The organism is Blastococcus saxobsidens DD2, from assembly GCF_000284015.1.
GTDB lineage: Bacteria > Actinomycetota > Actinomycetes > Mycobacteriales > Geodermatophilaceae > Blastococcus > Blastococcus saxobsidens_A.
The window spans coordinates 1,826,825-1,883,559 of record NC_016943.1 but is presented as its reverse complement, the minus strand read 5'-3'; the positions used below and the strand labels follow the sequence as shown (position 1 = coordinate 1,883,559).

General features: G+C 70.5%; 57 protein-coding genes, 1 tRNA gene and 1 riboswitch (1 of these 59 cut by a window edge). Of the genes, 25 read left to right on the top strand and 33 right to left on the bottom strand.

Translation table 11 applies throughout. The features are described from left to right. A protein-coding gene (locus BLASA_RS08840) for an acyl-CoA carboxylase subunit beta (protein WP_014375767.1) crosses the window boundary here: on the top strand, nt 1-135 show its end. 1,278 nt of this gene lie to the left of the window's left edge; the window shows 135 of its 1,413 coding nt (coding positions 1,279-1,413); the start codon falls outside the window, past its left edge; its stop codon occupies nt 133-135. A 171-nt stretch (nt 136-306) separates the two neighbouring features. Here BLASA_RS08840 and BLASA_RS08835 read toward each other — a convergent pair whose 3' ends face one another. Continuing rightward, complete coding sequence (locus BLASA_RS08835) at nt 307-807, bottom strand: DUF3145 domain-containing protein (protein ID WP_014375766.1); 501 nt, start codon at nt 805-807, stop codon at nt 307-309. Between the two features lie 538 nt (nt 808-1,345). Here BLASA_RS08835 and BLASA_RS08830 point away from each other — a divergent pair. Beyond that, a complete protein-coding gene (locus BLASA_RS08830) occupies nt 1,346-2,239 on the top strand; it encodes a maleylpyruvate isomerase N-terminal domain-containing protein (RefSeq protein ID WP_014375764.1) in 894 nt (297 codons plus the stop codon). Here BLASA_RS08830 and BLASA_RS23405 read toward each other — a convergent pair. Together BLASA_RS23405 and BLASA_RS08820 are read right to left on the bottom strand one after the other, a co-directional pair. Then, on the bottom strand, nt 2,236-2,628 hold the full coding sequence (locus BLASA_RS23405; protein ID WP_014375763.1) for a hypothetical protein: 393 nt from the start codon (nt 2,626-2,628) through the stop codon (nt 2,236-2,238). The genes BLASA_RS08830 and BLASA_RS23405 overlap by 4 nt on opposite strands. Nucleotides 2,629-2,668: 40 nt before the next feature. Next, a complete protein-coding gene (locus tag BLASA_RS08820) occupies nt 2,669-3,883 on the bottom strand; it encodes a M23 family metallopeptidase (protein WP_231839589.1) in 1,215 nt (404 codons plus the stop codon). A gap of 43 nt (nt 3,884-3,926) precedes the next feature. Next, nucleotides 3,927-4,083: riboswitch (cyclic di-AMP (ydaO/yuaA leader) on the bottom strand. Nucleotides 4,084-4,242: 159 nt separating this feature from the next. Between BLASA_RS08820 and BLASA_RS08815 the strand changes: the two genes are divergently transcribed. From BLASA_RS08815 to BLASA_RS08770, 10 genes are all read left to right on the top strand, one after another. Further along, nucleotides 4,243-4,319: transfer RNA gene (locus BLASA_RS08815), tRNA-Ile, on the top strand. 99 nt (nt 4,320-4,418) lie between these two features. Further along, nucleotides 4,419-5,315 (top strand): tyrosine-type recombinase/integrase, encoded by an 897-nt coding sequence (locus BLASA_RS08810; protein WP_197536279.1) that lies wholly within the window; start codon nt 4,419-4,421, stop codon nt 5,313-5,315. A 383-nt stretch (nt 5,316-5,698) separates the two neighbouring features. Further along, on the top strand, nt 5,699-5,953 hold the full coding sequence (locus BLASA_RS08805) for a hypothetical protein (RefSeq protein ID WP_014375759.1): 255 nt from the start codon (nt 5,699-5,701) through the stop codon (nt 5,951-5,953). A 1,024-nt stretch (nt 5,954-6,977) separates the two neighbouring features. Beyond that, the gene (locus BLASA_RS08800) at nt 6,978-7,328 is read left to right on the top strand and encodes a hypothetical protein (RefSeq protein ID WP_041775686.1); all 351 of its coding nucleotides are present in this window, start codon (nt 6,978-6,980) and stop codon (nt 7,326-7,328) included. Beyond that, a complete protein-coding gene (locus tag BLASA_RS08795) occupies nt 7,325-7,777 on the top strand; it encodes a hypothetical protein (RefSeq protein ID WP_014375757.1) in 453 nt (150 codons plus the stop codon). Before BLASA_RS08800 ends, BLASA_RS08795 begins: the two co-directional genes overlap by 4 nt. Beyond that, entirely contained in the window at nt 7,774-8,838 is a 1,065-nt protein-coding gene (locus BLASA_RS08790; RefSeq protein ID WP_041776302.1) for a helix-turn-helix domain containing protein, read from the top strand. The genes BLASA_RS08795 and BLASA_RS08790 overlap by 4 nt, the downstream gene beginning before the upstream one ends. Nucleotides 8,839-9,448: 610 nt before the next feature. Beyond that, nucleotides 9,449-9,883 (top strand): response regulator, encoded by a 435-nt coding sequence (locus BLASA_RS08785; RefSeq protein ID WP_014375755.1) that lies wholly within the window; start codon nt 9,449-9,451, stop codon nt 9,881-9,883. A 453-nt stretch (nt 9,884-10,336) separates the two neighbouring features. Then, on the top strand, nt 10,337-10,789 hold the full coding sequence (locus tag BLASA_RS08780; RefSeq protein ID WP_166486522.1) for a hypothetical protein: 453 nt from the start codon (nt 10,337-10,339) through the stop codon (nt 10,787-10,789). 68 nt (nt 10,790-10,857) lie between these two features. Next, nucleotides 10,858-12,153 carry an alpha/beta fold hydrolase gene (locus tag BLASA_RS23400; protein WP_166486521.1) on the top strand — a complete coding sequence of 432 codons (1,296 nt, stop codon included), beginning with the start codon at nt 10,858-10,860 and terminating at the stop codon, nt 12,151-12,153. A 364-nt stretch (nt 12,154-12,517) separates the two neighbouring features. Continuing rightward, nucleotides 12,518-12,721 carry a zf-HC2 domain-containing protein gene (locus BLASA_RS08770; protein ID WP_014375751.1) on the top strand — a complete coding sequence of 68 codons (204 nt, stop codon included), beginning with the start codon at nt 12,518-12,520 and terminating at the stop codon, nt 12,719-12,721. Between the two features lie 371 nt (nt 12,722-13,092). Here the strand turns inward: BLASA_RS08770 and BLASA_RS08765 are convergent, their stop codons facing one another. From BLASA_RS08765 to BLASA_RS08725, 9 genes are all read right to left on the bottom strand, one after another. Beyond that, on the bottom strand, nt 13,093-14,553 hold the full coding sequence (locus BLASA_RS08765) for an NADH-quinone oxidoreductase subunit N (RefSeq protein WP_041776299.1): 1,461 nt from the start codon (nt 14,551-14,553) through the stop codon (nt 13,093-13,095). A gap of 5 nt (nt 14,554-14,558) precedes the next feature. Further along, nucleotides 14,559-16,157: a complex I subunit 4 family protein gene (locus BLASA_RS08760; protein ID WP_014375748.1), complete on the bottom strand. Its 1,599-nt coding sequence runs from the start codon at nt 16,155-16,157 to the stop codon at nt 14,559-14,561. A gap of 2 nt (nt 16,158-16,159) precedes the next feature. Further along, complete coding sequence (locus BLASA_RS08755) at nt 16,160-18,097, bottom strand: proton-conducting transporter membrane subunit (RefSeq protein ID WP_014375747.1); 1,938 nt, start codon at nt 18,095-18,097, stop codon at nt 16,160-16,162. Then, nucleotides 18,094-18,411 (bottom strand): NADH-quinone oxidoreductase subunit NuoK, encoded by a 318-nt coding sequence (locus BLASA_RS08750; RefSeq protein WP_014375746.1) that lies wholly within the window; start codon nt 18,409-18,411, stop codon nt 18,094-18,096. The genes BLASA_RS08755 and BLASA_RS08750 overlap by 4 nt, the downstream gene beginning before the upstream one ends. Continuing rightward, complete coding sequence (locus BLASA_RS08745; RefSeq protein ID WP_014375745.1) at nt 18,408-18,989, bottom strand: NADH-quinone oxidoreductase subunit J; 582 nt, start codon at nt 18,987-18,989, stop codon at nt 18,408-18,410. The genes BLASA_RS08750 and BLASA_RS08745 overlap by 4 nt, the downstream gene beginning before the upstream one ends. Nucleotides 18,990-19,002: 13 nt before the next feature. Further along, entirely contained in the window at nt 19,003-19,941 is a 939-nt protein-coding gene (locus BLASA_RS08740; protein ID WP_014375744.1) for an NADH-quinone oxidoreductase subunit H, read from the bottom strand. Next, nucleotides 19,934-21,082: a hypothetical protein gene (locus BLASA_RS08735; RefSeq protein WP_014375743.1), complete on the bottom strand. Its 1,149-nt coding sequence runs from the start codon at nt 21,080-21,082 to the stop codon at nt 19,934-19,936. The genes BLASA_RS08740 and BLASA_RS08735 overlap by 8 nt, the downstream gene beginning before the upstream one ends. Continuing rightward, the gene (locus BLASA_RS08730; RefSeq protein ID WP_014375742.1) at nt 21,073-21,414 is read right to left on the bottom strand and encodes an NADH-quinone oxidoreductase subunit A; all 342 of its coding nucleotides are present in this window, start codon (nt 21,412-21,414) and stop codon (nt 21,073-21,075) included. The genes BLASA_RS08735 and BLASA_RS08730 overlap by 10 nt, the downstream gene beginning before the upstream one ends. Before the next feature lie 178 nt (nt 21,415-21,592). Further along, complete coding sequence (locus tag BLASA_RS08725) at nt 21,593-21,970, bottom strand: ArsR/SmtB family transcription factor (protein WP_014375741.1); 378 nt, start codon at nt 21,968-21,970, stop codon at nt 21,593-21,595. Between the two features lie 117 nt (nt 21,971-22,087). On the opposite strand from BLASA_RS08725, the gene BLASA_RS08720 reads away from it, so the two are divergent. Further along, the gene (locus BLASA_RS08720; RefSeq protein ID WP_014375740.1) at nt 22,088-22,495 is read left to right on the top strand and encodes a four-helix bundle copper-binding protein; all 408 of its coding nucleotides are present in this window, start codon (nt 22,088-22,090) and stop codon (nt 22,493-22,495) included. 226 nt (nt 22,496-22,721) lie between these two features. On the opposite strand, the gene BLASA_RS26250 is transcribed toward BLASA_RS08720, so the two are convergent. Beyond that, nucleotides 22,722-23,336, bottom strand: a complete 615-nt coding sequence (locus BLASA_RS26250; protein WP_014375739.1) for a DUF305 domain-containing protein — start codon at nt 23,334-23,336, stop codon at nt 22,722-22,724. Between the two features lie 29 nt (nt 23,337-23,365). Here BLASA_RS26250 and BLASA_RS08710 point away from each other — a divergent pair, with 29 nt between their 5' ends. Then, a complete protein-coding gene (locus BLASA_RS08710; RefSeq protein WP_231839588.1) occupies nt 23,366-24,124 on the top strand; it encodes a DUF305 domain-containing protein in 759 nt (252 codons plus the stop codon). Nucleotides 24,125-24,681: 557 nt separating this feature from the next. Here the strand turns inward: BLASA_RS08710 and BLASA_RS08705 are convergent. Continuing rightward, nucleotides 24,682-25,287, bottom strand: a complete 606-nt coding sequence (locus BLASA_RS08705; protein WP_014375736.1) for a cadmium resistance transporter — start codon at nt 25,285-25,287, stop codon at nt 24,682-24,684. Nucleotides 25,288-25,705: 418 nt separating this feature from the next. Here BLASA_RS08705 and BLASA_RS08700 point away from each other — a divergent pair, with 418 nt between their 5' ends. The 8 genes from BLASA_RS08700 (at nt 25,706) to BLASA_RS08665 (ending at nt 33,270) form a co-directional block, all read left to right on the top strand. After that, nucleotides 25,706-26,350: a class I SAM-dependent methyltransferase gene (locus tag BLASA_RS08700; RefSeq protein ID WP_014375735.1), complete on the top strand. Its 645-nt coding sequence runs from the start codon at nt 25,706-25,708 to the stop codon at nt 26,348-26,350. 287 nt (nt 26,351-26,637) lie between these two features. Further along, the gene (locus tag BLASA_RS23395; protein ID WP_014375734.1) at nt 26,638-26,997 is read left to right on the top strand and encodes a hypothetical protein; all 360 of its coding nucleotides are present in this window, start codon (nt 26,638-26,640) and stop codon (nt 26,995-26,997) included. Nucleotides 26,998-27,192: 195 nt separating this feature from the next. Then, nucleotides 27,193-27,582 carry an ArsR/SmtB family transcription factor gene (locus BLASA_RS08690; protein ID WP_041776295.1) on the top strand — a complete coding sequence of 130 codons (390 nt, stop codon included), beginning with the start codon at nt 27,193-27,195 and terminating at the stop codon, nt 27,580-27,582. Nucleotides 27,583-27,899: 317 nt separating this feature from the next. Further along, nucleotides 27,900-28,682, top strand: coding sequence for an alpha/beta fold hydrolase (locus BLASA_RS08685; RefSeq protein ID WP_014375732.1), 783 nt, complete (start codon nt 27,900-27,902; stop codon nt 28,680-28,682). 123 nt (nt 28,683-28,805) lie between these two features. After that, entirely contained in the window at nt 28,806-30,158 is a 1,353-nt protein-coding gene (locus BLASA_RS08680) for a hypothetical protein (protein ID WP_014375731.1), read from the top strand. Nucleotides 30,159-30,253: 95 nt separating this feature from the next. Then, on the top strand, nt 30,254-31,102 hold the full coding sequence (gene nadE, locus BLASA_RS08675) for an ammonia-dependent NAD(+) synthetase (RefSeq protein ID WP_014375730.1): 849 nt from the start codon (nt 30,254-30,256) through the stop codon (nt 31,100-31,102). Nucleotides 31,103-31,425: 323 nt separating this feature from the next. Beyond that, the gene (locus tag BLASA_RS08670; protein WP_014375728.1) at nt 31,426-31,782 is read left to right on the top strand and encodes a hypothetical protein; all 357 of its coding nucleotides are present in this window, start codon (nt 31,426-31,428) and stop codon (nt 31,780-31,782) included. Nucleotides 31,783-32,277: 495 nt separating this feature from the next. Beyond that, nucleotides 32,278-33,270 carry a sodium:calcium antiporter gene (locus BLASA_RS08665; protein WP_014375727.1) on the top strand — a complete coding sequence of 331 codons (993 nt, stop codon included), beginning with the start codon at nt 32,278-32,280 and terminating at the stop codon, nt 33,268-33,270. Between the two features lie 130 nt (nt 33,271-33,400). Here BLASA_RS08665 and BLASA_RS08660 read toward each other — a convergent pair whose 3' ends face one another. From BLASA_RS08660 to BLASA_RS08615, 11 genes are all read right to left on the bottom strand, one after another. Next, a complete protein-coding gene (locus tag BLASA_RS08660) occupies nt 33,401-33,904 on the bottom strand; it encodes a signal peptidase II (RefSeq protein ID WP_014375726.1) in 504 nt (167 codons plus the stop codon). A gap of 86 nt (nt 33,905-33,990) precedes the next feature. Beyond that, on the bottom strand, nt 33,991-35,955 hold the full coding sequence (locus BLASA_RS08655; protein ID WP_014375725.1) for a heavy metal translocating P-type ATPase: 1,965 nt from the start codon (nt 35,953-35,955) through the stop codon (nt 33,991-33,993). Next, a complete protein-coding gene (locus BLASA_RS25890; protein WP_231839587.1) occupies nt 35,952-36,095 on the bottom strand; it encodes a hypothetical protein in 144 nt (47 codons plus the stop codon). Before BLASA_RS25890 ends, BLASA_RS08655 begins: the two co-directional genes overlap by 4 nt. A gap of 14 nt (nt 36,096-36,109) precedes the next feature. Then, nucleotides 36,110-36,364 carry a metalloregulator ArsR/SmtB family transcription factor gene (locus BLASA_RS25885; protein ID WP_014375723.1) on the bottom strand — a complete coding sequence of 85 codons (255 nt, stop codon included), beginning with the start codon at nt 36,362-36,364 and terminating at the stop codon, nt 36,110-36,112. A gap of 153 nt (nt 36,365-36,517) precedes the next feature. Then, nucleotides 36,518-37,516 (bottom strand): arsenic resistance protein, encoded by a 999-nt coding sequence (locus tag BLASA_RS08645; RefSeq protein WP_014375722.1) that lies wholly within the window; start codon nt 37,514-37,516, stop codon nt 36,518-36,520. A 326-nt stretch (nt 37,517-37,842) separates the two neighbouring features. Continuing rightward, a complete protein-coding gene (locus tag BLASA_RS08640) occupies nt 37,843-38,451 on the bottom strand; it encodes a DUF305 domain-containing protein (RefSeq protein WP_231839586.1) in 609 nt (202 codons plus the stop codon). 193 nt (nt 38,452-38,644) lie between these two features. Next, entirely contained in the window at nt 38,645-39,232 is a 588-nt protein-coding gene (locus BLASA_RS08635) for a DUF3105 domain-containing protein (RefSeq protein WP_231839585.1), read from the bottom strand. Between the two features lie 495 nt (nt 39,233-39,727). Continuing rightward, on the bottom strand, nt 39,728-40,591 hold the full coding sequence (locus BLASA_RS08630) for a YihY/virulence factor BrkB family protein (RefSeq protein WP_014375719.1): 864 nt from the start codon (nt 40,589-40,591) through the stop codon (nt 39,728-39,730). Nucleotides 40,592-40,848: 257 nt separating this feature from the next. After that, nucleotides 40,849-43,722, bottom strand: a complete 2,874-nt coding sequence (locus tag BLASA_RS08625) for a heavy metal translocating P-type ATPase (RefSeq protein ID WP_014375718.1) — start codon at nt 43,720-43,722, stop codon at nt 40,849-40,851. 115 nt (nt 43,723-43,837) lie between these two features. After that, a complete protein-coding gene (locus tag BLASA_RS08620) occupies nt 43,838-45,211 on the bottom strand; it encodes an MBL fold metallo-hydrolase (protein WP_014375717.1) in 1,374 nt (457 codons plus the stop codon). A 117-nt stretch (nt 45,212-45,328) separates the two neighbouring features. Beyond that, on the bottom strand, nt 45,329-45,760 hold the full coding sequence (locus BLASA_RS08615; protein ID WP_014375716.1) for a CBS domain-containing protein: 432 nt from the start codon (nt 45,758-45,760) through the stop codon (nt 45,329-45,331). A gap of 224 nt (nt 45,761-45,984) precedes the next feature. On the opposite strand from BLASA_RS08615, the gene BLASA_RS08610 reads away from it, so the two are divergent. Together BLASA_RS08610 and lnt are read left to right on the top strand one after the other, a co-directional pair. After that, complete coding sequence (locus BLASA_RS08610) at nt 45,985-46,770, top strand: SCO family protein (RefSeq protein WP_166486520.1); 786 nt, start codon at nt 45,985-45,987, stop codon at nt 46,768-46,770. Nucleotides 46,771-46,963: 193 nt separating this feature from the next. Beyond that, nucleotides 46,964-48,439: an apolipoprotein N-acyltransferase gene (gene lnt, locus BLASA_RS08605; protein WP_014375714.1), complete on the top strand. Its 1,476-nt coding sequence runs from the start codon at nt 46,964-46,966 to the stop codon at nt 48,437-48,439. Nucleotides 48,440-48,542: 103 nt separating this feature from the next. On the opposite strand, the gene BLASA_RS08600 is transcribed toward lnt, so the two are convergent. The 3 genes from BLASA_RS08600 to BLASA_RS08590 form a co-directional block, all read right to left on the bottom strand. Further along, nucleotides 48,543-50,909 (bottom strand): heavy metal translocating P-type ATPase, encoded by a 2,367-nt coding sequence (locus BLASA_RS08600; protein ID WP_014375713.1) that lies wholly within the window; start codon nt 50,907-50,909, stop codon nt 48,543-48,545. Between the two features lie 288 nt (nt 50,910-51,197). Next, complete coding sequence (locus BLASA_RS08595; protein WP_014375712.1) at nt 51,198-51,407, bottom strand: heavy-metal-associated domain-containing protein; 210 nt, start codon at nt 51,405-51,407, stop codon at nt 51,198-51,200. A gap of 85 nt (nt 51,408-51,492) precedes the next feature. Then, nucleotides 51,493-51,798: a metal-sensitive transcriptional regulator gene (locus BLASA_RS08590; RefSeq protein WP_014375711.1), complete on the bottom strand. Its 306-nt coding sequence runs from the start codon at nt 51,796-51,798 to the stop codon at nt 51,493-51,495. A gap of 431 nt (nt 51,799-52,229) precedes the next feature. Here BLASA_RS08590 and BLASA_RS08585 point away from each other — a divergent pair, with 431 nt between their 5' ends. Further along, complete coding sequence (locus BLASA_RS08585) at nt 52,230-52,478, top strand: hypothetical protein (RefSeq protein ID WP_041776292.1); 249 nt, start codon at nt 52,230-52,232, stop codon at nt 52,476-52,478. Nucleotides 52,479-52,669: 191 nt separating this feature from the next. Here the strand turns inward: BLASA_RS08585 and BLASA_RS08580 are convergent, their stop codons facing one another. The 5 genes from BLASA_RS08580 to BLASA_RS08560 all read right to left on the bottom strand — a co-directional run bounded on the left by BLASA_RS08580 (nt 52,670) and on the right by BLASA_RS08560 (nt 56,656). After that, the gene (locus tag BLASA_RS08580; protein WP_014375709.1) at nt 52,670-53,248 is read right to left on the bottom strand and encodes a TlpA family protein disulfide reductase; all 579 of its coding nucleotides are present in this window, start codon (nt 53,246-53,248) and stop codon (nt 52,670-52,672) included. Further along, complete coding sequence (locus BLASA_RS08575) at nt 53,248-54,069, bottom strand: F510_1955 family glycosylhydrolase (protein WP_014375708.1); 822 nt, start codon at nt 54,067-54,069, stop codon at nt 53,248-53,250. The genes BLASA_RS08580 and BLASA_RS08575 overlap by 1 nt, the downstream gene beginning before the upstream one ends. Before the next feature lie 158 nt (nt 54,070-54,227). Continuing rightward, the gene (locus BLASA_RS08570; RefSeq protein ID WP_014375707.1) at nt 54,228-55,187 is read right to left on the bottom strand and encodes a M56 family metallopeptidase; all 960 of its coding nucleotides are present in this window, start codon (nt 55,185-55,187) and stop codon (nt 54,228-54,230) included. Further along, entirely contained in the window at nt 55,187-55,561 is a 375-nt protein-coding gene (locus tag BLASA_RS08565; RefSeq protein WP_041775685.1) for a BlaI/MecI/CopY family transcriptional regulator, read from the bottom strand. Before BLASA_RS08565 ends, BLASA_RS08570 begins: the two co-directional genes overlap by 1 nt. Before the next feature lie 267 nt (nt 55,562-55,828). Next, nucleotides 55,829-56,656 carry a sulfurtransferase gene (locus BLASA_RS08560; RefSeq protein ID WP_014375705.1) on the bottom strand — a complete coding sequence of 276 codons (828 nt, stop codon included), beginning with the start codon at nt 56,654-56,656 and terminating at the stop codon, nt 55,829-55,831. Nucleotides 56,657-56,735: the final 79 nt, after the last annotated feature.

Sequence of the window (56,735 nt, the reverse complement as noted above, 5' to 3'; positions counted from 1 at the left end):
GGCGGGGTCAACCGGGCACTGGAGATCGGCGTCGTCGACGAGGTGGTGGAGCCGCTGCGGACCCGCCAGCGGCTGGTGGAGGCGCTCGCCTCGGCGCCGCTCGGTCGCGGGGCGCACGGCAACATCCCACTCTGAGCCTGGCGGGCGCGATCGCCGCTGCCCGGCACAGAAAGGGGCCGTCCGGGCGCCGCTTCCCCGACGGCGCCCGGACGACCGGTCTCAGGCTACGACGCCTTCCGGGTCCGGCCAGAAGTGTCGTGTTCGTTTCGTGACCCGCCGGCGAGCGGCGGGCACCGGTATCCGCGGTCAGACGACCTGGTGCAACCAGGTCGCCGGGCTGCCGTCACCGGCGTGCCGGTAGACCTCGAGGTCGGCGTCCCAGGCAGCGCCCAGCAGCTGGTCGACGCCGTGCCGGAAGGCCTCGATGGACGTCGCCGTGGCCGCCAGGCGCCGCAGCTGCTGCTCGGTGACGATGAGGTCGCCGTTGGCGCTGGTGGGCGCCCGGTACACCCCGTGCCCGGGCACGTAGGACATGCGCTCGCCGTCGTTGCCGTGACTGGCTTCCTCGGTCACCTCGAAGCGCAGCATCGGCCACGCGCGCAGCGCAGCAACCAGCTTGGCGCCGGTGCCGGGCGAGCCGGTCCACGCCACTTCAGCACGGTAGGAACCGTGCGCCGCGGGCTGCTCAGCCCACGACAGGGAGACCGGCGCGCCGACGACGCGTTCCAGCGCCCACTCGACGTGCTGGCAGAGCGCCTTCGGGCACGCGTGCACGAAGACGACACCCTGGGTTGACCGTCGCTGCACCGGGCACCTCCATCGACTCGATCGGTCTCGTCTTCCCCTACGGACCCATCGATTCGGTGACGCGCTGTGTTCGGCAGTGACGGAGCAGGGCTCCCTCGACAAGTTTGCACGATGGTGCCCCCATCGCGCCAGCCCGGGTGCGATTCCTGGGACGAAAGTGGTCCGTGATCACTCGGACCCGGTCTTGTTGCTGGTCAGCGACCCATATCACGGCGGAAAGGCGCCGTCTACCCGCCTGACGCTATTCAGAGACCGCACGCCCGGCCGGTGCCCGACCGGACGGTGTGGAGCGATTGCTGCCGTGCGGGTGCGAGGCCGTCGTCACCGAGAGTGATCGGTTGGGCGGTTGGACACGCCGTACTGCCGCGTGCGACCTGCATGAATCGCGCCGCAGACCGATCACCCGGCGTGGTTGCTACAGCACGAGGCGTGGAGTCGGCGGGCGTGACGGCGTCACCCCGCTCGATCCCGGCCATCCCGTCGGACGTCCGGCGGGCACTCATGCCTGCCCGAGCGGGAGGCCGGGTAGGGGCCGGACGTGGGTGCACACCAGGGCATGGCCGGCAGGGGCCGGGACGAGATCGCCGGGATGGTGCTCGGCGCGTGGGACGCCTTCCTGGCGCAGGCGGAGTCGGTCGACCTCGACCGGAGTTCCCGCCTGCCGGGCTGGCGGGCACACGAGATCTGCGTGCACCTCGGGTGCTGGGACGACCACACCGCCCTGCACGACCTGATCGTCTCCGCCCGCGCCGGTGCGCCGGGGGCGCCCCCGGACCCCGACGCTGTCAACGCCCGGGTCACCGGGGCCCACCGCGACGCCTCCCGGGATGAGGTGCTGGCGGCGCTGCACCGCAACCGTGCGGCCACCGCCCGGTACCTCAGCGAGGAGCCCGAAGCGCTCGACACGGCCCCGGCCGTCTCCGTGGTGGGGCGCCTGCCCCTGCTGAGCGTCGTCCTGGGACAGGCCTACGAGCTCGCCGTCCACGGGTTGGACCTGGTCTCCTGCGGAGCCGAGCCCCCGCCGCCGGCCGTGCTGCAGTCGGGCCTGGCGGCCCTGGCCGACGTGACCGGCGCGCTGGCCGCCGCCACCGGCACCCGTGGTCAGGTCTCCCTCGTGACGCCGGACGGCGGGTGGGGCTTCGTCGCCGACGACGACGGGTGGCAGGTGCGGCGCACCCCGGCGGGGGTGGTCGACGGCCCGGCCGTCGAGGCCCCGGCCGATCTGCTGCTCGACGCGGCGTCCGGACGGGTGAACCCGGTGCCCGCCGTGGCCCGGCGCAAGCTCAAGGTGCACGACGTCGGCGGACTGCTGCAACTGGCGCCGATCGTGAAGGAGGTACCCGGCATCCCCGGCGGGCCGATCCTGCAGTTGGCTGCACGCACCGTCGGCGGCGCCGGCGGGCTACTGGGCCGGCTGTTCGGTCGCGGCTAGGCCGCTCCCCCGGCTGCCGCGCGCGGGCGGTACCAGCACGCGCCGCCCGCACCGAGCGCGAGCACCGCGAGGACGACGACCGGGACGGCGACCAGGGCATCGACCCGCGCGACCACGAAGCCGGCCGAGGCCCCGATGCCCACCTGGACGACCGTGCTGGGCACCACCCCGCCCAGCACCGAGAGGACCGACCGCGGAACGGGTGCCACCAGCACCACGGCCAGCACGGCCACCAGGAGCAGCCAGCCCTCCGGGCCACGCCCGTCCAGCCACGTCCGGACCTGCGCTCCCGACGGCAGGTCCACCGTCAGCGCCAGGACCGCCCCGGCGAGCAGGACGGCCACGAGCGCGGCCGCCCGCAGTTCGATGCGCTCCCCCGCCACCCGCACGCCCCCATCCTGCGCGCGCGGGCGGGACGGCTGGGCTGGATCAGCCGCAGCTGCCGCCGAGCGAGACGCCGCGCTGTGCCAGCCACGGGACCGGGTTGGACCGGTCGGCGTACAGACCGCCGTGGTGCACCTCGAAGTGCAGGTGCGGGCCGGTGGACTGGCCGCGGTTGCCGACCTCGGCAATCTGCTGGCCGGCGGTCACCACCTGGCCGGGCTGGACGAAGAACTGGTTGACGTGGCCGTAGACGGTGATGGCGCCGTCGTGGTGCTGGACGGCGACGGAGAGACCGAAGCCGCTGGCCGGCCCGGCCTGGAGCACGACGCCCGGCTCGGGCGTGAAGACCGGGGTGCCGATCGGGGCCGCGATGTCCACCCCGAGGTGCATGGTCCCCCACCGGGCGCCGTAGCAGGAGGTGACCCGGCCCTGCGTGGGCGCGATGGCACCCGCGGCGGCCGTCAACGTGCTCACCGCCTGCTCGGCCGCCTCCTGTTCCGCCTCCTGCGCCACCCACGCGGCGGCGGCGTCCTCGGCACCGCGCAGTTCCAGCAGGCGGGTCTCCGCCTCGCGCAGCTGGCCGTCGAGCGCCGCCTTCTCCGCGGTGAGCGCGTCGAAGTCCGCCTGTGCGCCGGCGAGCAGGGCGTCGACTTCCGCCTGCGCCTCCTGGGCCTCGCGGGTGGCCGCGTCACGTTCCGCGACGGCCGCCTTCGCCTCCCGGTCCAGCCGGGTCTCTCGTGCCTCGGCGACCTCGAACTCCTCCAGGACCTGCGCCCGCTCCTCACCGAGGATGTCGAGGGTGGCGGCCTGCTGGAGCAGCTCTCCGGGGCCGTCGGCGTGCAGGACCATCTCCATCTCGCCGAAGGTCTCGTCGGCACCCATGTAGGCCTCCCGGCCGAGGGTCGCGACGTCCTTCTGCGTGCTCTCCACGGCCGCGCGGACCGCGGCGAGCTCGGCGGCGACGGCATCGGCGTGCTGCTGGGCGGTGACGAGGGCCGCCTCCGCGGCCAGCACGGCACCGCTGGCCTCCTCGGCCCGGAGCGTCATCTGCTCGAGACGGGCCTCGGCGTCACGGACGCGCTGCTCGATGCCGGCGATCTCCGCGGCCACGCGATCGTGCTCGCTCTGCGCGTCGGCCGGCGCGGCCGACGCCGTCGGAGCGCCGAGCATGGTCAGCGCCAGGAGGGCGCTGACCGCGGCGGCCATGGGACCGGTGCGGCGTAGACCCACGCGTTTGGCGGAGCGGCGGACGGGGGACATGGTGCGGTGATGCGGGTGGCGCAGGGTCGCCAAGGCGACGGTCTCCGTTCCTCGGTCCGCCTACCAGGTCAGCTGACGGGTTCGGGCCGGAACGTGGCCCTACCCGTCAGCCTGCGGGAGCGCAGACGGGATTCACCCCAGAGAACATGGGTCCCCGGTCCACCCGGCCATCAGGACGGGCGGTTCGGCGGGGTCCGCCCGAGCCCCCGGGTTCGGGAGCGGGATCGGGTGGACCGCGAGGAAGGCTACAAGCGCGGAGCCAGAATGTCACAGCAAGGTAACGGATCTACTCGGTCCGCCCCACGCGCACCACGACACGGCGGGGGTGCGGGCGCGGCGTCTGGCAGGCTGTCCGCACCGGGGCGGTAGCTCAGCCGGTCAGAGCATGGGACTCATAATCCCTGGGTCGTGGGTTCGAGCCCCACCCGCCCCACCACCAGGCAATACGCGGGTACTGAATCCCGCACAGCGCTCCAAGAGACGGGGATTCGACTACGCTGTGGGCATGTCCTCAGCCCCGCCTCCACGTGTCGCGATGGCCGTCGATGACCTGGCGGTGCTGCTGCCCGACTGGCGCACCCACCTGCGCGCCCGCAATGTCGCCCCGTCCACCATCGCCAGCTACCTACGCGTTGGCGAGAACTTGGTCGGCTATCTCCGGGAGGCGGGGATGCCGACCACCGCGGGCGCGATCAGTCGCGACCACCTTGAGGCCTTCTTGGCCGCCCTCGTCGAGCGCGTGTCCCCCGCGACCGTCGCTAAGCACTACCGATCCATGCAGCAGCTCTTCCGCTGGCTGACCGAGGACGGCGAGATTCCACGATCCCCGATGGAGCGGATGCGTCCTCCGGCCGTGCCTGAGCAGCCGGTCGACATCCTCACCGACGACGAGCTGCGGGCCCTGTTGGACGCTGCCCGCGGCAACACCTTCGAGAACCGCCGGGACACCGCGATGCTGCGCATGCTCATCGACACCGGCATGCGCGCCGGCGAGCTGGCCGGGCTCAACGTCGACGACTTGGATTCCGAGCAGAGCGTGGCCCTGGTGATGGGCAAGGGACGACGTGGCCGTGCGGTCCCGTACGGCGCCAAGACCGCCGATGCTTTGCGCCGGTACCTGCGCGCCCGCGCAACACACCCACAGGCCACCCTTCCGGCACTGTGGCTCGGCAAGAAGGGAAGGGTGACCGACTCCGGCGTCCGGCAGATGCTCGAACGCCGCGCCGCCGAAGCCCACGTCTCCAACGTGCACCCGCACCGCTTCCGGCACACCTACGCCCACACCTGGCTGGCCAGTGGCGGACAGGAGCAGGACCTCATGCGGCTCGCCGGCTGGCGTTCGCGAGAGATGGTCGGCCGTTACGCTGCGAGCGCCGCCGACGAGCGGGCCCGCGCCGCCTTCCATCGCGCCGGCCTCGGTGACCGGCTGTAGCGAACGTTCCGCTGGGCGCCGCGGGTCGCACCGCAGCGGAGCGGCCCTGGCGGCATCCCCATATCGCTGGAGTCGGGGGCCACTACGTGGCCTGCGGTCCGCAGGGTCACGCTGGCCGGACAACGGGCGCCGTCGTCCGGAAGGCGCACATCCCCGGCAAGAACCGCTCCGGCAAGCAGCAGGCCTGTGCGGCGGCGACTCCCCGAGTCGAGTCGCATTGTCCCCACTGGCGCGGTGGGCCCAGCCGACGGACGCACAGCCTCGGGCCGGAAGGGCAGCCGATACTCGGTTACCGGACGAAGGCCCTCCGGGCGAAGATGCGGGCCGGCTGAAGGATGCGAGACCGGACCAACAGCCCTACAGCCCAAGCGAACCGTCCGCGCATGTCGCTGCTGCGGCTCCTCGTGCGAATGAGCGCTCCCGCCCGCGTCTACGTCGACCAGCACTGGCTCGACCCGGAGGACGGTCAGCATCTCACCTACCGACGATCCACCTCCTACGGCCCCGGCTGTCCCGGTTGGCTAGTGGCCGTTGACGACGAATACGCCGAGCTGGCGGAGGAGTTCGTCCGACACCGCAACGGCTACGAGGCCACTCTCGCCGACGCCAAGCGACGCTGGACGCCACAGCCGAGTTGATCGCAACCAGCGGCATACAGCGGGCATGTCCCGATGCGGGGGTCGGGAGGGAGATTCCCCTGGCTGGTGTGGATCAGCCCCTCGGCAAGGGACGCGTCACGAGACCTACGCCTCACCTCCAGCCGAAAGCCTCGGACCGCCACCGCCACCGCCACCGCCACGGCCGCTGCGGCGCAATCCACGAGCGTGGCTCGAGGCGAGCGCGAGACGGACGAAGTACGCCTTGCGTGCATGCTCAGCCCGACGAGCTCGCTCACGAGGATCAAGAGATCCGTCCGGGTCCACCTCCCGTTCGAACCGAGACATAAACGCAGCCCGCGCAGGCGCCGTATGTGCTGCGGCGTCCCGCACCCTTGCATGGAGCTGATGCGCTGCCATGCGCGCCCGCAGCGCCCGCTGGCTGACAGCGGACGGGCTTGCAGGATCGCAGTCCTTGGGTTTGGCCCGACCGGCGTCAGGGAGGCGGCACCCGCGGTCCTGCGGCGATGACTGATGACCCGCCATGGCAACTCCTTCGATTCGCCGGGTTGCGTCAACGTGGCGGCCCAGCCGCCTCTCGTCGGCATCCGCTGCCTTCACGAGAAGAAGGCGCGATTCGAGGCCGTTTAGTGACACCACTTGAGCCTCCTGTGCAGGTTCCTACCTGCCACGATCGCCCGCCCCGGTTCGCTGTGAGTGCAACCGGCTGCACCGGACGGCGCGGTGACCCCCACTGCCGCGACCGATGCTCTTGGCACATAACTGATCCGCGGCACCCGGCATCCCCAATTCGTCGGCAGGTGTCACCAATCGGCTCCGAATAGCGCCTTCTCCCGGTGAGCGGTCCTCACCCACGGGAGCAGCCATGTGCAGTCGGCCGGGACAACCGGCAGCGGCAACCGTTGCGCCGCATTCCCCCAGCAGCGAAACGCTGCGCTCGCCGGCCGGTGCCCCCGGCATCGCTTGCGAACAGGCGCGGAACGACGGACTGACCGCCGACGGCGACCACGGGAGCGGGCTGTCCTGGACCGTCCTGGGCGTCCAAATGGGCTTCACCAGCGAGCAGCCGCAGCGCATCGAGATCCTCGCCGCGATCGGCCGGATGAGCTGGACCCAGCGTCCACCTCAGCATCCCGGGCTCGACGGGTCGGCCGCCCGTGCGGTCGTCAAGGCCGTCGCCTGCCGACGCACCCACCCGCGGCTGTACCGGCTCGGTGTGGCCGACCTTGGCGGAGAGCGGCGGTTGATCGGTCTGGAGGACACCGCCGGTGTCGGCAGCTTCCTGCTCGACCTCGGCGCCGAAGTGATTCACGTGCTGACCACCTCCCGCGACCTCTCCCCCGCACCGACGCCGTCTTCGGGTTGTCACTGCGGCACCGTCGAGGAGATTCGATGAAGGGGAAGGTCACCCTCTCGCCGGAGCACGCCTGTCCCGTTGACGCGCCGGCCACTGGCGGCAACCGAGCGATCAGCCGCCGGGCCTGCGACGCGGCGCCCCTCCCCCATCTGCCGCGGCAGACTGCTTGCCGCTCCCTGCTGCAGGCCTTCGTCGACAGCTACGGCGGCAACACCCACCGGCTGCTCACCGACTTGTCCGACGTCATCGGCGCCAGCATCGCCTACGTCGACCGGCCCACCGTCGAGGCCCACCTCGAGCGGCCCCTGTCCGACCGGGAGTGGGCCGCCACCGCCCAGCAGTTCACGCCCATGGCCTTCGACGACCACGTCGGAGACGCCGGCAGCTTCCGCACCGACTGGATCGAGGACGTTCTGGCCGGGGCCGGCGTACCCGGTCGGGGCCACACCGGTCAGCCGGTCGCCGGATGCCCATGGGGCGGGGCATGAGCGCCACCCGGACCTGTCCGGCCTGCGGCTACAGCGGGACGTACGCCAGCGACGCCCTCGCCGACGTCCACCACGCGCGCCATTCCTGCGCGAAGCACCGGCAGGCCATCGAGCGAGCCCGTCGCCGTGTCCAGCGCGCCCAGGGTCGGGTGGAGCGGGACTGCACTCATCCGCGTGCTGGGCATGTGCACGGAACCCGCGCCGCCTATGTGAAGGACCGCTGCCGATGCACCGACTGCACCGCCGCCAACACCGCGGCCGGCCGCGCCGTGCACCGCGCGCAGACCTTCGGCCGATGGCGGCCGTTCGTAGACGCGGCGCCGGTGCGCGAGCACATCCGCGCGCTACGCGCCGCCGGCATCGGCGTCGAGCGGGTCGCCCTGCTCGCGGGCATCTCCACCAGCCACGTCCGCGAACTGGCCGACCCCGGACGCGACGGCACCCCAGGCATCCAGTGGGTCCGACCCCGGACCGCCCATCGGGTCTTGCGCATTCGGATGGACCAGGCCAACCGGGCGCCGCGCAGCCACGTCGTCGCCACGGGCACTCGTCGCCGGCTGCAGGCCCTGATCGCCACCGGATGGCCCCACGACGAGCTGGCCGCCCGGCTCGGCCGAAGCTCCGCCGGCCTCCGACGCAGCATGCTCAGCGACTCCGTAACCGCGCGAACCGCGCAGGACGTCAACGACCTCTACGAACAGCTGTGGAACCTGCGCCCACCGCAGTCCACCGATGATCAGCGCGCCGCCGCCGACGCCGCCCGTGCCTTCGCCGCCGAACGCGGATGGCTGCCACCTCTGGCCTGGGACGACATCGACACCGACCCAGAGCCTCAACACCACGCTGGGCGCGTAGAGAAGGACGACGACCTCGACGAGATCGCCATCGAGCGCGCCCTCGCTGGCGACGGCGTCCGCCTCGAGCACCTGACCCCCGCTGAGCAGGACGAAGTCGTCAGACGCCTCACCGAACGGGGGAAGTCCATCCGCGACATCGCCCAGCAGCTCGCCACCACCAAACGAACGATCTCCCGCCGACGTGCGTCCATCAAAGCCGCATGACCGGTGACGACAGGCGACCGGCTTCGCCGTCCTGCTACAGGCCGCACTCCCGGGGCACGAGGCCCCCCGGCGTCCCGGCCCGAACCTCGCCTCCCCCTTCACACGCCGCAGCCAGCAGGCAGGCAGGAACTTGTCCAGATCCGCGGGATCCTGGCTAACCGCGACGCCGGCAAGGCCCCTGCCGGCACGTGCAGCGGCCGCTGGCCGATCTCGACCGAGAGCTCGCCGAGCTCACTGCATTGCGCGCCAGCATGCCCGGGGCTGCACCACCATGCCGCCCCGGTCGACCCAGAAGCCTGCGCCCCCGTCGGCGTCTACCGCCACTTCTAAGCGCCGGCCGACGGTCGACGGCGCTCGCAGTACCCCCGCGGTGCGGCCACCCGCCCTTGATGGCCCATCGTGTCGGCCAGCTCCGCAGGCGTAGATCGCGATGCCGGGTAGGACCGGACTTCGCCCGTCGTCGGGGACGAGGACATCGCCGGTGCCAGGTAGATCTGGCCGGCGTCCCTCGGCTCACGATGGTGTGTGCATCACCAGGTCGTTCCACCTGGGAGAGTCGAGCGTGGCTCAACGCGCGAGAACGATGCTTTTTAGTAGTACCTTGACCCGCATGCCCGCTCGCCGCGACCCAAGCGACCCAGTCGCCGAAATCCGCGTGTTGGTTGTCGACGACCACCCAACCGTGCGTGCCGCCGTCCTGGACCTGCTGGAGTCGACCGACGGCATCGTGGCCGTGGGGGAGGCCAGCGACGGGCAGGAGGCACTTCACCTCGCTGAAGCCGTCGATCCCGATGTCGTTCTCATGGACCTGACGATGCCCAGGATGTCTGGCATCGAGGCCACTCGACGCCTCAATCATGCGCGTCCGGGGGCACGTGTACTGATTTTCAGCGCAGCAGTCGGCCGCGACGTCGTGCGAGCCGCACGCGAGGCAGGTGCCGCAGGCTTTATCGCCAAGGGCGGACGGGGGGCGAACCTCATTCGAGCGATTCGGACGGTCAGCGCCGGGCGGTGCGCCTGGCCGGCATGGGCGCGGACCGTCTGACGTCGAAGTCTGCAGCAGACGGCGTGGCTAGCATCCCGGTGCGTGGACCGGGCTCCGTCGGCGAAGCCTTCGGGATGTCGGCGGGGACTTGGCCGAGCGTGTCTGCGCGCCCGCAGCCGTCGCCGTCCTCAGCATCCGCAGGCAGGACTGGGCCGCAGCAGCCCTCCTCACCAGGGCTCGATCCCATCGTTGACCGCAACCCCGGCTATCACCGGTCCGGCCGGACACTCAGGCCGCGAAGCTGATGGGCATACAATGCCGCACGGCCGCTGGCCGACTTCACGCAGCCGCCGGTCCAGATTTCGGCGACTCTGAGCAATGATGACTCCGACGCAATCCGACCGCTCGTCCTCAACGGACGACGACTGGGGTCGCACACCGGGCCGACGGCCCCCACTGCCGTCCTGGGCCCCGTTGGCGTGGTGGGCCGCTCTAGCCGTCACCCTGATCTTCGTGGTCGTGGTCCTGGTGCGTCCGCCCGGGCCGCAGGATCAACCCGATCCGGCACGCCAGCGCGACGGGCTGTTGCTCGACGGGCCGCTGGTGCCGTCGACCGTTGCGGGTGTTGAGTTTGGCGGCAGTCCCGTGGTGCTCCTGTTCGACCGAGAGCCACCCGACCGGCAGGAGCTGGCGGGCTGGCTCGGCGAGTTGCCGCGCCGCGTCGAGGTGCGACTCATGCTTCCGGAGCCGCCTGCCGCTGCGGTCGACCCCGGACTCGTCGAGGTCGTCGTCGATCCGGACGGACGCCTTGCCGATGCGGTTGCCCTGCCCACCCCCGTCGACGGCGGTCCGGGCATCGGCTACGCCGTCGTCGACAGCCAGCGGCAGGTGCGTTACTCCACCCTTGACCCCGCCTACCTGGTCAACGCCTTCGAGGTCACGACGATCCTGAAGTGGGTGCCATGAGGCGGGCTCGAGGACAGTGGCCGCGGGCCTACCGGCCACTTCGTCTGCAGACGCTCCTCGTCCAGGCCGTGGTACTGGTCGGCGCGGAGGTGGCCCTCTACACCTCCTACTCCGCTCATGACGCCCATTTCCATTGGGCCACCCACTTCCTGGTCGCGCTGCTGGCCACAGCACTCTGGCAGAGCCTGCACCTACTGGTGGCCGCACGGCCCGCCCGCGGGCAACTCATCACTGTCCTGCTGTTCCACCTCTGGGCGATGTGGCCCGATCTGATCTTCCGGCTCGGTGTGCCGCATTTCCGATGGATGGACGTGTTGGCCCTCGGGCATGTCAGTGCGCATTACATGCCGGGCGGGGACACGACCTGGCTCGTCCTCGCCCTGACCGCGGTGGGGGGCTACGCCGTCTTACTGCAGCGATGGCTGGCCGCCCGACACGCCGAGGCCACCGCCGGACTGCCGCCGGCCCTGGGGATCGGCGGCGCCGGAATCATCCGGCCCCAGATAGATCCGCGCACGCGCTCGCTGGCGCACGAGCATTTCGGCACGTCCGCGAGCGACCCACTGGTCTTGTTGCATGGGTTGGGAGCGACGGCCGCGACGTGGCGGCCGGCCGCCCGACTGCTGGCGCAGGCCGGTCACAAGGTGCTTCTGCCCGACCTGCTCGGCTTCGGCTCCTCGATGCGGCTCGGCACCAGGTTCGGTCTCGCCGACCAGGCCGACGCCGTCCTGAGGCTGCTCCAGCACCACGGACTCGACCGGGTACATCTCGTCGGGCACAGCTGGGGGTGCCTCGTCGCCGCCGCGGTCGCCGAGAGAGGGCCCGAGCAGGTGTCCCGTCTGACCTTGGTTGAACCTGCTGTCTTCGCCGACCCTGATACGGCCCGGGCGCGATTCGCTCGCCGCTCATGGCTGGCACGGGCCACAGTCGACGACTCCGGTCTCGGCGGACTCGTCTGCGGAACCATGTGCTTGCTCCGTCCAGCGTTTGCCCGACTCGCTCCGCGGCTGGAACCGGACGTCCCCGAGGAGGTCGCCCGTGAGGGGGTGCAGCACTCCTACCCGGCCTACCGCGATGCCCTGCGGAGCATCTGGGAGGACAACCCGCTGCCTGCCCTGCTGCGAAGCCCGCGCCACCCGGTGCACGTGATTGTCGCCGAGCAGGACGAGGCGGTGCTGCCCGGGGATGTCCTCGACCTCGAACTCGCGGCCGGAATAGAGACCACCCGTGTGGAGGGCACCCACGCGCTGCCCTTCGACCGTCCACAGCTCACCGCTGGATTGCTGATGTCAGGGATCGCTGGATCAGAGAGAATCGGGCCAGCCCACAGCCCTTCGGCCCTCGGTGACGACGGCGACGGATAGACCGGCACCTTCGCCGTGCCCTCCGCAATTGGCCCCCGGGCCGCAGGAATCCGAGGAACCGGGAGCCTCCCTGCTGACTGCCCACCGTCCCGACCTACCGATCGGGGGTGACCTCGACCGGGATGGAGCGGACTTCGTTCCTGGGACCGTGGACCGGCTTGCCTGCAACACGGCAAAACCGCATACCTCGACCCTCTCGAGTCCTGCTCCCGGGACGGGGCCACCAGCGGACGCCCGCGAATCTGCTTGACAGTCGCGTGTGCCGGATTGGCCGAGGCGGCTCAACCCCCGCTACTATCCTGCTTAATAGAGCTGCTCAAGACCGCAACGTGGAAGACCTCAACGGAGTCCGGGAGGTGGCACCGTGAGGTACTCACCTCGCGAGACCCATCGTGAGCTGCGAGAGCAGCTCGGCGTCTTCGCATTAGGCCACGGCGACGCCGAGGAGCGGGCCACCGTCAGGTCGCACTTGAACAAGTGCGCTGCCTGCCGCGGCGAATTGAGCGAGCTGGCAAAGGTGGTCGCCCTGCTGGCCGCGGTCGGTCCCGCCAATCTTCGTCAGGTCTGAGTTCCTCAGACCGCGGGGCGGCGCAGTCGCCCGCTAGCCAGAGTCAGTTCGTCGCGGAACGCTGCGAAATTGCGACGCCGTTGAGGTCCACCCAACCTGCTCCAGTCACACGTCACCGACCGCACCCACGGGCGATGCGTTCCGCGTGGACCGCTCTGGCGGGAGTGGCCGCAGTCGGCCCCGGCGTCGGCGGGCTGCTGGCCGACGCCCTCGGCGTCCGTGCTGTCTGCCTGCAAGCCGCATGACTGCTGCTCGCCGCGACATCGCCGTCAGTCGCGCCACCGACCGACGGCAGGTCGACGCGGGCATCGCTTTGCACTCCACTTCTTTCGCCGAGTTGATGCACCGACGTCCGGGGTCGTCGTCCTCGGTCAGGTTGACAAGGCGAAGGCGAGCCACCACCCCGATCCCAGACCGAGGAGCAGGGACATGACCGCGGCTCCGTGCAGCAATCCGGTCGGGACGCCACGCCGGGTCCGCTGCGCCGTGCCCGCCGCGGTCCGTGGACCTCTGCCCGCCCCCTCCTGCATAGACGGTGCTGCCGGCACCCCGGCGAACGCGGGGGCGATCCAGCGAAGGTAGTAGAAGAGGCTCGCCACCGTGTTGATGGCTGCTACGACGACCAACCACGCCAGCGCACCGTCCCACGCGGCGGTGAAGACGGCGAGCTTGCCGACGAAGACGGCGGTCGGTGGTGTTCCGACCAGGCCGAGCAGGCAGACGACGAGGCCGACGACGAGCCATCGGTGGCGCCCGACCGCGGTCGCCCAGTCGTTGATCGTGCGCGCGGCCGGGACCGCCGCGACGGCGGCGAACGCGCCGATGTTGGTGACGGCATAGCCGGCCAGGTAGATCGCCAAGGCCGGGACGGCGAGATCGGTGCGGGCGGCGACGGCGACGACCATGAACAGGTAGCCCACCTGGCTGACCGTGGAGTAGGCCAGCAGCCGCAGGACGTCGGTCTGGTTGAAGGCGGCCAGGTTGCCCAGGGTCATGCTGGCTGCGGCGATGACGGCGACCAGCAAGGGCACGTCGAGCGGGACGTCGGCGAACGGCTCGGCCAGCAGGCGGAAGGCGGCGGCGACCGCGCCGATCTTCGGGATCGTGGTGAGGTAGGCGGCCATCGGCGGTGTGGTGCCGGCCGTGACGTCGGGTACCCAGAAGTGCACCGGCACGGCGCCGGCCTTGAAGGCGACCCCGGCGAGCACGCCGAGGATGCCCACCGCGAGGAGGGCCGGGGAGGCGTCCGGGAGCTGCGCGGCGAGGTCGAAGTAGCTGGTCGTACCGGCGGCGAGCACCAGGGCGGCGACGCCGACGAGCATCAGCACGCCGACGAAGGCACCCATCAGGTAGTACTTCATCGTCGCCTCGACACCCGCGGAGTCCTTGGCGAAGCCGGCCAGCGCATACAGCGGGACGCTGGCCAGCAGGTAGCCGGCGACGAGCAGCAGCAGGTCGCCGCTGGCGGCCAGCGCGATGCTGCCGAGCCCACCGAGCAGCATGAGGACGTAGGCCTCGGTCTCCCGCGGGTGCCCGGCCAGCGAGGCCGACGCCAACCAGACCAGGACTGCCACACCGAGAGCGACCACGATCCGGACGACGCCGGTGGTGGTGTCGATGACCCAGGTGCCCTCGAACACCCGCTCCGCAGGCTCGGACAGCGCGACAGCAGCGGCGATCGCGCTGGCCAGACAGGCGGCGGTGACCAGGAGCCGGACCCGCCACTGCCGGTGCTGCGGCGTCCAGAGGCCCAGCAGCAGGCCGCCGACGGCGCCGAGAAGCAGGAGCAGTTCGGGAAGCAGTGCGAGCACCCGCTCGCCGCCCACGGACATGCCGGTCACCGGCTCACCAGCTCCACCACCGCCATGGCGGCCGGCTCCAGCACGTCCAGCAGGGCACGCGGAAGGAGCCCCAGGACCAGGGCGAGTAGGAGGAGTGGGGCGATCGCGGCCACTTCGTGACCACGCAGGTCCTGCATCCGGGTCGCTGTCCGCGGCCGGGTGGCGGTCGCCGTCGTGCCGTCCGCACGGTCCAGACCCGGGCCCTCCCCCGGCTTGTCGGGGTCTGCCTCGGATGGGACGACGGTGTCGCCGGTGAGCAGCCGTTGCAGGGCCAGCAGGAACAGTCCGGCGGTGACCAGGATGCCGACGACGGCGCTCACCGTGGCCACCGGCGCGGCCTGTAGGGCGCCGGTGAACACCTGGAACTCGGCGATGAACCCGGAGAAGCCGGGTAGCCCCAGGGAGCCGAATGCAGCGATCGCGAAGCAGGCGGCAAAGACCGGCGCCGGCCGCGCCAGGCCGCCCCAGCGGTCGAAGGCGTAAGTGTGTCCGCGAGACCACAGGACGCCGCTGAGCAGGAAGAGCGCGCCGGTGAGCAGGCCGTGGCTGACCATCTGGTACATCGCCCCCACCGTGGCCACGGTTCGCGCCCCCTCGTCGGCGGAGGCGACCAGGCCGGCCGCGCCCAGGCCGAGCAGCACGTAACCCATGTGGTTGACCGAGGTGTAGGCGATCATCCGCTTGACGTCGGTCTGGGCAAGCGCCACGAAGGCGCCCCACAGCACGCTGATCACCCCGACGACGACGGCCACCATGGCCCACCGCTGCCAGGCCTCGGGAAGGATCGGCATGGCGATCCGCACGAACCCGTAGGTCCCGAGCTTCAACAGGATCCCGGCGAGCACAGCCGACCCGGCGGCCGGGGCGTCGGTGTGCGCGTCGGGCAGCCAGGTGTGGAACGGGAACAGCGGCGTCTTCACCGCCAGCCCCAGGCCGATCGCCAGTAGGACCAGTCCGCCGGCGACCGGGGAGTCCGCGAGCGGCGGGTTCTCCGCGAGCGCCACCATGTCGAAGGTGCGCTCCTCGCTGCCGAGGAACAGCCCGATGAAGCCCACGAGCAGTGCCAGCGACCCGATGAAGGTGTAGAGGAAGAACTTGAGCGCGCTGCGCCGGGCGTTGCCGTGCCCCCAGCCGGCGATGACGAAGTACATCCCGACGATCGACAGGTCGAAGAAGACGAAGAACAGGATCAGGTCGAGTGAGGCGAACGTGCCCAGGCAGGCGGTCTGGAGGAAGAGGAACAGCGCGGCGTAGGTGTGCGGCCGGTCAGGCTCCCGCAGTGAGTAGATGGCGCAGGCCAGGAACAGCACCCCGGTCAGGGCCAGCAGCGGCAGGGAGAGCCCGTCGACGCCGACGTGGTAGCCCGCATCGACGGTGGGGATCCACTGCAGGTCGGCCTCGTACGCCAGGCCGTCGACGACGCCCGAGGCTCCCTCGCCGGGCTCGAAGCGCCACCACATCCAGCCGACCAGCGCCAGGTCGACGGCGGAGGCAGCCACCCACACCCCGATCGCCGCGCGACCGGGAATCCTCGGGACTGCCAGCAGCACAGCAGCAGCCAGCAACGGCAGGAAGATCACGACGGTCAGCAGCACGACTACCTCACCACGAGCAGCAGGACGAGCAGGAACCCCAGACCGACGACGGCCTGGGCGTAGTACTGGTGCAGCAGCCCGGTCTGCGGACGGCGGGCGGCGCTCCCCGCGCGGCGGAACGCCCTCGCCGTGGCACGGACGAGGCCGTCCACCACGCCCGTGTCGATCCGCGCGGAGCCGGCCGCGGTGCGGCGGGTCGCCGCGGCGACGCCGGACACCGCGCCGTCCAGGACGCTGTCGTCCGCCCGGGACGCCATACCGGCGAGCCGACGGGCGCCAAGGGCCACCCCCATGACGGCCCGGTCGATCAGCTTGTCGTCGACGACTGCCAGAGCGCGGCCGACAGCCATGGCCGGCCGGGGCGACAACAGCCGTCCCAGCCCGGCCCACGAGGCCAGCGGACCCCGGGAGAGCTGCTCCATGACGGCAGGGCGGGCCCGGACCACGGCGACGGTCAGCCCCAGGGCCACCAGCGCGAGCGTCCCGGAGAGCAGCAGCTCCCCCAGCCCCGGGGACGGCTCCCCCTCCACGTCCAGGACCGCCTTGAGTTTCTCGGCCACGGCCGGCAGCGCGAGCACACCCAGCCCGGCGGCGAGAACGGCCAGCACGCCGGCGACTACCGTGGTCAGGGCCGGGACGCGCCGGGTGCCCGGCTCCTCCTCGTCGAACGCCTCGTCCCCCGTCGGCCGGGCGAGGACGACGGCCAGGATCCGACCGGCGTAGACCGCCGAGACCGCGGCGGCGGCAAGGCCCACCACCCGCAGGGCCGTTCCGTCGACACCGGCGAGTACCTCGTCCTTGGTGGCCCACAGCGACAGCGGCGGTACACCGGCCAGAGCGAGGGCAGCGACGGTGGCCGCTGCTCCCATTCCTGGATACCGACGGGCGGCGCCACGCAGGTCAGCCAGATTCTTGGTGCCGAGCGCGGTGAGCCAGGCCCCGGCGGCGACGAACAGCCCGGCCTTGACCGCGGCGTGCGCGACCAGCTGGGCGGTGCCGCCTGCGGTGGCGCCCACCCCGGCGGCGAGGACGACGAAGCCGATCTGCGCGGCGGTGCTGGCCGCGAGCAGCTGCTTGAGGTCAGTTTGCGCCACGGCCACCGCGCCCAGGACCAGGGCGGTCAGCGCCCCGGTCCACGCCGCCGCCGTCGCGGCCCAGCCGGTCGCCGCGAGCAGCGGCTGCATCCGGATGAGCAGGTACCCGCCGGCGGCCACCATCGTGGCCGAGTGCAGCAGCGCGCTCACCGGGCTCGGCCCCTGCATCGCGGCCGAGAGCCAGGCCGAGAAGGGCAGCTGCGCCGACTTGCCCAGCGCGGCGACCAGCACGCCGGCGGCGGCCACGTCCGCCCAGCCGCCGTCCGCGCTCTCCAGGTCAGTCAGCACCAGGCTCCCGGTCGCCGCCAGCGCCGCCCCGGCGGCGACGTATAGGCCGAGGTCACCGGCCCGGGTGGTCATGAACGCCCGGGTGCCGGCGGCCAGCTTGCCCGGCTCCTCCCAGTGGTAGCCGATGAGCGCGTAGGAGGTCGCGCCCATGACCTCCCAGGCCAGGAGGAGCGTGGGCAAGGTTGCCGCGGTGACCGTCGCCAGCATGGCCGCGACGAACAGCAGCAGGTAGCCGAAGAACCGCCCCCGAGCGGCATCCGCCGACAGGTCCACGACGGCGAACACGGTGACCAGCAGGGCGATGCCGGCCACCAGGACGACGAGCACGGCGGAGAGCCCGTCGACGACCAGGCGCAGATCCCCGCCCTCGACGATCCCGAGGAACGGCACAGACAGCCGCGGCCGGGTCCCGGCCACCAGCGCAGCCACCACCACACCTGCCGCGGTGACGGCCACGGCCAGCGCTCCGGCGACGCGATCGGCCCGCCGACCGGTAACCAGCAGCCCCGCACCGGTCAGGGCGGGGAGCAGCACCAGGGCGCCGAGGACGGCGCTCATCCGCGCAGGTCCGACGCCATGTCGATCATGTCGAGCTGCCGAGCTCGATAGAAGGCGACGGTGACGGCGAAGCCCATGGCCATCTCCACCGCCATGACCACCAGCGCCACGACGACCAGCACCTGGGCGTCGGGCAGCTCCGGCGCGAGGAAGTACCAGGCCGCTCCCCCGGCCAGCAGCACACCGTTGAGGACGAGCTCGAGGCCCATCATCACCATGACGATCGTCTGCTGGGACAACGCCCCGAAAAGCCCGACACCGATCAGACCCGCGGCGACGGTCAGTACGATCTGCAGGACCATCTCGGCGGTCATCGGCGCAGTCCCCCGGGCACCGGGTCGTCCGGGCGCTTCGCCGTCAGGCCGGCGCCGAAGCGGTCGTAGCGGCCGCGCGCGGTGGCCAGGACGGTGCCGGCCAGGATCGTGGCGAACAGCCCGATGCCGATCACCAGCATGACGAGCATGTGGCTGCCCATGATCGCCTCCCCGAGCTGGCGGGTGCTGTCAGCCGGGCGCTCCGGGTCCGGCATCGGCCAGTCGATCGTCCAGATGCCGACGACGAGGACGACGAACGCACCCGCACCCGTTCCGGCCGAACCTTTGGCGTTGTGCACCATCGTCATCGGCATGAGCCCGGCCGGGTTCATCATGAACATGATCATGAAGACGGCCATGATCGCCATCTCGATCGTCATCATCAGCGCCGTCACGACGGCCAGGTAGACCAGGTCGAGGGCGAGCAGGATGCCCGCCACGGCGAGGAACGACGCCAGCAGGGCGAAGGTCGCCCGCGCCATCGAGTCGACGACGAACACGGCGACTCCCGCGGCAACCGACAGAACCCCGAGGACGGCGACGGCCGTGACCGCCCAGCCGGAGAGCTCGCTCAGCATCGTCTCCTCCTCCTCACGCGTAGAACCCGTTCAGGACCAGCACAGCGACGACCAGCGCCTGCAATAGCGTCAGCGGGACCAGGACCATCCACCCGACCTCCACCGTGCGATCGGGCCGCAGCACCGGCATCCGTCGTCCCACCCAGACCAGAGCAGCGACGACGGCCAGCGTCTTCAGCAGGTGCCACAGCGGGCCGGGCAACCAGGGGCCGGAGTCGCCGCCGAGGAACAGTGCGGCCGCCATGGCCGCGCTCGCGCCGAGGAAGACGGCGCGACCGGCCTCCACCAGCAGCCGGTCCACCCCGGACAGTTCCGAGGTGACGCCGCCGGCGATGTCAGCTGCGGCCGGTGCGGCGAACGGCCCCCAGAAGGCGAAGGCCGCGGCGCTGGCCACGAAGACCAGGAAGGCGACCGGCATCGTGACCACGAACCACAGGCTCTCCTGCGCGGCCACGACGTCCGTCGTGCGCAGTGAGCCGGCCCCCAGGCCAGCCGTGATGAGCGCGAACATCAGCGGCAACTCGTAGGCCAGGCCCTGGGCGAGGAACCGGTATCCACCGGTCAGGGCATGGACCGCGTTCGGACCCCACCCGACCAGCCACACCGCCGCCCACAGCAACGCCTCCATGGCGTTGAACCACACGAGATCGGCGCTGGTCGACCACAGCGTCCGACCGCCCACGGGCACCACCGCCAGAGACAGCAGCGCCAGTGTCAGCACGGCGACGCATCCGATCCGCCACAGCAGTCGGTCCGGCGCCAGAGTCGTCCGCCGCTGCTCGACCAGCAGACGCGCGCTCGAGCGGATCGGCCCGACAGCGGCCCCCGCCGCGCCGAAGACGACGACGCGGTCGACCGCCGCCACCACGACGCCCAGGACCAGACCGACCGCCACGATCCCGAGGACTGCCGGGACCAGCCCCCACACCTCCGCCAGAGTCTGCTCAGGCATGCAGGTGCTCCGGAGCCGACACCGCGGACACGGGGCGGAGCTCGAGGCTGGCCACGATCAGCCGGGCGCTCCCGATCTCCGCGCCCTCCACCAAGGCTGCGACGTCGTCCAGTGACATCGCGGGCACGTCCTCGACCGACTGCCCCGACGCCATGTCGCACCAACGCCTGACCCGGTCCAGGGCGTCTCCCCCAGACCCGCGCCTCCCGATGCCGCCGGCCGTCCACGCCAAGGTCCGCGACCGGCTCACCCGCCGCGCCAGGCCCTCGGCAAGCCGTTGTGCCTCATCTCGATTGGCCCCCTCGGCCGCCCCGTCCCGGGCACGGCGTGCGTCTCGGGCAGCCGTCGGCCAGCCGGCCACGTCCAGGAAGCGGGCGAGCCGGTCGAGTGCGGCCCGCTGGGAGTCGGACTGCTGCTGGGCGGGTGGGGCGGTGCCGGCGTCGAGCCAGGCCAGTTCTGCGGAGGTGAGGACGTCACCCTGCAGATCCGCCCGCAACACCAGACCCGTCGGCCAGCCCGGCAGTACCGGCCCGAGCGCCACCTTCAGAACGTCGAGTTCGAGCCCGTCCCGGTCCGGGCCGGTCGAGGCCATCGGCAGCCCGGCCACCTCACCACCGTGGTCCATGCTCTCGTGACCCATGCCTTCGTCATCGGCCCCGTGATCTACGCCCTCGCCCTCCTCGCTCTCCTCGTCCTCATGACCGGCGTCGTCGTCCATGCCCCCGCGGCCACCGCCGTGGTCCATGCCCTCGTCGTCGGCGTCCTCGTCCTCGGTCTTGCCGAGCAACGAGGCCGGCGACGGCCGGTCGTCGCCATCTGGACCTGAGCCGATCCGGCGGACCAGTGCGTCTCGACCCGCGTCCAGAGCGACGACGGCGTCGCCGTGGTCGGGCACGTCCATCCGGTGGCGCGGCTCCGGGATCTGCTTCCACAGCACGTCGACGGCTTCTGCGAGCGCCGGACCGGGCCCGCCAAGGACGACCAGCAGATCGGTGTCCGCGGGTGACACGGCGCGCCGCCAGCCGCGCCGGTCCAACTCGGCCTCGACGGACCACCGGAACGTCGTCGCACCCGGGGCATCGACGAGCAGCACCCGCGGCCTCGCCAGCGCCCAGTTCCGCAGGCGGGCGATCAGGTCCATCGCAGCGCACCCTCACGCCAGACGTAGGTGACACCGACAAGCAGAACGGCGAGGAAGCCGAACATCTCGACGACCGCCGCCGCCCCCATGTCCGCGACCACGACCACCCACGGGTACATGAAGATCATCTCCATGTCGAAGGCAAGAAAGAGGACCGTGACCGCGTACCACCGCGCGTGGTAGCGAGAGACGGCGTGCTGCTGCGGGAGCAGGCCCGACTCGTACGACAGGACGGCGGCGGGCTCCCGGGCGGTGCGCAACGCCGACGACAGCCCGTACAGCCCGACGATGCCGGCCGCGACCAGGGCAGCCAGCGACAGCAGCGCAACCATGGCGCCCTCCTCGCGTCAACGGATATGCCGCTGGGAAACGGCCGGTACTAGCCGGGGAAACGACAGCGATCACCCGGACGACCGTCCGGATATGGCCGACTGTAGGGGCGGTCGGAGATGTTCGCGCGGCGACGATCACCCCGCCTCGGCCCCGCGCCGGCCCTTGACACACACACTCTCAGTCGTCGTCCGGCGCCGCGTCTGAGAGGACGACCAACTGGCGGAGGCAGTGCTCCCGTAGCGGCTCGGGGAATCCTTCGGCCAGGCGGTAGAACACGACGCGCCCCTGCTTCCGGTTGGTCACCAGTCCCGCCGTGCGCAGCAGCCGCAGGGCGTAGCCGACGGCGTCCTCGTTGGACTCCAGGGCCAGCGCGAGGTCGCCGACGCAGAGCTCCTCGACCATGTCGAGCGCGAACAGGACTCGGGCTCGGGTCGGGTCGGCCATCAGGCTCAGCACGCTGGTCAGCTGGGCCGCTTCGTCGCGGCTGGGCAGCCGGGCTCGGGCGTGGGCGACACGCACGGGATCGACCGGATGCGCGTGATCGGGTTCGGACATCGAGAAACACCTCCAGGCCGCTCATACCCGTACGGGTCTGCGGGTACCGCCGGATTCGTCGGCGCCAGATCCGGGCGACAGCCGAGCCGTCCGGGCCGAGAATCCGAGGAGACAACCATGACCGTGGCAGCCCAGATGCTCGACACCTACCCCAAGGACCTCGGCGGAGTCGACAAGCCGAAGCTCCTCGAGTGCATCGAGGCCTGCTTCGAGTGCGCCCAGGCCTGCACCGCCTGCGCCGACGCCTGCCTCAGCGAGGACAAGGTCGCCGAGCTGACCAAGTGCATCCGCACCAACACCGACTGCGCCGACATCTGCGACACGACCGGCCGGGTGCTCTCCCGGCACACCGGCTACGACGCCAACCTCACCCGGGCCGTCCTCGAGGCCTGCGCCGCCGCCTGCAAGGCCTGCGGTGACGAGTGCGAAAGCCACGCCTCGATGCACGAGCACTGCCGCGTCTGCGCCGAGGCCTGCCGGCGCTGCGAGAAGGCCTGCCGAGACCTCATCACGTCGCTGAGCTGACCCCGTCCGTTGATCCACAGCCCCGACCGGCTGCCGGACGCCCAGCCAAGGATATGCGGGTTGGGCGCCCGGCCCTGATGTCTCATGAGTCATCGGCGTCGGGCCGACTACGCAGGTCTTCCCCCCGCACCGAAAGCCGCCGTCTTCTGGCGTGAGTACATCCGACGGATAGAGGCCGCGGGGAGCGCGGGGGCGGCACAAGAAGCCGCACCCCGCGGCCCTCGACTCAGCCGCCGAGTTCGTTCAGCAGCTGCTGCATCTCGTTGATCTCGTCGTTCTGCGTCTCGACGATGACCCGAGCCAGGTCGATCGCTTCCTCGTTCGCACCGTCGTCGATCTCGATCTGCGCCATGATCACCGCGCCGTCGTGGTGCTCGATCATCGACTGCAGCCACATGACGTCGAAGTCGGGACCGGCGGCCGGCATGTCCCCCATGCCGTCCGAGCCATGATCCATGCCGCCGCCGGACCCATGATCCATACCCCCCGTGCCACCGGTCTCCACCGGCTCTCCCCACTCCTCCAGCCAGCCGGTCATCAGATCGATCTCCGGATCCTGACCGGCCTGGATGCGCTCGGCCAGGTCGAGCACGCGAGGATCGCTGGCGCGCTCCAGAGCCATCTCAGCCATCCCCAGGGCACCTTCGTGATGCGGGATCATCCCCTGCGCGAAGGCGACGTCGGCGTCGTTGAACTCTTCGGACACGGTCGCCGAGCTGTCGGCGGAAGTGTTGCTGTCAACGGCAGTGCCGTCGACGGTACTGGAGCAGCCGCCGAGAAGGACTGCGCCGGCGAGCAGGCCACCGGCGATACGGACGAGTCGAGCTGTCCTACGGGTCATTGCAAGTCTCCTGTCATTGGGATCTGGGCGTGCCTGATCGACCCCGTGCAGCAGGCGCTGGCGGGGTCGGGGCGTTCGGCCTAGATCCGCAGGAGGCAGAGAGCGGAGAGATCCGGCGCAGGGGGCAGGCGGAAGCGCTGCCGGAGCCCACGCAGCGAAGGAGGCGGGCCTCGCACGACGAGGGCGGCTCGCCCACGGAACAGCGTCGCGACGCTCACCAGCGCCAGCGCCAGCGCCGCAAACAGCACAGCCAGGCAGATGACCCAGAGCTCCGGTCCATGGGCTGGGATGCCGTCCGAAGCGGGGTGGAGTGGTGTGGTCGCGTCCGCGTCGAGTGGAGCCACATCCGCTTCAGCCAGAGCCGCGTGTTCATGGCGATCACCATGGGCGGGGTCATGGGGCTGGTGATGCTCGGCTGGATGCTGAACATGTACAAGAACATGAAGGCCAACGTCGCCATCGTCGCGGCGAGCTTGCTGCTCCTGGGGTTCGGGGTGCTTCTCGACCGCACTCAGACGACCGTGCAGGACACCGCCTGGATGCGTGCGATGATCCCGCACCACTCGATGGCGATCACCCGCTCCGAGCGGTCTGAACTCTCGGACGTGCGCGTGTGCCAGCTGGCCGTGGAGATCAGCGAGGCGCAGATGCGGGAGATCGACGAGATGGATTGGCTGATCGAGGACATCGCTGAGAACGGGATCGCCGACACGGTTGAGGAAGCCGAGGCCCGACCGGTTCCCGAGTTCGACGCCTCCGCGTCACGGGACTGCCCGCCCTCGGACTGACCACGGCATGGCCGGCGCACCCGGGCCAGTGAGTGAGCACCCTGCCAAGGGGCCGCCGCTGGAGCAGGAAGTAGCCGCCGGCGCGACCTGGCGGCCCAACTCGGTTCTCAGCCTTGCGGACTGACCCCCACCAACGTGACACCAACCAGCCGCCGGACAGCAGCCTCTGACGGCAAGGCCGACCAGGTGCAGAGCCCCGTGGTTGGCAGCGGACCCCCGTCGTCCTCCGGCCTGCTTGTGCGCGCCCGGGGCCGTACCGATTCCGGCGTCGATACCGAGCCGGTCGGAGGGCCCGCTTGTCCGGTGCAGTCAAGCGCTTCGGTCAGCGACAGTGCGCAGTGCCTCCTGGAGCCGGGCCTTGGCATCGGCGGCGATCGGTTCCAGTTCCGGCCGGCTGTGTCCGGAGAACCGGGGACGGTCCAGTCCCGTGCCCGGCACGGCGCGTTGGTAAGGCTACTTAAGCGTGGCGCTGCTGGGCAGGCGTGGCGGCTGAGCCGAGACGCCGGTCGCGGAGCCGCATCGGGTATCGGAGGCCGATGCGGCTCCGCGGGCGCGGGCTACAGGCCGAAGGCTCTGCCCTCGACCAGGATGACGACGCCCAGGCCGATCAGGACGATCGGGAACAGCACGTGCTCCCAACGCTCCAGCACTTCCGCGATCGGCTTGCGGGTGGCGACGAAGCGCGCCGCGGCGACCAGCACGGCCACCAGGGCGAGGAAGACGACCGAGTAGGCGAGGATCCCCGCCGTGCCGACGGTGGCGAAGACCGGCACGTACACGCCGATGTTGTCCCCGCCGTTGGCGAAGGTGACTGCGGCGATGGTCAGCGCGCTGAGCGTCTTGCCGCTGACCTTGCCCTCGTCGTCATCGTCATCGTCATCACTGCGCCAGACCCGCCAGGCCGCGAGCAGGCCGAGGCCCAGCGGGATGAGTCCGAAGTACGGGATGGCTTCCTCGGGCAGGAAGCTGCGCGCGCCCAGGGCGACGAGCACCGCCGCGGCCAGGATGGCGCCGAATCCGAGGTACTGGCCGACGAGGATCTTCGCGGTGGTGCCGCGCTGGCCGGCGCCCCGGGCATAGAACAGCGACAGCACGATGATGTCGTCGATGTTGGTGGCCAAGAACAGGCCGATGGCCTGCAGGGTCCAGGTGAGGAGTTCCATCACTGCCTTCTGTGTAGGGCACCGGCATCGGCCGGCCGGCGAGAGGTTGGCGCTCGGAAAAGTGGCCTGTCGCTGGGCCCTCTGGGAAAGGAGCAGCCACCGTGCTGCGGCACCGACTCGTCAGCTACCGCTTGGATGTGAAACGAAGAAGCGGGGCTTCGAGCCACCACAAGGGCTGGTGCCAGCACGGGCCATCCACCCACGCAGCGCCGCGGAGTCATCGCCATGCGGCGATGCTAGCAGTTCTATCCGATGATGCGGCCACGGTGCGTGCGAATAACGCCGGGGCTATCGCAGACCGACCATGGGCGTGGCCGACGACGGCGCGCCTCGCCGTGGCGCCAGTCGGCGAGGGGCTGGACAGAGCAGAGGCACCCTGCTATTCATCGCTTCAAGACGATGCTACTGCGATCCAGCGATGGGCGACTGCGACATGCTGATGAACCGGATAGAGACCGCACTCGTGGACAGTCGGCCCCGACGGGCGCTGCAGCGCTGGTACGAGACTCCGGCGCTGCTGCGACTCGGCGGCAAGCTGCCACCGAAGGCACGGGTTCTGGAACTGGGCTGCGGCGCCGGCTACGGCACCGAACTGGTTCTCGAACAGTTCGGCGCCGAGAAGGTGGACGCTGTCGATCTCGATCCTCAGATGGTCGATCGTGCGCGCCGACGGGTGAGCGGCTATGGCGACAGGGTTCGGCTCGTCACCGGGGACGTGACCGACCTGCGGCAGGCGCTGGGGGCGGCCGACGGCAGCTATGACGCGGTGTTCGAGTTCGGGATCCTGCACCACGTCGAAGATTGGCGCGCGGCCGTGGGTGAAGTCGCTCGAGTGCTGCGGCCGGGTGGCCGCTTCTACTTCGACGAGGTCACCGCCGATGCGCTGGCCACCCGGGGCTACCGGTGGCTGTTCGACCACCCGACACGCGACCGGTTCACCGCCGCAGGGTTCATCGCCGAGCTCGAGCGGCAGGACCTGGTCGTAGGTCAGCGGTGGCTGACCCGTGTCCGCGGCCACTACCTTCTCGGCGTCGCTGACCGGCCGGCTCCTTCACCCGGTTGAGTGGGCCGGCCATGCTCATTCCGCTCCCCCGCTATTTCGCCTCCGCGCCGGACGCGTCGGCCGACCCGCATGTCCTCCCCCTCCGCTCGGCGCACGCCGTGCGTACCGCGGCGGCCCGGCCGCGGGTACGGCCCGTCAGAGCACCCGGCTGGCCGGCACGGTCGCCTTCGCCCGCAGCCGCTGGCCGCTGCCGCCACGGTCGGCTGCACGTCAACAGCGACTGGGCGATCCTCGAGCCGGTCGACCCCCAATACCGTTCTGTTCCGCCCGGTCAGCAGTCCCACACCGTGCTGCTGACCAACCTGACCAACCTGACCAACCTGGCCAACCTGGCCAACCGGGTAGAGCCGATCCTGCGCTACGACCTCGGCGACGGCGTGCTCGTCCGCCCCGACCCCTGCCCCTGCGGCAGGCCCCTGCCGACGATCCAGGTGCACGGCCGCACCGCCGACGTACTCATCTTCCCGGCCGCCCACGGAACCCCGTTGACCGACACCCCGCTCACCCTCTCCGCCGTCCTCGACCGGGTGCCCGGCATCGGGCTTGCCCAGATCCGGCAGACGGCACCGGCCACGGTCAGCGTGCGGCTCCGGTCGACTCCGGGAGCCGACCGCACCGCGGTGTGGCGCACCCTGTCGGCGGGATGACCCCGCTGCTGCGCAGCCACGGCCTGGACGTCGCCGTCGTGCTCGATAACGAGCCACCGCGGCCCTCCCCCGGCGGCAAGTCCCGGCTGGTCGAACCGCTGCAGTGAACCGGTTGCCGAACTGCACCCCGCGGGTCAGGCGTTGGCGACCCGGTTGCCACCGGCCCCGGGCAGCACCTAACATCGCTCTGTGACGATGAAAGCGCGCAGCAATGTTGACGCGTCGCCGCCGACGGTCAACGAGGCGCAGGCGCTGTCCCCGGCGGCGTCCCTGTTCCACAGCCTGTCCGACCCGACCCGGCTGGCGATCCTGCGCCATCTGGCCGTCGGCGAACACCGGGTCGTGGACCTGACGACGCACCTGGGCTTGGCCCAGTCCACCGTCTCCGCGCATCTGGCCTGCCTACGCGACTGTGGACTGGTCACCTCCCGACCCCAGGGCCGCGCGTCGATGTTCTCTCTCGCGGCCGAGCCGCGGTTGATGGAGCTGCTGGCCGCCGCAGAGCGGCTGCTCGCCGAGACCGGCGACGCCGTCGACCTCTGCCCCAACCACGGCTCCGCCGCCCGCACCGAGCGCGGGGAATGACAGTGCCGTCCGCCAGCACGCCGCCCCGGGGCTGGCCGAGCGGGCACAGTCGCCGGGCAGGCGTGTCGGACGGGTTGCCGGCATCGAGACGGTTCGCAGCTGGCCTCTCGTCGATCGCCCAGCGAGACCATCGCGGCAACGTGGAGATCGGACCGCGCCCCGCACGTCTCCGGGCGGACGCTAACCGGTGGCGTGGCAAGCCCCGCCGGCTGGTGTCCTGGGCCAGCCCCGCCCCGTCGCCGACCGCGTGTCGATCTCGCCACAGCCGACAGGTGTCATGCGCGCCCGTCTCCGAGATTGCCGGGTAGGACCGGCGCATGCCGACCCCTCCCCCGCTGCCGCGAGAGATGCTGCTCCGCTACACCGACGTGCCCGAGGGGCGCATCCGCACGCGGGTGCTGGGCCATCGGTCTCCCGGCGTCCTCCCAGTCGTCGTCGTGCAGGGCATGGCGGTCTCCGACCATCTACTTCCGGCCTGTGCCGTCCTCGGCGACTGGACGGAAGTACACCTGCTCGACCTGCCCGGCTACGCCGGCAGCGGCGAGCCGACGCGCTACCTGGACGTTCGCGGCTACGCGGACACTGTCGCGCACTGGCTCGAGGCCGCGGGGCTCGACCGCGCCGTGGTCGTGGGACATTCGAGTGGCACGCAGGTGGCGGCGTGGACCGGGGTGCTGTGCCCTGAGCGGGTGGCCGCCGTCGGCTTGGTCAGCCCCACCGTCGACCCGATGGCGCGGTCCCTGCCCAGGTTGCTGTTTCGCTGGCGCCTGGACGCGCGAGCGCCCTCGCCCGGCCTGGAGGCCAACCACATCCCGGAGTGGAAGCGCGCCCGACCGCGCGGGATCGTTCACCTGATCAGGGTCCATCTCGCCGACCGGCTCGAGGAGCAGGTCACGCGCCTGCACGTGCCGGTGTTGGCCATCCGCGGCGAGCAGGACCGGCTCAGCACCGAGCGCTGGATGCGGGACCTGGCCGGCTCCACGCCGAACGGCGATCACGTCACGGTGCCCGGCGCGCACGCCTTCGTCTGGCTCGATCCGCACGCGTGGTCAGACCCGCTGCACCGTCTCGCCACTCGAGCCTCCTCAGCGGTCTCCTGAATTGCGTCAGGAACGGAGCCAAGAAACGATGAGACGCGCAACCGCGCCACAGGGCAGCCCGCAGGCGGTGACCGGCAACCGTGGTGGAGCCGGCGACGCGTGTGCCTGCTACCGGGGTCTCCGGTGACCGGCGTACCGCCGGAGAAGGCCATCGCCTCCTTCGACTCCTCCAGCGCTTTCCTGACGGCTCTGGCACGAGCCCTCGACGGACGAGACTTTCCCTACCTCGGGCAGTCCAGCCTCAAGGTCCCGCTGGTGCGCGCCAGCGCGCTACTGCCGTTGAGCCTGCGCCGCCGGGTCTACGCGATCGCCAGCGGTCAGGAAGGTGTTCCGCCCGACCGACTCGACCAGGTCGACCTCGAGCGGGTCGCGGCGTGGATCACCGCGCACTATCCGGCGCGCCGCTATCCGGGCGTGCTGCTCGGCTCGTCCAACGGGGCGCTGGCCCACTTGGCGGCCGCCGCCGGCCTGCCCTGGCTCCCACAGACCCTGCTCGTGCCCGTCCGCAGGCCCCGGGCCGATCCGCGCGACGCCGCCGCGGCGCTCGATTTCGGCGCCCGGCACGCGCCGGCGCTGTTGGAAGGCAACCCGACGATCGAGTTGCACCACATGCACGACGCGAACCAGGACGCGCTCAGCGCCTCCCAGATGGCGTACTTCCGGGTGAAGTGGCATGTCCTTCCGCAGGCGTACCAGGCCTTTCTGGCCGAGACGCTGGAGCCGGGCGCGCCGGTGATCGTCGTGCGTGACCGGTCCTCGTGGCCGGTCACCCGGGTGGGACCGCGGCACGTCTTCCAGTACGGCGCGCAGGGCGGCATGTCCGCCGAGGAGTATTCGGCCGAGCCCGGGGCGCCCGGCACCGATGAGGTCGCCGCCGAGGCCGAGTGGGGGTTCGCCGAGGCGCTCGGTGAGGCTATCCGCGGTTGGGCGACGCGGAACGGGCATCCGGTGGTCGAGGTGAGCTACGGCCACCCGCAGGACCCTGCGGCGGGGGTCGCCGACATCTTCCGCGACTGGCTGCGGCAGCGGGGGCAGCCGGCGCAGCGGCTGCTGGTGAGCTCCTTCATCGTGCACGATCCCTGGCGGACCCTCACCACGGCCTCGGTACCGTTCTGGACCTTCTTCCCGGTGCGCAGCGCCGCGGCGGACCTCGCCGAGTATCTCGACCGCGCAACCTACGAAGACGTCGACATCCTGCTGTTCAGCAACGGCGTTCCATCGCGCGGACAGGTCGACGCCCGGTCATGGGAAGCCCTGGCCGGGCGTGCGCAGCGACGCGGACGGCTGCTCGGCGTCGACGCCGACGCCTTTCCCGCCGACTTCACCGCCTTCGTCCGCTACACGTCCGCGCTCCGGTCGCTGCCGACGGCCGCCGCTTCGTGGCCGCCACTGGGCGTGGCAGACATGCTCACCGGGCTCGAAGCCGCGCCTCCTATGGCAGTAGCGCGTCCGGACGGCGATCCCGCCGGTCCGTGACGGCCGAACCTGGCCGACAACCGCCGGTCGCAGCCGGGTTGGGTTGCAGCGATCCCGGCGACCGGGCTCATTCCACTTGCAGAAGGGATTACCGCGTGACCGACGACGCGACGGATGCCCAGCGACGCATCGCCCGAGAACTCGGAGTGCGCCTCGAGTTCGATGTGGCCGAGGAAGCGGACCGCCGCAGCCAATTCCTGGCCGAGCTGCTGACCGCGACCGGTCTGCGCACCCTTGTGCTGGGCATCAGCGGTGGCGTCGATTCGGCGACGGTCGGCATGCTCTGTCGCCGAGCCGTCCGCCGTCGCCCAGCCGGATCGGCCGCGCTGGCGGCGGTGCGTCTTCCGTACGGACAGCAGCAGGACGACGCAGACGCCCGGCTGGTCCTCGACACCATCGAACCCGATTGCCTCTTCACCGTCGACATCCAGCCGGCCAGCGATGCTGCCCTGGTCAGCCTGTCGGCGGCGGGACTGCGGTTTCCTTCCGCCGAGAAAGAGGACCATGCCCTGGGCAACATCAAGGCACGCCAGCGCATGGTCGCCCAGTACGCCATCGCCGCGGCGCTCGACGGCCTGGTGATCGGCACCGACCACGCCGCCGAGGCCGTCACCGGCTTCTTCACCAAGTTCGGAGACGGCGGAGTTGACGCCAATCCGCTCGCCGGGCTGACCAAGCGCCGGGTACGGGCTCTCGCCGAACACCTGGGTGTGCCTGCGCGCATCATCACGAAGGTTCCCACCGCTGACCTGGAGTCCCAGCGTCCCCAGCTGCCCGACGAGGAGGTCCTCGGCCTCCGCTATGCCGAGATCGACGACTTCCTCGAAGGGCTACCGGTCAGCCCAGAGGTCCACGCAGCGATGACACGCCACTACACCGCCACCGCCCACAAACGGAGCGGGCCGCTCGTTCCACCGCCGCGGCCGCCAGGCTGCGCGGGTTGAGGGTCCATGCCGACAACCGCTCGGTCTGTCAGCCGTCGCGGGCGATCGCCCCCTGGCGGGCGGGCCATAGCTGAAACTCGGGCGGGATCGCTACCGGCTGCCTCGGCGGCACGATCTCACCCGGCCACGTAGCGGCGCCGTCCTGCAGGACTACGCCCCCACGTGCGGTGAAACTCCACCGCGCCGACCCACGAGCCGCGTCCTCCGTCCACCTTGTGAGGTTCGGAGACGGACTTCCACGGCAAGGTTTGTCCCACCGATCTCACGCCTACGGCTCTGGTAGCACCGTCCGGAACTTCGACCCGTACAACCGAGGAGAACCGATGAGCGAGTCGCCACAGTCGCCGTCCGTACAGCAGGGCCAGTCCCCGCAGCAGGAGAGCGGGCAGCAGGGTCAGGTCCCGCAGCCGCCGTTGGTGCGACAGCCGGTGACCGACGACAGCATCCGGGTCCGTCAGGTCAGCCACTACCAGTTTTCCTGGGTCGCGCAGGAGCCGGGCGAGGAGGGCGTGTTCACATTGCAGCTGGTGCTCGACCCGGGAGCCTGGGAGGAGGTCCTCACCGTGGACGCCGATGACGCTGATGTTCTGCAGGACCTGCTGTCGTCGAGAAAACATGTGCAGTACGACATCGGCCGGCGGACCCTGATGTTCGGCACTTCTGCGGTTGGAGAAGGCTGAGCGCCACCGCAGGATCATGAAGGCGCCGCAAGGCCGGCTCCCTGGGCGGGAACCATGGAGAACGGGGTCGCGAACCTCGGCCGGGGCAGTCGCCGGCAACGACGGCGGTCGGCTGTACTCGCTGGGCGTCCATCCGGCGTGGCCGACGGTGTGGCAGTCATCAACCTCCCCGAACCGGAATTGATGAGACCGCGGATGGCCATGACGCGCTCGCGCGGCTGTTGAAGGCTGCAAAGGTCGGACTGGCCGGTGGGAGAGCACCCCGCGTGGGCAGCGGCAGGTCGGCATTGTCCTGCAGGCGTCAGCCACGAGCCACATCACCGGCGCCCGGGTCACACCATGAAAATTGGCTCTCCGAATCAGCGACCCGGGTGTTGCGACGACCGCTGGTCGGCGCGGGTCACCAATCGCCACGCCTTCACCCGCCTTGCGTCGACCGTGACGCCTCGTAGCAGCTGATGGTCCGCCCCTGGTGGGACAACGAACGGAGACAAAGTGGTCTGGCTTTGGGTGCCCGGGTTGATCGTCGCTGCATTCGCCACGCGATGGGGCGCCGAGCAGCTTGCTGCGCCACTCAAGGCAGTGCGCCGCCGGTATGGCTTCACCGGCGCGGCCGGTGGGCCGCTCGTCGCCCTGGGCAGCGCCAGCCCCGATGTCGGGATCAACACCGTGAGCGCCGTGACCGGGACCGCCTCGATCGGCTTGGGCAGCATGCTCGGTTCGACGGTCGTCTCTATTCCGATCACCGTGGCAGTCGCCTTCGCTGCCAGCCGAAAGAACCGCCGCGACCAGGACAGAGATGCTCAGTCGGGCGGCCTGACGGTGGAGAAGGACTCGGTGCTCGTCGACGCCCTGCCCTACCTGGCCACCGTGGCCGTATTTGCGCTGCTGGTCCTGCCCGCTCCGTGGCGGGGCCTGCAGCTCATCGATGGCGTCATCGCGGTTCTGGTGTACGTCGCCTTCCTCACCCAGGCCCTGCTACGCGGGCGTGGCGGTCAGCGTGGCGAGGTCTCCTGGTCGACGAAGCAAACGCTGCGCGCGGTCGCCGGCGTTGCCGTCCTCGCGGTGGGCTCCTACATCCTGGTGACCGGAACGCGGCAGATCGGGTCCACCCTCGGGCTGCAGCCCCTGGTCAGCGGTCTCTTCATCACGGCATTCATGACCGCGCTGCCGCAGGTGTTCACCACCTGGTCGGTGGTCCGCAGCGGTCAGGTGACCAGTGGAGTCACCAGCGTGTTCGCGGACCACGCCATGACCTTCACGCTCGCTGTGCTCCCGCTCGCGATCGTCGGCGTGTCCGTGGACAACTATCCGATCGTCCTCGTCGTCATGGGCTTCGTCGCACTCATGCCCATCCTGTTCGCCGTCCTCAGCCGGCGCCACAAGCTGGGTGATCAGTACTCCCTGCTCTTTCGGGACGTACTCGTCTTCGGGGCGGCCGTTGTGGTCTACATCGCAGTGGTCGGGTTCATGCTCGTGGTCTCGTAGCCGGCTGTCCGTTGAGCCCCTGGAGGACGGTGAAGGAGCTTCTCCAGGTCCTCGGCGTGCTGGCCATGCCTTGGACTTCTCGGTATGGGCTGCGCCGCCGGCCCCGGGTCCGTCGTTTTTCGGGCGCGGCTTATTCGCCGCTCGACGTCGAGCCGCGGGGGCTGTTGGGTGGGGCGGACGCCGGCCCTGACTCGACGGCCGATCCCTCAGTCCCGTGTCCAGCGGCAGCGCGAGACTCGCCCTCGTCGCTGCGCCAGGTGGTGATCGCGAACAGCAGGCCGCCGGTGACGATCGCCGTGTCGGCGAGGTTGAACGTCGGCCACCAACCGGTGTGCAGGTAATCGGTGACCACACCGTCCGCGGCGCGGTCGGCCAGGTTGGCCACCGCACCGCCGAGGATGAGGGCCAGCGCAGCCAGCTGGCCGCGGCTCCCCCGGGAAGCCGTGCGCCACGCGAACACGGCCACGCCGGCGGTGATCGCGGCGGTGACGGCGATGACCAGCCAGGCCGGGGCCTCCGCGCCGACGGAGAACGCAACACCCGGGTTGTAGCCCAGCCGCAGATCCACCGGCCCGAGCTCCACCCCGGTCCCCGACAGATGATTCTGCGCCCAGGCCTTCGCGGTGAGGTCCACCGCCGCAACTGCTGCCGCGGTCGCCGCCGCCCACAGTCGCCGACGGACCGGCCGGACCCGCCCTGGACCGGAGCCCCCGGCCCCGGTCACCGGACGGCGCCGGTCAACTCGCCGGGCGCCGACGCCGGGGCAATGGACACCGGCGCCAGCGGCTTCGTCCGGCCGGCGCGCACGCCGTTGGCGATGACGAAGACCTCGGCGACCTCGTGCACGAGCACGACGGCGGCCAGGCCGAGGACGCCGAACAGCGCCAGCGGCATCAGACCGATCACGATCGCCAGGGACAGGGCGACGTTCTGCAGCATGATCCGGCGCGCGCGGCGGGCGTGGCTGAAGGCCTCCGGCAGGTGCCGCAGGTCCTCGCCCATGAGCGCCACGTCGGCGGTCTCGATCGCGACGTCGCTGCCCATCGCGCCCATGGCGATGCCCAGGTCGGCGGTGGCGAGCGCCGGGGCGTCGTTGACGCCGTCACCGACCATCGCGGTGCGCCGCTGTCCACGCAGGTCGGCGACCAGCCGGGCCTTGTCCTCCGGGCGCAGCTCCGCGTGCACCTGCTCGATGCCCACCTCCCGGGCCAGGGCCGTGGCGGTGGCGGTGTTGTCGCCGGTCAGCATGGCCACGGTGTAGCCGTCGCGGCGCAGCCGGGCGACGACCTCCGCCGCCTCCGGGCGCAGCTCGTCGCGCACGGCGACCGCCCCGATGAGCTGCCCGTCGAGCTCGATCAGCACCGCGGTGGCGCCGGCATGCTGCATCCGCTGCACGTCGCCGGCGAGTACGCCGGCCTCGATCCAGCCGGGACGGCCCAGCCGTGCCGGGCGGCCGGCCACCCGTCCGACCAGCCCGGCTCCGACGACGGCCTCGACGTCGTCGGCCAGTTCGGCGCCGGGAACGGAGGCCAGGATCGCCCGGGCAAGGGGATGCTCGCTGCGGGCCTCCAGCGCCGCGGCGACGTCCAGCACCTGCTCGCGGGGTACGCCCGGGACGGTGGCGACCTCCACCACCGCGGGCCGGTTGCGGGTCAGCGTGCCGGTCTTGTCCAGCGCGACCCCGCGGATCGCGCCGAGGGCCTCCAGGGCGGCGCCGCCCTTGACCAGCACGCCGAGGCGGCTGGCTGCGCCCACCGCGGCGACGACGGTGACCGGCACGGAGATGGCCAGAGCGCAGGGAGAGGCTGCGACGAGCACGACGAGGGCGCGCTCGATCCAGACGAGGGGGTCGCCGAGCAGGCTGCCGATGCCGGCGATGACGACCGCGGCGATCATCACGCCGGGCACCAGCGGCTTGGCGATCCGGTCGGCGAGGCGCTGGGCCTCGCCCTTGCGGGACTGCTCGGCCTCCACGATCCGCACGATCCGGGCCAGGGAGTTGTCGGCGGCGGTGGTGGTGACCCGCACCTCGAGCACACCGGTGCCGTTGATGGACCCGGCGAAGACCTCGTCGCCCGGCCCGGCCTCCACCGGCACCGATTCGCCGGTGATCGCCGAGACGTCGAGGGCGGTGCGCCCGCTGCCGATGACGCCGTCGGTGGCGATCCGCTCGCCGGGCTTGACCACCATGACGTCGTCGACCCGCAGCTCGGCGGGAGCCACTACCTGCTCGACCCCACCGCGCAGAACGGTCGCCTGCTCGGGCACCAGGGACAGCAGCGCGCGGAGCCCGCGGCGGGTCTTGGCCAGCGAGTACTCCTCCAGGCCCTCGCTGATCGAGTACAGGAAGGCCAGCGTCGCGGCCTCGCCGACCTCGCCGAGTAGCACTGCCCCGACGGCGGCGATCGTCATCAGCGTGCCGACGCCGATCTTGCCCTTCGCCAGCCGGCGCAGCGTGGACGGGACGAAGGTCCAGGCGCCGACCGCCAGGGCGGCCACCTCGAGGCCGAGCTGCAGTCCGGGACGGTCGGCGCCTCCGGCGACCAGGCTGGCGACGAGCAGCACCCCGGCGACCGCCGCGGCTTGCAGTTCCCGGACCTGCCAGAGCCGTTCGGCTTCGTGCTCCTCGGCCTCCTTGCCGGCCGAGGTCGTCTCGTCGTCGCTGCAGCCGCAGGCGTCGCTCATCGGGTGCTCTCCTCGTCGTGGGTGGTCTCGGCCGGGGTGGTGGGTCGGAGCTGCGGTCGAGGGGCGCCGAAGCCGGGACAGACGGCGACCGCATTGCCGGTGGCGGCGAGCAGCGTTTCCGCCGTGGCGAGCAGGTCCATCAACTGAGGGTGGGTCAGGGAGTACACCAGGCGCGGCCTCGGGATCGGAAGTCGACCAGGACGCAGTCCCGCAGGCGAGCCAGGTGTGCCGACACCGTGAACTGCGCCATGCCGAGCTCCGCTACAAGGTCGACGACTCGGGCCTCGCCCTCGGCGAGGCGACGCAGCAACGCGAGGCGGGCGGAGTCACCGAGACCGTGGAACAGCGTCCCCGCCGACGCCAGAGCTGCTCGCGGGACGGCTTCCGTCGGCGCCTCAGCAATCGTCACCGGACGATGATAGCGCGCCGGGACAGTGCGACAAACTGACGCGCGGCGCCGCTCAACAGAGGGCGCCCGATGATCCGCGCCCGCCTCACGACCGGCCGGCTCGACTGCAGAGCCCTTAGCGTCACCTTGACCCGATCCCTCGCCAAGTGCGGTTCATGACGATGACGCCCAGCACCTCAGCCGCCGTCCCTTCGAACGCCCCGGTATTGCCGGCTGCAGGCGTGGGATGACCCGCACGTAGACGACCATGGCGACCAACTCGACGAGAGTCTGGCTCACCACGATGACCGCACCGATTGCGTACGGCTCAGGCAGAGCGAGCGCGAGGGGTAGCACCACGAGGGAGTTGCGGGTGGCGCCGCTGAAGCTCAGTGCCCGGCCTGCGGAAACGTCGAGACGGAACACCTGCGTGGCCACCCGTCCAACCACGGCCATGATGACCGGAAACGCTGCATAGATCGGGATGACCCGGGCGACGGTTCCGAGGCTGTCGCTGACCTGGGGAATCTGGGAGGCCACCACGGTGAACAGCGTGGCGGCCATCAGCGGGACCATCAGTGCGGTCATCACCCGCGTGATCATCACACCAGCGCGGTGTCGTCTGGCGAGCAGCTCGGTGCACAGGGCCAGAGTCAGCGGTATCGCGATCAGGACGACGAACGCCTCGACGAACGGAGCGGGATCGACGATGGCGGCGAGGTCCGAGCCCAGGAACAAGAGCAGATAGAGCGGTAGCAGGACCATCTGGGCGAGCATGAGCAGCGGCGCGGCAGCGAGCAGACGCTGCGCCGACCCTCCGGCCAGGCCCGCGAAAACGATCACGTAGTCGACGCACGGCGCGAGCAGCACCAGCAGCACGCCCAGCAGAACCGCGCGGTCATCCGGCAGCGCGAGGGTCAGGCCCCACACGACGAGGGGAACCACCAGGAAGTTCACTACCAGGACGGCCGACAAGAAGCGGCCGTCCCGAAAGCTGCGGTTCAGCGACGTGAACGGAACCTGCAGAAACGTGGCGTAGAGCAGAGTCGCGAGCACGGGCTCGATCCCATGCTCCAGCGCCGGCCCCGTGGTGGGGGCCGCCACGCCGAACAGCACGGCACCGGCCAGGGTCAGAAGGTAGATGGCCACCTGGTGGCGTTCGCCGAATTTCACGGCGCGGCCGATCCCGGACGTGGGCTCAGCGCCGGGATCATCAGGCGCGGTAGGCCAGCCCGCTCGCTCCGCTGGCAGGCTCACGACGTCGCCGCCGTCGAGGATGTGCTTCTCCAGCCGGCCGCGGGCAATCGAGCAGCGATGACGAGGGCGATCGGACGGGCTAGGAGCATGGATGTCCGTCCTGCACAGGGGGTTCGCCGGTCAGGGCCTGGTCAAGTCCCCGACCTCCCAGTCGAATGATCGGTGATAGATCGTTCACGGACCGAGCCTGCCCCTGTCCAACGGGCCCCCTTCCGTGGTTCAGCGGTCGCTCGGCCCGACCCTCAGGGTGCGGGTAGCGGCGCTGCTCCGCGGGCACTCAGCATCTTCGTCATCGTGGCGGTCTCGGCCGTCTGCGTCTCGGCGATCGTGCCCGCGAGACTGCGTACCGCCTGCTCCTCGGCACGATCCGCAGCCGCCTCCGCCATCTCCAGGCCACCCTGGTGGTGACGAATCAGCAGCTGCAGGAAGCGCCTGTCGAATGCCGTGCCCGACGAGTCGCGCAGCTCGGCCAACTCCTCTTCGGTGGCCATGCCCGGCATCAGGCCGTCGGCCCCCATGGCCGCGTCGTGGCCGGCGTGCTCGTCGGTCGCCATCCAGGCCATCGTCTCACCACCAGTGGGTGGGATCCCCCAGAGTGACAACCAGCCCTGCATGCGACCGGCCTGATTGGTCTGCGTGGCCGAGATGTCGAACGCCATCTGGCCGATCTCTGGATCATCGGTGCGTTCGAACGCCAGGTTGGCTATCTCCACTGCCTGCAGATGATGGCGGGACATGTCTCGCGAGAAGCCGGCGTCCACGGAATCCGCGCCGGGCGCCTCGTCCCGACCCAGACCGAGCGTCACGGCCGCTCCGCCGCCGAGCAACAGCAGCCCGACTGCGATGACCACGCCCAAAAGGGCCCGCAGCCGGCGATACCCCGACCGAGCGGTCGTCTCTCCCGTCACCATCCCTCCCCACCGGTCTGATCTCCGATTCGCTCGCCCGGCACGGAACTCATCCGGAACTGGATGACCTGTCGATCGCTCCCGCTGACGCGCCGGCGAATCCATCCGGCGGTGCGTGCGCGGGACGCCGACCTCATCACGGTGCCGACGTCCCGGAGTCGGGGTCGAGGGCGGCGCCGTCCTCCACGAACGGGTCGGCCAGGAACTGCGGGCTCTGACAGGTGGCCCCCGGCTCGGGGAAGAGTTCGGCGTTGAAGGTCATGAAATCGGCGTACTGCTTGATGCGTGGATCGGTGGCAGAGTCGACCTTCAGCTGGTGGTTCCAGGACTGGACACTGATCGGCGAATCCAGGCCAACGTAGGGCGACAGCATCCGGCCGGACTCGTCAGCGACCTCGGCGAGCAGGGCGATGTCGTCCTCGGAGACTGCCTCCGGGTCGTAGGTGATCCATACGGCACCGTGCTCGAGGCTGTGCACGGCGTTCTCGTGCCGGATGTCGACGTCGTACACGGTCCCGGTGCAGTCGGCCCACACCCCGTCGTGCGGCCCGGCCACCGGAGGCGTCTGGTCGTAGTCGACCTCGCTGCTCACGTGCTCCTGGCCGGCGGCGTAGTCGAACACCTCGATGCCGTCGATCTCCTCGACGGAATCGGCACGCATGGCCTCGGCGTTGTCGACCTGTACCACGGCATAGCTGATGACGGCCGCGGCAAAGACCACCACGGCGATCGCCGCAGCGATCAGTCCCCACGGTCGCTGCGCAGTGACAACGTTCGCCTGCGGACGGCCGCGTCCTCCGGAACGGCCCCCGGATCGGCTTGATCCACTACCCCGACGGTCCTGGCGAGGTTCCTGGTCCTTGCCCACGGCTCTCCTTCTACGTGTATCCGAGGCCGCGCGGAGGCGCCGGTTGCCAACTCAGCCAACAGCGCGCTGCCAGTTCGCGACGTGGTCGCTGCCTTCCACCGGAGGCACTCCCGCCCAGGGAGGCCCTGGAGACAGCCGCCCGAGAGGCCGGCCGACAACGTGGTGGGTCGCCCGGCGAAGCCCTGCGTGCGACCGATCTACGATAGCGCATAGTTGGCATCGTTCTGACATGGCCGGATGACGCGGTCTCGGCGGGTTGTCCGTCGTTGTCGCAGCGCCCCGGTCCCCACCCCGTTCAGTCGCCGGGCATCGGGCCGGTCGGTTGGGTGTTCGCTGGTGGGTGCACGTGCATCAGGACCTGTTGAGTCGGTTCCATTCGGCGTTGAACACGCCCCCCGTGAGGACGACGATGCTTGCCAGCCAGCCGAAGAGCATCGTGGCCAGTGCCGTGCCGATGAACCGGCCCACGACGGCCACGGCATCGGACCCGCCGCTGATGTCCGGACCCTGCGGACCCGCAACGTCCACGTACAGCCGGAAGGCCGCAGCGAGGGTGACCAGCGTGACGGTTGCCAACAGAGCGCCTGGCAGCGCGTCGCGCCACGAGTCGTCCGCCGTCTGGCCGACCCGGTACAGCCAGGCCAGGAAGATGACGCCCACGAACAGGACCAGTGGCCAGCGACCGAGATTCCAGGCCTGCTCGAACTGCTCCCCGGTACCGAGGACGTCGGCCAGCCACCGCCCGCCGCCGAGAAGCGGACCCACCACGATCAGGCTCAGCAGCAGCGCGACGACGACGACGGCTGCCAACGTGAACACGAGGGACAGCCCCCACAGCACGGGGAGTCTGCGGCGCTCGTCGACCTGGTAGGCATCCCCGAGAGCACGCATGGCTGCCCGGAACACCCGACTGCCCAGCCAGAGCGCCCCGGCGACGCTGCCGATCGCCACCCCGACCCGCTCTTGGCGCAGCAACTGCTCGACCAACGGAACGGCGACCTCCGCAGCGAGTTCCGGGCTGAGCACCGCCTCGACAGCGGAGATCAGGGCGGTCTCCATGCTGCGGACCGAGGAGGGTCCCAGCACGTCGCCCAGGAGGCCCAGCGCGGCTCCTAGCGCGGTCACCAGAGGTACAAGGGACAGGATGAGGTAATAGGTCATCTCCGCGGCGAGGCCGGTGACGCGCACCTCCACGAAGCGACGGGCGACGCGCACGCTCAGCAGCCCCAGCGGACGTCCACGGAACCGGAGACGGTGCTGCGCGACGCGCTTCTCGAACCTCTCGAGAAAGCCCTGCTTGGACGCTGGAGGGCCGGCCCCGGGCCCCGGTGTGACGACAGGCTCGGCGGAACGTCGGAGAATCGTAATCGCCGCTCTTCTACGGTCGTTCCGTGGCATCAGAGCTACCGGGCCCTCCCCGGTGAGGGCTGCATCCCGAACACCGTTGCGGTAGAGATCGGGAGCACGTCAGGTCACCGTTGTTTCGCTTCCGGCGGAGCGAGCGCAGCACCGGTGGACGGAGCCGTCGTCGTCCCGCGCTCTTCGTGGACGGTGGCGACGACCCGCGGTGGGGTGAACCGGTTGAGCCGAGCGGCGTTGACCACGACGCTGATGCTCGACAGGGCCATGGCAGCGGCAGCGATCATCGGCGAGAGCAGTGCACCGGTGACCGGGTAGAGCAGGCCGGCGGCGATGGGGATTGCGGCGGTGTTGTACCCGAACGCCAGGAACAGGTTCTGCCGGATGTTGCGCATGGTCCCCTTGGACAGCGCGATCGCAGTGACCAGACCTCTCAGCTCGCCGGACATGAGCGTGACGTCGGCGGCCTCGATGGCGACGTCGGTACCGGTGCCGATAGCGATACCGACGTCGGACTGAGCCAGTGCCGGGCTGTCGTTGATGCCGTCGCCGACCATCGCCACGAGCTTGCCCTCGTCCTGGAGGCTGCGGACCTCGGCGGCCTTCTGCTCCGGCAGCACCTCGGCGAGGACGCGGTCGATGCCGACCTGGCGGGCGACCGCGTGTGCCGTCCGCTCGTTGTCGCCGGTGATCATCGCGACCTCGAGTCCCAGGTCGTGCAGGGCCCGGATGGCCGCGACCGAGTCGGGCTTGATCGTGTCGGCGACGGCGATGAGACCGGCGGGGCGTCCCGCCACGGCGACGAACATCGGGGTCTTCCCGTCATCAGCCAGCCGATGGGCGTGGTCTTCGAGCTCGCCGGTCCCCATGCCGGCGTCCCGCAGCAGGCGTGCGTTGCCGATCAGCACCTCCTGTCCGCCCACCGTCGCCCGAACACCCTTGCCGGTGACGGAGTCGAAGGCGGTCGGTCGCACGAGGTCGAGTCCGCGCTCACGTGCCCCCGCCACGATCGCACTGGCCAGCGGGTGCTCGCTGTCCGCCTCGGCGGAAGCCACCAGACCGAGCAGCTCTCCCTCGTCCTGCCCGGCGACAGCGATCACGTCGGTCAGCGCCGGTGCGCCCCGGGTGATCGTGCCGGTCTTGTCGAGCACCACCGTGTCGAGCTTGTGGGCGGTCTCCAACGCCTCGGCGCTCTTGATCAGAACCCCCGCGTGGGCGCCCTTGCCGGTAGCGACCATGATCGACAGGGGGGTGGCCAGCCCCAGAGCACACGGGCAGGCGATGATCAGCACGCTGACCGTAGCGATCACTGCGAGGGTCAGGGCCGGGCCGAACACGAACCACAACACGAACGTGGCGATGGCGATGAAGACCACCGCCGGCACGAAGTAGCTCGCGACGGCATCGACGAGCCGCTGGATCGGTGCCTTGGAGGACTGCGCCTCCTGGACCAGCTTGATGATCTGGGCAAGGGCGGTCTCCGAGCCCACCCTGGTCGCCCGCATCGTGAAGGCGCCGGTCTGGTTCACCGTGGCACCGATGACCTCGTCGCCGGCCGCCTTGCTGACCGGGACGCTCTCACCGGTGACCATCGACTCGTCGATCGTGGAGCCGCCGTCGACGATCTCGCCATCCACCGGGATCTTCTCGCCAGGTCGAACGCGCACGTCGTCGCCGACCTCGACCTCGTCGACGCCGACCTCGACCTCCTGGCCGTCACGGAGCACGCGCGCCGTGGCCGGGGTGAGCTCGACCAGGGCACGAATGGCGTCACCGGTGCCGGCTCGGGCGCGGGCCTCGACCAGCCGGCCGAGGAGGATCAGCGTGATGATGACCGAGACGACCTCGTAGTAGACCTCGCGCACGTCCTCGGGCAGAACCCCTGGCACGACAGTGACCACGAGGCTGTAGCCGAACGCGGCGATCGTCCCCAGCGTGATGAGGCTGTTCATCTCGGCACTGCGGTTGAGCAGTGCCCGCCATCCGGTGGTGTGGATCGGCCAGCCGACCCAGAAGAACACCGGCAGGGTCAGCAGCAGCTGGATGTACGGATTCTCGAGGAGATCGGGCACGTACTGGCCGCCGATGAAGTGCCCGACCATCGTCGCGTACACCACCGGCAGGCTCAGAACTGCACCGACGGCGACGCGCCGGGTCAGGTCGCGGACCTCCTCTCGGCGCGCCTCCGCCTCGGCGTCCTCGGTCGAGGCGGCTCCGGGTTCGGCCCGGAGCCGGGCCGGGAAGCCGGTGGCGGCCGCGACCGCCTCCGTCAGCCCCTCCACGTCGACCAGCGTCGGGTAGTACATGATCACCGCGCGTTCCGCGCCGAAGTTCACCTGGGCGGAGTCGACACCCCCGACAGCTCGCAGCTGGGCTTCCGCGCGTGCCACGTCGGTGGGCAGGCTGCGGAGCGCGCCGGGCAGCAGGAATTCGGCCCGTTCACACGTCGCGACGTCGTCCACCCGGGGCCCGACGCCGACGGCGCGAGCGGTTTCCCGGTTCTCCTGCGTGACGCCCCGGGCGGCCTCGACAACCTCGTCGCCGCCTTGGTCTGGCGACGCCAAGGGCGTCTCGGCCCGCTCGGCCTTGGCGCGGAGCCCGTCACCGTCGCCGCCTTCCTCGGCGATGAGGGTGCCGTGCAGCATGTTCATCCCGCACGCCCAGCCGTATTCACCGGGTTGGTCGATGGCGAGATCCAGCGTCGTCGTGCCGAAGGCGGCCAGCGAGGCGCTCTTGCGCAGGTCGGGGAACACCACCCGGGCTGTGCAATCGCTGTTCTCCTGGCGATGGAACCGCAGCTGCACCGGGGTGCCGGCCTGGACCCGGATGAGGCTCGGTGAGTATCCGCCCTTGACCGTGATGTCGACGACCTGACGCCCGCCTTGGACCTGGGCGTGCGTGGCCTTGCGTGGGGCGAAGAAGTACCAGGCCAGAACGCCCATCAGGGCGACGCCCCCGGCGACGACGAGCAGCTCAGTGGTGGTCACGCTCTCCTCCTTGCCGAGCCCGCGAGACAGGTGCGGCGTCCTGCTCGCCCGTGCTCACTGCCGCGAACTCCCAGACGGGACGATGCAATCCCGGTAGCCCGTGAGTCCGCCGTCATCACCGTCGGTCTCCACCACGGGGTTCGTCCTCCAGACCGAGCTCCTTGGCGCTGCCGTAGTCGTCGTCGACCAGCACGACCTGGCGGCCGGGTCGGTCGAGGACCGAGGCGGCGATGGAAGCCCGGTAGCCCGACCCGCAGTAGACCCAGACCTCGCCCTGGGGAACCTCATCGAGGCGGTCGGCGAGCTGGTGCAGGGGCATGTGCCGAGAGCTCCGAACGAACCCGGCGGCGCGCTCGTCGTCGCGGCGAGCATCGAGGATCTGCACCGGCCCGCATTCGAGCTCGGCGGCCAGGCCGGCGAAGTCGCTCACCCGGTAGGAGCGCAGCGCCCCGTCATCGGCCAGGCCTTCCATGTCATCGATCGCGGCGCCGGCCAGCTCGTCGATGCCGATCCGGACCAGCTCCCGCCGAGCGTCGGCAATCTGGTGCTCGCTCTCCCCGATCAGGGTGAGCGGGGCGTCCCAGCGGTAGAGCCAGCCGAGGTAGGTGACGAGGTTGTCACCGAGCTCGAAGTTCAGCGACTCAGGCAGGTGACCGGCCGCGAAGGCCACCCGGTGACGCAGGTCCACAATCCACTCTCCGGCCTGGATCCGCCGGCGCAACTCAGCGCCGTCGACCCGCTGTGGGAGGGAGAGGTCGACCGCCGGCGGGCCACTGCGGTTGATCGGACCCATCCGCGCGTAGTAGGCCGGATAGACGTCGAGTCCGGCCAGCAGGGCGTCGACGTACTCCTGCTCCGCCAGGGTCAGGGCAGGGTTGGCCCCGACCTGCTCCCCCACCGTCGAGGCGGTGCCACTGGTCGGAGTCGCGGAGCAGAAGCTGCCGAAGCCGTGGGTGGGGAAGACCTCCGCCTCGGCCGGTAGCTCGCGGACGAGCCGCTGCACCGAGTGGTACTGGGCGTGGGTCAGGCCGGTGGTGTCCTCGGGGCTGACCAGGTCGGTGCGCCCGGTCGCCCCGAAGAGCATCGATCCACCGGTGAACACGCCAACGGCCTGCCCGTCGGCCTCGTGGAGGGCGTAGCTGACGTGGTGGTGGGTGTGGCCGGGGGTGTGCAGGACCCGGAGTCGCATCGCCCCGGCCTCCAGCACGTCACCGTCCTTGACGCTGAGGTGGTCGAACTCCGCCCCGCTGTCGGCCGGCAGGACGTAGACGGCGCCCGTCCGAGCGGCGAGCTCGAGCCCGCCGGTCAGATAGTCGTTGTGGATGTGCGTCTCCAGCACGTGGGTCACCTGCAGCCCCTGCGCGTCGACCAGGGTCAGCACCCGGTCGATGTCGCGCTGCGGGTCAACCACCACCGCAACCTCGCCGTCCGTCGCCAGGTAGCTGCGGTCACCCAGGCTGGATGTCTCGATGGTCTCTACGACGGTCATCGCGGTCCTTCCGTGCGGATGCGATCGGAGCGGATGGCACTCATGCCGCCGGGCGGCACCGGCGCGGCACGACAGAACCTCGGTCTCATCCGCAATGCCGCACTGGCGACTCCAGCGTCAGGCCCGGGAGGGCGAGTCGGTTCCCTCCGAGACTTCGCCGACCACGTCGCCGGCCTGCTGCTGGTCCGTACGGGCGAGATCAGCTTGGGCAACCATGCCGACGCAGCAGCCGCCGGCGTCGACCACCGGCACCCGCCGGATCTTGCTGTCGCTCAGGATCCGAGCAACCTCATCGACGTCGTCGTCCGGACCGCAACAGCTGGCCTGGGACGTCATCACCTCAGCGACCGGCGTTTCCGGGTCCTTGCCCTGGGCCACGCACCGACAGGTGATGTCCCGATCGGTCACCACCCCCACCACGTGGCGGTCCTCGTCCACGACGGGCAGGCAGCCGCAATCGTTGTCGGCCATCAGCTCAGCGGCTTCCCGGACCGTCGTCTCCGGCGAACAGCAGGTCGGGTCAGCGGTCATGACGTCGGATACGCGCACTGGGCACTCCCTATGGTCGTTGCAACGGACCCTCGGCTACTACCCGGACTCGTACTCGGTACTCGTGGCTGTCGACTTCTCTGTCGACGCTGCCGGTCCGGCCGGCCGTGCACGTCTCTGTACGCGGGTGAAGGCCGGTCCCGCTCCTGGCACCCGTACCGGGATGCCGACCTGAGTGCGCCGGTCTGCCCTGGTGACCGTGTGCTCCGGACCTAACCTGGCAGGTGAGATGGCTCCACGAGCCGCTGCTTACTATGTCGCCTAGGGGTCAGCATCCCGTCGCGGCCACCTCGTACTACTCGGGAGGTTCCGTGCGCGTGGTCCGCGGTCGCACGGCAGCGAGCGCTGCCGTTCTCCTCGGCAGCCTGATGTTGGCCGGTTGTGGTGCCGACGCCACCGACCCGGTGGACGCTTCAGCGGAAAACGGGATAACCATCACCACGGAAGACGACGGCTTCCACGGGACGGTGATGGATCCCCCGCGGCCTCGTCCGAACCTGGAGCTCCTCACGACGAGTGGGGAGGTGTTCGACCTCAGCGAGCGGCCGGATGACGAAGTCACGGTGTTGTTCTTCGGCTATACGCACTGTCCGGATCTGTGTCCCACGACGATGGCCGACCTCTCACTGGCCCGGGAGATGCTGGAACCGGAGCTGCAGGACCACGTGCAGGTCCTCTTCGTGACCGAGGACCCGGCTCGGGACACCCCGGCGGCCCTGCGTGAGTGGCTCGACCGGTTCGACCCGGAATTCACCGGGCTCATCGGGGGAAGCGAAGCCACAGCGGCTGCGCTCACCGAGTTGTACCTCCCCGAGACCGCACAGGTCCCCGCCGCCTCCGACGCCCCGGCACATCCCCACGACGGGGACGATGCCCACCAGGAGTACGGGATCGACCACGCTGGTGCCGTCTACATCTGGGGCCCGGGCGACCGCTCGATCGTCTACACCGGCGGCACGACACCCGAGCAGTACGCAGAAGACCTCACCGAGCTCGCCGCTGCCGGGTGACGGCGGGATCCAGCCGGGCCCAGGGTGAGCGAGGCCGAGGTCCTCTGCACAGGGACTTCTCGTGCCCTCGGGTGCACTTCCGGACCTTGATTTCCCGCTCGCCGCTCACGGGGAGGAGTCGGTGAGACAACCATCCCCGCCCGTGACGTCAGACAGGGCCCCCACTGACGCCCGGGTGACACGGGACGGCGGAGTGGCGAACCGGCTGGTGGGCATGGCCCTCGCCGTTGCTGCCGGAGCCGCCTGGGCACTGGCTGCCCCGCCGCGGGGGTGGTGGCCACTGCTGTCGGTGGGCGCTGCGGCGCTGACCATCGCGCTGCACGGCCGGCCGCTGCGGGACCGGCTGCTGTTCGGCGCGATGACCGGTCTGGTGTTCTACGGGGCCACGCTTCCGTGGCTGCTCGAGTTCCACGTCGCCGGCTATCTCGGGGTGGCGGCCCTCGAGGCCGGGCTACTCGCCGGGGCCGCCGCCCTGGTCCCCTCGGCCACGCACGGCAGTTGGTCCAGTGGGTGGTGGGCGCTCCCGGCCGCCCTCGTGCTGCTCGAGGCGGCGCAGGCCCGATTCCCGTGGGGCGGCTTCCCCCTCGTTGCGTTCTCACTGAGTCAACCCGACGGTCCGTTTCTCGGTGCGGCCGGACTCGGTGGCTCGTTGCTGGTCGCCGGCACGGCGGCAGCTGCGGGAGTCGCGCTTGCGGCGCTGTTCGTCCTGCCGGATCGTCGCCGCCGGGCCGTTGCTGCCGGCGGGGCTCTGGCCGTCAGTGTGCTCCCAGTCGTCGCCGGTTCGAGCATCACGAGTCGTGATGCGGGAACCTTGGATGCAGTCGTCGTACAGGGGGGTGGTCCGCGCGGCGAGCGGGCGGTCGACTCGGACCTGTCCGCGGTCACCGAGCGCCACCTCGATCTGGCCCGAGACATCAGCGGCTCCCCCGATCTCGTACTGCTTCCGGAGAACGTCGTCCACGTCGAGGGGCCGGTCGGGGCAACGCCGACCGGAGCTGCGCTGGGCGAGCTCGCCCGGGGCCTGGACGCATCCGTTGTCGTCGGCATAGTCGAAACCGAGGACGACGGATTTCGCAACGCCGCGGTCCTCTGGGGACCGGACGGCGAGCGGCTGGCCCGGTACGAGAAGGAGCATCGGGTGCCGTTCGGGGAGTACATCCCGGCCCGAGGTCTCCTGGAAGAAGTCACCGATGCCACGGCCCTGGTTCCGCGGGATGCGATCGTCGGCGAGGGGGAGGCACTCCTCGAGTCACCCGCCGGGCCGCTCGGGGTGGTCATCTCCTACGAGGTCTTCTTCGCCGACCGCGTCCGGGAGGCCGTGGCTGCGGGCGGGCAGATGGTCCTGGTTCCTACCAACGCCGCATCCTTCGTCACCGAGGAGGTGCCGGCAGCCGAGCTCGCCGCCGCTCGGCTGCGGGCCCGGGAGTTCGGCCGCACGCTCCTGCAGGCCGCACCCACCGGTTACTCCGCCGTCATCCTGCCCAGCGGAAAGGTGCTCGCCAGGAGCGGCCTGGGGACGGCAGCGCTCCTCGAGGAGACGGTTCCGCTCCGCGTCGGGTTGACGCCGTACGCCCGTTTCGGGGATCTGCCGGTGATCGCGCTCGCGGCCGTCATCCTGGTGGGGACCGCGTTGCGATGCCGACTGCGGCGGGCGCCGGGAACCCCGTAGGTCCCACCGGGGAAGGCCGACCAGGCGCTCTCCCGCGTCAGCCGGGAAGGCGTCCGGTCGACTTCCTCGGCGCCGCCCTGTTCGCCAGGCAGCCGACAGGACCTCAGCGCGAGGAGACGCTGGACCCCGGAACGGCTCCGTCGGTCACCGTGGCCTTCTCCGCGGAGCGGTCTGACCCCGCTCCCCCGTCGATGCTGTCCGACGCCAGAGCCTTGAACCGGCGCAGCCGCAGGCTGTTGGACACGACGAACACCGAACTGAAGGCCATCGCCGCCCCGGCGATGAGCGGGTTCAGCAGCCCAGCGGCCGCCAGCGGAAGTGCCGCGACGTTGTACGCGAAGGCCCAGAACAGGTTGCCCTTGATGGTGGACAGGGTCTTGCGTGCCAGCCGGATGGCGTCCGCGGCAGCCCGAAGATCGCCGCGGACGAGGGTCAGGTCGCTCGCCTCGATGGCGACGTCCGTGCCGGTCCCCATGGCCAGCCCGAGGTCCGCCTGAGCAAGGGCGGCGGCGTCGTTCACCCCGTCACCGACCATCGCCACGACCTTGCCCTGGTCCTGGAGTCGCTTGACGACATCGACCTTGTCCTGCGGGAGGACCTCGGCGAACACCTCGTCGATGCCGACCTGCTGGGCGACCGAGCGGGCGACGGTCTTGTTGTCCCCCGTGAGCAGGATGGGCGTGAGTCCGAGGTCGCGAAACTGCCGGATGGCCTGGGCCGAGGTCGGCTTGATGGCGTCGGCCACGACGAGGACGCCGCGGGCGGCGCCGTCCCAGCCGACCACGACGGCGGTCCTGCCCTCCCCCTCGGCTGCAGCCTTGGCCTGCTGGAGGTCGGCGGGTAGCTGCTGCGCCCAGTCGTCGAACAGCCGGACGCGTCCCACCAGGACCGCGTGGCCGTCCACGACGCCCTGGACGCCGAGCCCCTCGATGTTCGTGAAGCCCTCCACGCTCGGGAGCTGCCCCACCCGCTGTGCGGCACCGGCGGCGATGGCCTGAGCGATCGGGTGTTCCGAGGCGTTCTCCAGCGCGCCTGCGAGGCGCAGCACCTCGTTGACGTCTTCTCCCGGAGCGACGGCGACGTCGAGCAGCGTCATCCGCCCGGTGGTGACCGTGCCGGTCTTGTCGAGGACGACGGTGTCCACCCGGCGGGTGGACTCGAGCACCTCCGGGCCCTTGATGAGGATGCCCAGTTGAGCCCCGCGGCCGGTACCGACCATCAGCGCTGTGGGGGTGGCCAGACCCAGGGCGCAGGGGCAGGCGATGATCAACACGGCGACAGCCGCCGTGAAGGCCATGCCCACGCCACCGCCGGTCGCGAGCCAGAAGACCAGGGTCGCCACCGCGAGCGTGATGACTATCGGGACGAAGATCCCGGAGATGCGGTCCGCGAGGCGCTGGACTTCCGCCTTGCCGTTCTGGGCCTCCTCGACCAGCCGAGCCATCTGCGCCAGCTGGGTATCGCCACCGACGCGGGTCGCGCGCACGACGAGACGACCACCGGCGTTCACCGTGGCGCCGACGACCGCGTCGTCGGGCCCGACCTCCACGGGTACCGACTCACCGGTGACCATGGACGCGTCTACCGCGGAGGATCCCTCGGTGATCACGCCGTCGGTGGCGATCTTCTCCCCCGGGCGGACGACGAACAGGTCACCGACCGCGAGCTGGTCGACGGGGATCCGGTGTTCCTGCCCGCCCCGCAGGACGGACACCTCCTTGGCGCCGAGCTCGAGGAGCGCGCGCAGCGCCGCACCCGAACGCCGCTTGGCGCGCGCCTCGAAGTAGCGCCCCGCGAGCAACGCGGTGGCAATACCCGAGGCTGCCTCCAGATAGATGTTGGCGCTGCCGTCGGTGTGCGCCACGGTGAACTCGAACTCGTGGGTCAGGCCCGGGACGCCGGCGGTCCCGAAGAAGAGCGCATACACCGACCAGCCGAGAGCGGCCAGCGTGCCCATCGAGATGAGAGTGTCCATGGTGGCCGCGCGGTGGCGCAGGTTCGCCCATGCCGCTTCGTGGAACCGCCAACCGCCCCACACGACCACCGGAGCGGCCAGGGTCAGGGACAACCACTGCCAGTAGGTGAATTGCAGGGCCGGGATCATCGCCATGGCGATCACCGGGATCGTCAGCGCGGTCGAGACCAGCAGCCGGTGGCGGAGCTCGCGCACGTCGTCGTCGGGAGCCGGGCCGGACTCGGTGTCGTCGGCCGCCGACCGGGGCGGCTCGGGCAGGCGAGCCGTGTAGCCGACCTTCTGAACCGCGGCCAGGAGGTCCTCCGGAGTCACTCCCGGGGCGTAGCTGACTCTCGCCTTCTCGGTCGCGTAGTTGACGGTAGCCGTGACGCCGTCCAGCTTGTTCAGCCGCTTCTCGATCCGCGCGGCGCAGGACGCACAGGTCATGCCACTGATGCCCAGCTCGATCTGTCCTTCACCAGCCGGCGTGGTGCCATCACGGGTTGCGGAGCTCATCAATTCTCCTTGTAGCGAGGTGTGCCGGTGAGGGCGCCTGGTGGCAGCACACCGGAATGGCGGCGATGGCCGGCCGCGTCCAGGTGAATCCGACGGACGGCGTGGCCCTGCATGTGCACCGTGGCGCGGTCGTGCACGGAGCCGAGGCGGTTGCTCGTTCGCTGGCCGACCGGGCCGATCCATCGGTGGGCCCAGAGCCGGCAGCGGACCCCGCCTCGGAACGCGATGTCAGGCCGGGAAGCTGGTCGAAGCACTCCCGCCCATGGGCGAGGTGGCGGGCCTGGGCGCTTAGTGGCCGACCAGTTCGTAGCCCGCCTCTTGCACAGCTGAACGTACGGCGGCCTCATCGATCGCGGTGTCGCTGCTGACGGTGAGTCCCCCGCTGGCTAGATCCACCTGTACGGCTGTGACGCCGGGCAGCTCGTTCACCTCCTCGGTCACGGCGGAGACGCAGTGTCCGCAGGTCATGCCGACGACGGTGTAGGTCGAGGTGCTCATGGAACCGGTGTCCTTTCATTCGTGAATGTGCAGGTTCGCCGGAGGTTCCGGCCATCGCGGGGGTGGACCGCTGCCCATGGGTACCTCACGACCGCACGAGCCGGGCGACGGCGTCGGAAGCCTCGCGCACTTTGTCCTCGGCGTCTCGGCCGCCGGCCTCGGCGGCCTGGACGACGCAGTGGCGGAGATGCTCTTCGAGTAGGCCCAGCGCCACCGATTGCAGCGCCTTGGTGGCGGCCGAGACCTGGGTGAGGATGTCGATGCAGTACTTCTCGTCCTCGACCATCCGCTGAAGTCCACGAGCCTGGCCCTCGATCCGCCGGAGTCGATTCAGGTAGTCGTCCTTGCGACGGATGTAGCCCTGGCGCCTCACGTCCTGCGTGGACTCCATGCACCCTCCCCCTCGAAGTTGTCCTATAGCACGGGGAACACGATACCCCCCTACCCTATTCCGGCTGGTTTCGCAGTTGTCCGCTCACTTCAAGGACTGCTGCAGCGGCGGCCCGGAGAGGCGGGGGCCGCGCTCCTACGTCTCGTGGCCAGGGCGGCAGGACGGCTCGGTGGACCACCCGACGGTCGTCGCGCTGCGTCGGAGATCCGTGCAGCCCAATGGCGGCAGGGGAACTCGTACATCTCTCCGCGCATGGACAGCCCCTTCGGCGACGCCGGCGCTCTCGTGGCGGATAGACCGAGGCGATAGCGGGCAACGACGATTCAGCGGTGAGACCACCGCCCGGGCCTCACGGGCCCAAGTCTACTATGGCATTTAGTACAAGTCCGATCGAGGTTCAACAGGAGGTTGTCGGCGTGATGGGTGGAGACATGGGCATGATGGGCATGATGGGCATGGGCCTGGGCATGCTCCTCTGGACGGCGCTGCTGATCGCCTTGATCGCAGTCGCAGTCGTGCTGGTGGTGCGTGCAACCCGTCGGCCGACGGACGCGCCCCGAGGGGGCTCTGGTCGCCGCGAGGACTCGTCGGCGGAAGACGAAGTCCGGATGCGGTATGCCCGCGGCGAGTTGGACACCGACGAGTTCCGCCGGCGGTTGCAGGACCTGCGCGAAAACTGACCGCTTCGAGCTCCGTGGCGCAATTTCCTGGCACCCGCATCTGCTCGCGAGTTCCGCGCCGGATGGCGGCGTTCCACGCTGTACATGCCGCCGTCAGGACGTAGCGATGCCCTACGCCGCCGGTGCGCACCGCCTGGCGAAGTCCCGGGCCAGCTGCTCGGGCCCGTCGTTTGCGCCGTCCCAGGCTCAGCTCAGGCCAGCAAGGTGTCGATCAGCTCTTGCAGCTCCTCCGGCGTCAACTGGCCCACCCGGCGGTCGACGACGCGCCCTTGCTCGTCGACCGCGAGCGTCACGGGGAGGCCTCGCACGCCGAGCTCGCGTAGTAGCTCGGCGTCCGCATCCACCGCGTGGGGATAGCCGATCCCGAGGTCGCTCAGGAATGCGGCGGCCGCTTCGGGGTCGTCTTGGGTGTCGATGCCGAGGAAGCGCACGTCCTGCCCGTGCCGCGCGTAGGTCTCCTGGAGCAGTGGCATCTCCTCGCGGCAGGGGAGGCACCATGTCGCCCAGAGGTTCACCAGGGTGGGTCGACCGGTGAGCCGGTCCAACGAGATGTCGGGACCGGGGCCGAGGCACGGAAGCGTGAGAGATGGCAGAGCTTCGGCGCCCGGCGCCGCGGGCTGTTCGGGAAGCTCCTCGCAGGGTGGCGCGGTCTCCACGGGCAGCGTCCCTGAGCCCGGAGACTCTCCGGAGTCGCCGGCCGGGGTCGCATCGGAACTACAGCCGGCGAGCAGACCGAGTGCCAGCAGTACGCCGAGGCCTCGCGGCTTCATCACTCCCCCCGGTACAGGTCCGTAAAGGTCGCTCCACCATCGGTCGAGATGAGAATGGCGCCGTCAACGGCGACGTAGACGTCCTCAGCGTTCACGCCCAGCGCCTCCGGCTCGGCACCGACATCTCCACGCTCCATCCATGTCTGTCCGCCGTCCGTGCTGGCATACACGATGCCCTCCGGCGAGATGCCCACCGCCTCACCGGCGCTCAGGGAGAAGTCGACGAGCAACAAGACAGGGCTCTCCGGAACCACCTCGAAGGTCTCACCGGAATCCTCGCTGAGGGCCAGACCCTCCTCCGTGGTTACCAGTACTCGCGAGGAGACATACGGATCCACGGCAACGTCGGCGATGTCCATCTCGCCCCGATCGGTCCACTCGGTTCCGTTCTCGCTCACCAGCAACCTGCCGCCGCTGTGGCCGTAGATCTGCCCCCGGGTGGCATCGAGCGCATGGAAGTCCGCTTCACCCGCCAGCGACAACGTCGTCCAGGTCTGCCCGCCGTCGGTGCTCTCGATCAGGCCCAGGTTGCTTGGACCGGATTGTCCTTCCCCCGGGTGACCGCTGGCGAGGTAGTGCTCCGGGCCGACGACGGTGAAGCCCATGAAGTCCTGAATGCGGTCGGCCACCCGGGTCAGCTCCCCGTCCGGCGACACCTTCATCAGACCGTAGTGGGTGCCGGCGTACAAAGCGCCGTCCGCCGGGTCCACCCCCAGCCCGTGCACGTGCTCGAGGGTGAGGTCATCACCGACCGGACCGGCCGCGGCGTCGCCAGCGTCACCCGTGCAGCCGGCGACGAGTAGTGCACCGGCGATGGCCACGGCAACGGTTGCGTGGCGCCGGCCACGACCCCCGCGACCCGCCACCGTGTTGCAGGGCCGGCCATCCCGGAAAGGGAGCAGGGCGATCGGCGACATTCAAACTCCCATCGATCGAGGACAAAGCGGCAGTCGCGCAAACGTGTGATGGTGCTGGCCGCTCAGGCCCACCACGCCTCGCCGGGCAGCAGGCACAGCCCGCTCGACGCAGCGGACAGCAGGGGCCACAGCGCAACGGCCAAGGGTGCAGCGACGACCGAGGCAGCGGTGACAACGGCGAGGAATCCATGGATCGGCGCAAGGGGCTGAACAGGCCTGAGCAGCCGGTTCACCCGGACCGCCCCCGCGGCCTGCGCCGCCGCCATGACGACGGCCGGAGCCTTCATGCCCGCCAGGCTGACCAACGCAGATGCAACCTCGACCCGGTCGACCTCGCGCGCGGCGGCATCGTCGGCCAACAGCTCGACGAGCCGTTCGGTCTCCGCCCTGGCACGGGCGAACACCGGAAGGCGCGGGAACGCGCGACCGAGGATGCGGGCCGCGGTCACAGGGAGGTGGTGGCGGCCACGCAGGTGTGCCCGTTCGTGTGCCAGGACCCCGGCCAACTCCTCATCGGACAGTCCCTCGAGAGCCGCGCTGGTCAGCACGATCGTGCGGTGCCGACCGGGGATGCAGAAGGCGGCCGCTTGAGAAGAGTTCACAACGTGGGCACCGAGGAAGGGGCTGGGATGGGCACCCACCAGCACCGACGACCGCAATCGCTGTCGCTCCAGACGGTCACGCCGGACCTGCCTCACCGCCACAAAGGCGAGACGCGAGGGCACCACAACGGCCAGAAGCCCGCCGAGCACGATCCCGGGCACCTGACCGGGCGAGCTGTAGACATTTGCAATCGTCGTGGCGCAGGCGTCGAGCAACGCAGCGAGTCCCCCGCTGATCGCGGTGGCCGGCACGAGCAGCGTCAAACCTGCGAGGACCGTCGCAAACACGACCCCGACCGAGGTCGCTTGCCAGGCGCAGACCGCGAGCCGGGGTGCGCGATCAGCCCAGGCTGCACCGACCATCCTGGGCGCCAGGACGGCCAGGACGACCGCGAAAGCGAGCAGGCCTGCGCTGACCATCAGGGGGCGTCAGCGCGACGGGCAGCTTCCACCGCCGCGCGGAGCTTGGCCACCCCGTCCTGGTCCAGATCGGCGACGAAGTGCATCAGCACCGCGTCCCGGTCGCTCGCTTCCTCGAGGACTTCCTGGAGAAGTGCCGCCGAGTGCTCGCTCCACGTGCGGGTGGGGGTGTAGTGCCAGGCACGCCCCTCCATCTGCCGCTGAAGCTGACCCTTGCGGTGCAGGTTGTCCATGACGGTCATGACGGTGGTGTACGCGAGGGAGCGCGAGCCGTTCAGCTCACCGAGCACTTCACGGACGGTCGCCGGCGCGCCTCGCCGCCACAGGCACTGCATGACCACAGCTTCCAGGTCACCGAACGGTCGCACCGGCATCTCCCCATCAATCGATCGCTGAGACCGCTTTACACCAGTCGGCACATCCGACACAGGACAGACCAGCGCTCACACTGTACTAGCTCGGTTAGTCGTCATGCTGTTCCCTGACCGGGCGATGAGACGGCGAGGCCGCGCACACTGCGGTGAGGACCTAGCGCACCGCACGCGCGGCACCATCCCGGCACACCGCCCGACCCCGCCATCCGCGACGCCGCGGCGCGACCCCCGCCCGCGACGGCAGCGAGGGGCCGCGGACGCTCTGGCTCACTTCTCGATCGGAACGCCGACGAGCGAGCCGTACTCGACCCAGCTGCCGTCGTAGTTCTTGACGTTCTTCTTACCGAGCAGCTCGCTGAGCACGAACCAGGTGTGGCTGGAGCGCTCGCCGATGCGGCAGTAGGCGATGGTCTCCCTGCTGTCATCGAAGCCCTGCTCGCCGTAGAGCGCGGCCAGCTGCTCGTCGCTCTTGAAGGTGCCGTCCTCGTTGGCGGCCTTGCTCCACGGGATGTTGATCGCCGTGGGCACGTGACCGGCCCGCTGCGACTGCTCCTGGGGCAGGTGGGCGGGGGCGAGGATCTTGCCGGAGAACTCGTCGGGCGAGCGCACGTCGACGAGGTTCTTCGAGCCGATAGAGGCGACGACCTCGTCGCGGAACGCGCGGATGGACAGGTCCGGCTCGGCGGCCTGGTACTGGATAGCCGGGCGCTGAGGAGCGTCATTCGACAGCGGGCGGCCGTCGAGTTCCCACTTCTTGCGGCCGCCGTCCATCAGCTTGACGTCGCGGTGGCCGTAGATCTTGAAGTACCAGTAGGCGTAGGCGGCGAACCAGTTGTTGTTGCCGCCGTAGAGCACCACGGTGTCGTCGTTGCTGATGCCGTGGGACGACAGCAGCGCCTCGAAGGCAGACTTGTCGAGGTAGTCGCGGCGCAGCGGGTCCTGGAGGTCGGTCTTCCAGTCCAGCTTGACGGCGCCCTCGATGTGGCCGCCGTCGTAGGCGGTGGTGTCCTCGTCGACCTCGACGAAGACGATGCCGGGCTGGCCCAGGTTCTCCTGGACCCAGTCGACGGTGACGAGCACGTCGTTACGGCTCATGGAGATCTCCTTCTGGTCGGATGTTCACATTTTCAGGCGGTGCACGCGGACATCCACAACCGGCGCCCGCGGACCGATC

Bases quoted from the DNA above. Each gene is read 5' to 3' on its own strand.
- BLASA_RS08600 (WP_014375713.1), bottom strand. From the start codon at position 50,909: ATGAGCTCCGCAACCCGTGATGGCACCACGCCGGCTGGTGAAGGACAG.
- BLASA_RS08750 (WP_014375746.1), bottom strand. From the start codon at position 18,411: ATGACCGCCGAGATGGTCCTGCAGATCGTACTGACCGTCGCCGCGGGT.
- BLASA_RS08725 (WP_014375741.1), bottom strand. From the start codon at position 21,970: ATGTCCGAACCCGATCACGCGCATCCGGTCGATCCCGTGCGTGTCGCC.
- BLASA_RS08765 (WP_041776299.1), bottom strand. From the start codon at position 14,553: ATGTCCGTGGGCGGCGAGCGGGTGCTCGCACTGCTTCCCGAACTGCTC.
- BLASA_RS08685 (WP_014375732.1), top strand. From the start codon at position 27,900: ATGCCGACCCCTCCCCCGCTGCCGCGAGAGATGCTGCTCCGCTACACC.
- BLASA_RS08820 (WP_231839589.1), bottom strand. From the start codon at position 3,883: ATGTCCCCCGTCCGCCGCTCCGCCAAACGCGTGGGTCTACGCCGCACC.
- BLASA_RS08790 (WP_041776302.1), top strand. From the start codon at position 7,774: ATGAGCGCCACCCGGACCTGTCCGGCCTGCGGCTACAGCGGGACGTAC.
- BLASA_RS08805 (WP_014375759.1), top strand. From the start codon at position 5,699: ATGTCGCTGCTGCGGCTCCTCGTGCGAATGAGCGCTCCCGCCCGCGTC.
- BLASA_RS08690 (WP_041776295.1), top strand. From the start codon at position 27,193: ATGAAAGCGCGCAGCAATGTTGACGCGTCGCCGCCGACGGTCAACGAG.
- BLASA_RS08590 (WP_014375711.1), bottom strand. From the start codon at position 51,798: ATGGAGTCCACGCAGGACGTGAGGCGCCAGGGCTACATCCGTCGCAAG.
- BLASA_RS25890 (WP_231839587.1), bottom strand. From the start codon at position 36,095: ATGGACCTGCTCGCCACGGCGGAAACGCTGCTCGCCGCCACCGGCAAT.
- BLASA_RS08560 (WP_014375705.1), bottom strand. From the start codon at position 56,656: ATGAGCCGTAACGACGTGCTCGTCACCGTCGACTGGGTCCAGGAGAAC.
- BLASA_RS08810 (WP_197536279.1), top strand. From the start codon at position 4,419: ATGGCCGTCGATGACCTGGCGGTGCTGCTGCCCGACTGGCGCACCCAC.
- BLASA_RS08785 (WP_014375755.1), top strand. From the start codon at position 9,449: ATGCCCGCTCGCCGCGACCCAAGCGACCCAGTCGCCGAAATCCGCGTG.
- BLASA_RS08740 (WP_014375744.1), bottom strand. From the start codon at position 19,941: ATGCCTGAGCAGACTCTGGCGGAGGTGTGGGGGCTGGTCCCGGCAGTC.
- BLASA_RS08585 (WP_041776292.1), top strand. From the start codon at position 52,230: ATGGGCATGATGGGCATGATGGGCATGGGCCTGGGCATGCTCCTCTGG.
- BLASA_RS08730 (WP_014375742.1), bottom strand. From the start codon at position 21,414: ATGGTTGCGCTGCTGTCGCTGGCTGCCCTGGTCGCGGCCGGCATCGTC.
- BLASA_RS08720 (WP_014375740.1), top strand. From the start codon at position 22,088: ATGACCGTGGCAGCCCAGATGCTCGACACCTACCCCAAGGACCTCGGC.
- BLASA_RS08745 (WP_014375745.1), bottom strand. From the start codon at position 18,989: ATGCTGAGCGAGCTCTCCGGCTGGGCGGTCACGGCCGTCGCCGTCCTC.
- BLASA_RS08795 (WP_014375757.1), top strand. From the start codon at position 7,325: ATGAAGGGGAAGGTCACCCTCTCGCCGGAGCACGCCTGTCCCGTTGAC.
- BLASA_RS08620 (WP_014375717.1), bottom strand. From the start codon at position 45,211: ATGACCGTCGTAGAGACCATCGAGACATCCAGCCTGGGTGACCGCAGC.
- BLASA_RS26250 (WP_014375739.1), bottom strand. From the start codon at position 23,336: ATGACCCGTAGGACAGCTCGACTCGTCCGTATCGCCGGTGGCCTGCTC.
- BLASA_RS08800 (WP_041775686.1), top strand. From the start codon at position 6,978: ATGGGCTTCACCAGCGAGCAGCCGCAGCGCATCGAGATCCTCGCCGCG.
- BLASA_RS08670 (WP_014375728.1), top strand. From the start codon at position 31,426: ATGAGCGAGTCGCCACAGTCGCCGTCCGTACAGCAGGGCCAGTCCCCG.
- BLASA_RS08580 (WP_014375709.1), bottom strand. From the start codon at position 53,248: ATGAAGCCGCGAGGCCTCGGCGTACTGCTGGCACTCGGTCTGCTCGCC.
- BLASA_RS08570 (WP_014375707.1), bottom strand. From the start codon at position 55,187: ATGGTCAGCGCAGGCCTGCTCGCTTTCGCGGTCGTCCTGGCCGTCCTG.
- BLASA_RS08735 (WP_014375743.1), bottom strand. From the start codon at position 21,082: ATGGACCTGATCGCCCGCCTGCGGAACTGGGCGCTGGCGAGGCCGCGG.
- BLASA_RS08595 (WP_014375712.1), bottom strand. From the start codon at position 51,407: ATGAGCACCTCGACCTACACCGTCGTCGGCATGACCTGCGGACACTGC.
- BLASA_RS08755 (WP_014375747.1), bottom strand. From the start codon at position 18,097: ATGAGCGCCGTCCTCGGCGCCCTGGTGCTGCTCCCCGCCCTGACCGGT.
- BLASA_RS08565 (WP_041775685.1), bottom strand. From the start codon at position 55,561: ATGCCGGTGCGACCGTTCGGTGACCTGGAAGCTGTGGTCATGCAGTGC.
- BLASA_RS08655 (WP_014375725.1), bottom strand. From the start codon at position 35,955: ATGAGCGACGCCTGCGGCTGCAGCGACGACGAGACGACCTCGGCCGGC.
- BLASA_RS08705 (WP_014375736.1), bottom strand. From the start codon at position 25,287: ATGGAACTCCTCACCTGGACCCTGCAGGCCATCGGCCTGTTCTTGGCC.
- BLASA_RS08700 (WP_014375735.1), top strand. From the start codon at position 25,706: ATGGGCGACTGCGACATGCTGATGAACCGGATAGAGACCGCACTCGTG.